The sequence below is a fragment of the Mesorhizobium sanjuanii genome (assembly GCF_002529485.1).
Lineage (GTDB): Bacteria > Pseudomonadota > Alphaproteobacteria > Rhizobiales > Rhizobiaceae > Mesorhizobium > Mesorhizobium sanjuanii.
Genome location: NZ_NWQG01000085.1, coordinates 1 through 53,865 on the forward strand (window position 1 = coordinate 1; position 53,865 = coordinate 53,865).

The following is a 53,865-nucleotide window of genomic DNA, read 5'->3' on the forward strand; positions in this document are numbered from 1 at the left end:
GTTTGAATGAGGGCGATCATGCCGGTCTCCAATTGTTGCCGACATGTAGCCATTGAGCGCCAAACCGGCAAGAGCCGGTTTCCCGCCGCATGTCGCATCGATGGCTGAAACGAGGCCGTAGAGCATTTTGCAGCCAAGTGGAATCACTTGGCGTCGCACAAATGCGGCTAAAACGAAATAGATAGAGCGGGATGCCCAATTCACCTTCACCGCATTCCGCTCTATGCAAAACCCAGCCTTGACAGCAAACCGCCGCGCCCGATAAATGCGCCATCCGCTGGACGGGGCTGTAGCTCAGCTGGGAGAGCGCGTCGTTCGCAATGACGAGGTCAGGAGTTCGATCCTCCTCAGCTCCACCAGCGGATCTTCCCAGAACCGTCAGTCTTCGCAGCTTTGAACTAGACTGGCTTGACTCCGCTTACCTGGAGACGGCTGTCGCCCTGTGATCGCGCTGGCGCGCATAGGCCACGCAGGCATCCACCGTACTGACGCAGAGCGCATCGACGCTGTTCGGCAAATTGTTGTCGCCGGCATAGGCGACCTCGGCGACGCGGCCGTCGACCATGCGAATCTGCGTATTGCAATAGCCGCCGGGAGCGACATTGACGGACCCTCCGACCGCAGGGATCGCACCCACGGCCAAGGTCGGCACCACGATGCTGAGATTGCCACGCTGCACCACGCGCTGATAGGTCCAGATCTGGCTCGAATGGCCGGCGCCGGCGGTAGCGGTCGGAAAGCCCGCGCACATGCGCACGTCGGCCTCGCTGAGGCCGACCATCTCCTTGCGGGCCGCCGCCGTGGTGGCGTCCACCTTCGCGATGCCCGACGTATCGTCGGGGATGACACAGGAAGACAGGATTGACATGCCGGCCGGCAGAAGAAGGGCAAGCTTTCGAAAGCGCAGAGGTGTCATTGCCGATATCGGATTTGCGTTTTGCCCCTTCGCCCACTCGGTTACGTAGGCAACGAAACAGTCGAGTCAACCCGCACAGCTTCACGAGAAATTGTTGTGCCGCGCCTTCACACCACCCGGATATGGATCGTCATTGCCGACTTCCGGTGCCGCCTGAAACTACAGGGGTGTTCGCTTCTCGTATCTCAGGGCGCCGGTGAAATTCCTTGTCCATCTCGCGATTTGCAACCCACACGCCATGCCGACGCAGCCGGCAGCCCAGTCCCAGGCATCCCGGTAGCGTCCAATCGGTTGCAAGCCTTGAACAACCTCGATCGCGGCGGCGGTCAGAACGAGGAGCACAGTCAGCTTTGCCCTGTGGTCCGGCCAGGCAAAAAATCCGATGGTCGCCAACACGGCAAACGCAGCGACGTGGTTGAGTTTGTCATGACCAAGGGTGATGGCGATGCCAAGCATCTGCAAAAGCCACCCTGGTGAAAGGGTTAGCAGGAGGACGACAGCCAAGATGGCCAGAAAAGCAGTTCTTGCTGTGATGATAGGTGATCCTACATGCGACAAGGTTTGTCAGTCTTTCATCCAAAATGATCGGGCCCAAAGAATTTGCTCATGACCCGCACTTACTAATTGTAAATTTCACTTCCCAACAACCCGGCGCATCGGCCAAACAGATGAAAGACAGTGCTTTAAGGCAGTTCCAGGAAAAGTATGGAACGGTTTTCCCGGGAAGGCGCGTGGTGCTTTCCCTGGGGAATTGCGTCAAAGCAAAGAGAGAGACGATGAATCGCTCAAGCACGCCGCTCGATAGTGCCGGCTGAGCTACACACTCAGGAAAACAAGGCAGGCGTCCAGGTTCCGCCGGCGGCTGCCGCGACGAACTTCACGCCGCGCGCGCTGTCGACGACGTCGGGCGCCTGGGCGGCCTGCGCCGGATCGACCACGCCGCCCGAGCGATGGGCGCGGATGATGTCGGCGGCATCGCGGTAGAGATTGGCGAAGGCCTCGATATAGAGAAACGCACCTCCTCCAGCCGCGCGCCAGTGGTCCGGTGCTATAGCGCGATCCAGGGCAAGCTGCCGAGTGAGCGCTTGTCGGCTGTGCCGTCATGAAGCACGAGAAGTTGGGTGGGCTCCGACAAGAACCAGGCGAATGAACCCCAGGCGAGTTGCGCGACGGTCTTCTTGAAGCCAGCGGATTGGCGATCCTGATAGGCTGTGAGGAACGCAATCTGTTTCCGGTCGAAACCAGCCGCATCCGTGACAGCATGAATGGCATCGCGTCGGCGGTCTGTGATTGCGCCATCAGTCGCCACGACTTCAACGAACAGGATCAAGGGCTCCTTGTGGCCAAGATCGGCGAGGATGATGTCGGGCAGGTTCTTGTCAGCCTCGATCTTGAGACCGATCGCATTGGCAATGGCGTCATCGCGAACGACCACCTTGTTGCCACTCTCGCTCAGCCATAGCATGGCGGGAGCGGCCAGGAATCGCTTGGCGAATACCTCGATGACGGCTTGTGCAATGATCGAACTCGGCCCTGGCGCGAGCAATCTCGTTTCGCCGTTCGGAAAGGTGACTCGAATGCCGGCGGCGTTGGCGGCGGCACCGGCGCGCATGATGGTCACGCGGGCCAGCGCGCCCTTGCTGAGGTGCGTTTCCTGGAAATTCGCGATAGCAACGTCCAGCGCTTCACCTTCTAGCGCCGGATCGAACAGTGTAGAAAAGTCCGCTTTCAGCGCATAGCGGGGTTGACCTGAAGTTGTCGGCAAATCCTCACGACGCAGGACGGCGCCGATTGCCACCAGGCCGTCTCGCAGCGTCTCGTCACGAATGGGCTCGCGCGTATTGTCCGCGTACCAGCGTGATCCCGCAACGATGCCGTTTTTCCGCAAGACGGCGGCGGCGTAGGCATCTCGATCGGCATCGTCCGCCAGCGCTGCCTGCTCGCGGGTCATGCGATAGACATGGACCGGGCCAAGAAATCGCCCTGAACCCTCGACAGCGCCGATGTAGAGTGCGGCGAACACGGTGCTGGCGGCCAGTTCCCGTATGCAATAAATGCGGTTCGGCGTGCCTTCCGGAAAAATCAGCGGCAGTCGCCCGGCGATAAGATCACGTGTCGCATAAGGCGGCCGCGCCGTCATATGAACTCGCCGTAGAGGCGGTCGCATTCCGCCTGGATCTGCTCCCGCGTTGCCCCCGCTGTGACAAGCTTCGCCAGCGCCTTGGTGCTTTTGGGTGCCGGCAGCGGGAGCGCTTCGAGCTCGAAGGCCGAGACGGCGACGCTGCCGCTGATGCAGCGAAAAAGATCATCGACGACACGGCTGTTCAGCAGAGCCGAGACGACTGCCGCCGGCACCTTCGTGCTGCTGGTCGCGCGGACCATGTTGAGGTGGTTTTCGACAACGACGCCGCCATATGTATCGATGAACTCTTCCGGAAGTTCCGCGGCGATCAGTCGGCGGGCCTGCTCCTTGGCGGTTGTGCGTTGAACGAGAACGCAGGGCTCCTCGACAAGCAGCCAGTCATCGCCAGCTTCCAGCTTGAAATAAGGGGCGTGGTTCTTCTTGCGCGCGCGATAGGTGAATTGGCCGCCAGAGGTAACAGACTCTGCCCAGATCAATGGATGCACGCCTTTGCCGCCGGCGCGGTCGCGCAATTGATCCTTGAAGCGATTCCAAACGAGCGGGCCGGTCGAGACCTCGTAGCCCCAATCAGCAAGGCGATGCGTCATCGTCTCGGCCTGGGCGATAAGTCGGCTGTGCTCTGGGGTGCGCGGGGCGAGCCAGGGTGCGGTGCGATCGGATGGCAAGGCTATCGTGCCATTGCGGGTAACCTTGGCCTCGGTTTCGGACGCGACGGTCAAATAGTGTATCTGCGCGCGCTGCGGTTCAGCGCCGCGCTTGTAGACAGCGAGCAGCGTCTCCTGCAGTACATCCTCGAAAACGCCGCGCCGCGCATGCACGAAGTCGATCGCGACGGGTGGCGCCTCCCGGGCGAGAAGGCTGCGCAGCGCAGAATAGTAATGACCACCAAGAAAGCTTGTCGGCGTTAGAAAGGCGACCAGGCCGCCGTGCTTTGTCCAGCGCAGCGCAGCATCGGTGAAAACGCCGTAGAGGTTAGCGTGACCGTAAAGGCTGCGCGCATAACGCTCTCGCAGTTCGGATGGCAAGGAGACTCGTCCGTAGGGCGGATTGCCGACAACGAGATCGAAGACGGGCTCCGAATCGGCTTCAAGCGTATTGCAGGCCGTCACAATGGTAGGGGCGGCGCGGCCAGCTTTGATCGCAACATCGGCGAGAGCGATCTCCAGCGCGCCCTGTGCGAGCATGGCCGCGTGAGGGTCGAGCTCGAAACCAGCAAGCCTCGTGCCGACATGGCTGAGCGCGAAAGCAGGCTCGCACTCGCCAAGCGCGGCGATCATGCGATGCGCGGCATGAAACAGAAATGTCCCACCGCCGGCAGCGGGATCAAGAACTCGCGCGGTACGCCAATCGAGGCCTTCCTCTTCAGCTTGATCGAGAAGGCGATTGACCAGAGCCGGCGGCGTGTAGAAGGCACCGCGTTCGCCACGCTCCTTGGTTGGCAACAGGGCCGGATAGAGGCTGGTCACCAGATGGAGAGCTTCAAGAATAGGCAGCCGTGCGGCGGTTTCTCCAATGGTGTTTGCGAGCGCGGATGCGGGCTCGTCCAACTGCTCTGTGAAGGCGAGTGAGGGGCACAATGCCGGGGAAACGCCAATGGACCTGGACAAAGCTTCCAAGGCGTGGCGGGTCAGCGAAACTGCACAGGTCTCGCGATCACATTCGTCGATCGTCGCGCACCACACACGCGCCAGAAGGCGTGCTTTCGACAGGTCCCCACGCGCAACTTTCAATGCATATCCGTCCACCACGGACTGCGACGTCGCACGCAACTCCGACAAGCGAATCTGTGAAACTTCTCCCATCCCCTCGACCGTAGCCTGCTAAACCCGTCTACGCGATAGCCTATCACGTGTTCTTATTATGTTCCATGTGGAAATCGCAGCGAACGCGACCTTAAGGCAACTACTGGCGTTAGCCGCACCGCCTCGATTGCCGCAACGTAGATCTCCTGTCCATCGTCGCATCAAATGCGCACTTGGCATCGTCGCCACCTGCGGCAAGCACCTCAGTCAGCGTGCTTGGCGTGATTTGCCAGGAAATGCCCGAAGTCAGGGCGCATCCCCCTCGAAGGGGGAGATCGCCCGCCTGTCGATTGTAACGAAACCTTCATGGTTTCGAGATGCGGCTGAAACATTGAGGCCGGACCTTGGGGGCAACGTTCAAAGCCACCCAGGAGACAGCCATGAACAAGATTTCACGCCGCGCTTTCGTCACCTCGGCCAGTGCCCTTGGCCTGGTCGGTGCCTCCGGGCTTGCGCTTCCCTATTATTCCCGCGCCAACCAGCGACCGGCTTTCACGCATGGCGTGCAGTCCGGTGATATCGATGAAACCAGCGGCATGGTGTGGACGCGCACGGATCGCCCGTCGCGCGTCATGTTCGAAGTCTCTTCGACAGAGAATTTCGCCAATGCCACCCGTCTTGCGTCGCTCGATACCTCGCCGGCGAGCGATTACACGGTGAAGCGGCTACTCACCGACCTCGCCGCCGACCAGGACATCTTCTATCGCATGATTGCCGCCGATCTCGCCGACATCAACGCCGTCTCCGAGCCGATAGTCGGCCGCTTCCGGACGGCGCCGGCTTCGAAGCGCGATATCAAGTTTGCCTGGTCGGGCGACACCGCCGGCCAGGGCTGGGGCATCGACGAGACCGGCATGAAGACCTACGCCACGATAGGCAAGCACACGCCCGATTTCTTCCTGCATTCGGGCGACACCATCTATGCCGACGGCGCCATGAAGGACGAGGTCGATCTGCCCGGCGGCGGCAAATGGAAGAACGTCGTGCTCATCGACGGCAAGCGCAAGGTCGCCGAGACGCTGGAGGAATATAGAGACCAGTGGAAATACAATATGATGGACAGACACGTGCTGGGCCTCAGCGCCATCTGCCCGACTTTCTACCAGTGGGACGACCATGAGGTGCTGAACAACTGGTCGGATTCGAAGGATTTGAGCGCCGACGATCGTTACTCGGAAAAATCCATCCATGTGCTGGCGGCCCGGGCGGCGCGCGCCTTCCATGAGATGACGACGATCCGCTATGAGCCATCGGAGCCCGGCCGCGTCTATCGCAAGATCGCCTATGGGCCGCTGCTCGACGTGTTCTTCCTCGACATGCGCTCCTATCGCGGTCCCAACGGTCCGGGCATGGAGGAGACCATGACGCCGCAATCGCGCATTCTCGGCGAACAGCAGATCAAATGGCTGAAGCGCGAACTGGCGAACTCCAAGGCGACCTGGAAAATCATCGCCGCCGACATGCCGCTCGGCCTTGTCGTCTGGGACGACGGCGCCAAGAAGGTTGGAGCCGAGGCGGTCAGCAATGGCGACAACGGCCCGGCCAAGGGTCGCGAGCTCGAAATCGCCGATCTTCTGCGCTACATCAAGAACGCCGGCATCGACAACACCGTCTGGCTGACCGCCGACGTGCATTACACGGCAGCGCATTATTACAATCCCGACAAGGCGCAGTTTCAGGATTTCAACCCGTTCTGGGAGTTCGTCTCAGGCCCGATCCATGCCGGCACGTTCGGCCCCAATGATTTGGACATGACCTTCGGGCCGGAGCTGAAGTTCATCAAAGCGCCGACCGCCGAGCAGGGCCAGAACCTGCCGCCGTCGGCCGGCCTGCAGTTCTTCGGCCTTGTCGATATCAATGGCGCCACCGAACAGATGACGGTGCGGCTGATGGATCGCGACGACAACGAGCTCTACAAGGCGACGCTCGATCCAGTGCGGTCGGCGTGAGGTCGGCGCGAGGCACTCCCCTCTGTCCTGCCGGACATCTTCCCCGCAAGGGGGGAGATTAGCAGCTTTGCCGCTGCCGCTCGTCCTTCAGCGCTGGAGGTTGGCGAAAGCCGACGCGACATCTGATGTCCCCCCCTTGCGGGGAGATGCCCGGCAGGACAGAGGGGGGTGCCGGAGTGCTACCTTTGTCAGGATAGCCGACGCAATAATTAATCCGGGTAGCAGACGGTCGGAATCTTCGGCCAGACCGCGCTGTCGCAGCCGGCGGCTTGCTGCTTCTGCTTGAAGGAGGCACTGACCGGACCGGTCACCACCGGGTCGACGCCATAGGGGGCGTCAGCGAAAAGCTCCTCGGCCGTCTGCGTGTCGGATTTCACGACGGCGCCCGCATCCTTGATCGTCGCAGCCGACTGCGCCGCACCTGCCGCGAGAATCACGGCGAGAGCTGCCCATGCCAGGACTGGACGCAATCTGCTGAGTGGATCGATCATGAAAATTGAACTGCTCGGAGCCGGCAAGGTTCCGCCTTGGTTAACAAAAAACATTTGACACGAAGAGGCTTAAGAATTGGTGACCAGATATTTGGGTATCGGCATCCTCTTTCGCAAATGCGAAAAACCCTGTATGAGCCGCGCAACTGAAAGAGGCGGCGCCTTTTGGCCTGCTGCCTGCAACGCTCCCGAGACCACAACATGAAAATTCGTAATATCGCGATCATCGCGCACGTCGACCATGGAAAACCACCCTCGTAGACCAGCTTTTGAAGCAGTCCGGCTCCTTCCGCGACAATCAGCGCGTCGCCGAGCGCGCCATGGATTCCAACGACCTTGAAAAGGAACGCGGCATCACCATCCTGGCCAAGGCGACCTCGGTCGACTGGAAGGACACCCGCATCAACATCGTCGACACCCCCGGCCACGCCGATTTCGGCGGTGAGGTCGAGCGCATCCTGTCGATGGTGGATTCGGCCATCGTGCTGGTTGACGCCGCCGAAGGACCGATGCCGCAGACCAAGTTCGTCGTCGGCAAGGCGCTCAAGGTCGGCCTGAAGCCGATCGTCGTCATCAACAAGATCGACCGGCCGGACGCCCGCCATGTCGAGGTGGTCAACGAGGTGTTCGACCTGTTTGCAGCACTCGACGCCACCGACGAGCAGCTCGACTTTCCGATCCTCTATGGCTCCGGCCGCGATGGCTGGGTCTCGGAAAACCCCGAAGGTCCGAAGGACCAGGGCCTGGCGCCGCTGTTCGATCTCGTCATCAAGCATGTGCCGGCGCCGACCGTTCATCCCGGCCCGTTCCGCATGATCGGCACCATCCTGGAAGCCAATCCGTTCCTCGGGCGCATCATCACCGGCCGCATCGAGAGCGGCACGCTGAAATCCAACCAGGCGGTCAAGGTGCTGCACCATGACGGCACCCAGATCGAAACCGGCCGCGTCTCGAAGATCCTTGCCTTCCGCGGGCTCGAGCGCCAGCCGATCGACGAAGCGCAGGCGGGCGATATCGTCGCCATTGCCGGCCTGTCGAAAGGCACCGTCGCCGACACGTTCTGCGACCCGGCGGTGAGCGAGCCGCTGCATGCGCAGCCGATCGATCCGCCGACCGTGACCATGTCCTTCCTCGTCAACGATTCGCCGCTGGCCGGAACCGAAGGCGACAAGGTGACCAGCCGCGTCATCCGCGACCGCCTGCTGCGCGAGGCCGAGGGCAATGTCGCGCTGAAGATCGAGGAATCGGCGGACAAGGATTCGTTCTTCGTCTCCGGCCGCGGCGAATTGCAGCTGGCCGTGCTGATCGAGACGATGCGCCGCGAGGGCTTCGAGATCGCCGTGTCGCGGCCGCGCGTCGTCATGCAGAAGGGCGAAAACGGCGAATTGCTGGAGCCGGTCGAGGAAGTCGTCATCGACGTCGACGAGGAGCATGCCGGCGTCGTCGTGCAGAAAATGTCGGAGCGCAAGGCCGAAATGGTCGAGCTGCGCCCGTCCGGCGGCAACCGCCAGCGCATCGTCTTCCACGCGCCGACGCGCGGCCTGATCGGCTACCAGTCGGAACTGCTGACCGATACGCGCGGCACTGCTGTCATGAACCGGCTGTTCCATGCCTACGAGCCCTACAAGGGCGAATTGCCCGGCCGCACCAATGGCGTGCTGATCTCCAACGAGCAGGGCGAGTCGGTGGCTTACGCGATGTGGAACCTGGAAGACCGCGGCCCGATGGTCATCGATCCGGGCGTCAAGGTCTATCAGGGCATGATCATCGGCATCCATAGCCGTGACAACGACCTCGAAGTGAATGTGCTGAAGGGCAAGAAGCTCACCAACATCCGCGCCGCCGGCAAGGACGAAGCGGTGAAGCTGACGCCGCCGATCCGCATGACGCTGGAGCGGGCGCTGGCCTGGATCCAGGACGACGAGCTGGTCGAGGTGACGCCGAAGACCATCCGGCTGCGCAAGCTGTACCTCGACCCGAACGAGCGCAAGCGTTTCGAGAAGTCGGCCAAGGTGGTCGGCGCGGCGTAAGCTTTTCTCCGGAATGATCATCAAGGGAGGGAACACTGCTCCCTCCCTTTTTACTCTACCCGCCGGCAGCCGAGACGATGGCGTCGCTGTCGGCTTCGCCGGCCAGATCGACGCGGATCACCGTGCCCGGGCGGGCCGGCCTGCGCAGGGCCTTGGCCCCATCGGGTGCCACGATCAGCAATCGTTTGTCTTCCCAGCTTTGAAGCCTCGACCTGGAGATGCCGAGTTCACCGGCCAGAAGACGGTCGAGGCGCAACGATGTCGGCATTTCCAATTCGAGTTGGAGTTCCAGGGCGGTTGTCTTTTCCGGCCTGTCGTCGAGTGCTTCCTTACGAATGGTGACGTCGGGGAACTCCTCGACGCGCCCGACCCTGCTGCGCAGCGCAACGACATCGAAGGCATGGCGACGCGCCAGGGCCGGGTCGTTGCCTTCGAGCGCGTGCAACAACGCAGGCTCAATGTCGCGGCGATTGCGCCGCTCCAGAACGCCGAAATTCCAGGAATTGTCGCAATCGATGCAGCGGTAGATCAGCCACGCATCGATACGTTTGCCATTGGCGTTGACGCGGAATTTCCCGCTGCAGTGGTAAGCCTTGAAGGCGCCGCAGCGATTGCAGTTGATGTGAGGTCGAGGTGCGGTCTTGGGCGCGATCGCCCAGAGGATACGTAGTATCGAAGACATGCCGAAAAGCCCTTCCCGTCGGGAAGTCCATCAGATCGGCGATGTCGAGATGCCCATGCGGACACGGCGTGGCGAGAGGCTGCGGTGGTCGGAAATCAGGTGTCGCGGGTGGTGAAACGCAACAGCGGTTCAGCAGTGCCAAACCGGTCTCGAACCGCCACCCTGAGGAACACATGAAATGAAACAGACGTCGCGAATGCGGCGCCATGCATTGTGTCGGGGGAGTTGACGAGACCGGCGGTTACGTAGGCAAAGTGAAGCTCGAAATTGTGTCGGGGCGAGACTTCTAGCCGCGAGGCGGCGGGTCGACAAGCCCCTTCAATTGTCGATGCTACCGCTGCGGGGACAGTTGGGCTAATATTGAGCGATCAACATCCCAATCAGAGATACTGGTCATGCACTTCACGTCGCTTCTGATCTTCGCCGCCGCCCTTTTCGTCGCCGCCGGCTCACCCGGCCCTTCGATCGCCGCGCTCGTGGCGCGGGTGATCTTAAAAGGCTTTCGCGACGTGTTTCCGTTCCTGCTCGCCATGTGGATCGGCGAGGCCATCTGGCTGTCGCTGGCGGTGTTCGGGCTGGCGGTGGTGGCGCAGACGTTTCACTTCGCTTTCGTTATCGTGAAGTGGGTCGGCGTCGCCTATCTCGCATACCTCGCCTGGAAGATGTGGACGGCGCCGGTCGAGGCGCGCGAGGGCGAGATGCCGCGCGAAGATTCGCCGGCGAAGCTGTTTTTCGCCGGCATGGCGGTGACGCTCGGCAATCCCAAGATCATGATGTTCTACCTGGCGCTGCTGCCGACCATCATCGACCTCGCCTCGGTCAGCCTCGTCGGCTGGATCGAGCTGACGGCGACGATGGCGGTGGTCCTCATCGCCATCGATCTCGCCTGGGTGCTGGCCGCTTCGCAGGCGCGAAAACTGCTCCGGAGCAAACGGGCGATGAAGATCGCCAACCGCATCAGCGCCGGCACCATGGCAGGTGCTGCGGCGGCGATCGCGGCGCGGTCCTGAGCTTGATCCCGAACCGGTTTTCTCGGACAAACGGTTCGTTTGCCGAGAGATCATGCCCAAACGAACGGCGCGTCACATCATTTCGACGATCGGCGCGATCTCGACGCTGAAACCCGGGTCCGTCAGGATCGGGCAATCCTTGGCCTTGGCGACGGCATCGTCGATGTCTTTGGCTTCGATGATCGTATAGCCGGCGGTCGGATTGCTGCCGCCATTGTTCTCGACCTTGCCGCCGGGAAGCACGGTCTTCGACATGCCGACCGGATTGCCGCCATCGATAACGGCCGAGCCAAGCTTGGCGTACCAGCCGGTCCAGGCATCCATCGCTGCTTTCCGCTCGGCCTCGTCGGTCGGCATCTTGCCCGAGCCGTGATAGACGTAGAGAAATTTCGCCATGTTCTCCTCCCTTGATCAGCGGCATCGAACCGGCACGCGGTCATGCCGCATGCCGATCATCAAGCCAAACCGGCAAACAAGCAATGAGAATGCGAAGCAGCTAATATAAGGCGCGATGGCTCACCGGGCCATTACATGGGGGCATCCTTCGGCCGTGTCCTAATTGGGCAGCACGCCGGCTGTCGGCGCTGTTGGACTCCTCGGCGCCTGCGGTCCGCCTGGATAGAATCTGGTCGCCGGATTTTGCTGCATGAAATCATAGGCGACCATTCCGAGCGGCCGCTTTGGCCGAGCCGACGCAGACTGCTGCCAGGGGATCACCTGGCGGAGCGCCGCGAGAGCCGCCGTCGGTGCCTCGCCGAACTTTCGCTCCGGCTTCTGCGCCTTGCGTAGTTCCATCCAATAGCTCGCCGTCAAAAGATCCTGCGCCACCAGATGAAACGACACGTCGACCGCCTCGCGGGCGCGTTGCGTCTTGATGCGGGTCTGCGCTTCCAGATCCTCGACGGTGGCGACGATTGCCTGTCCGTTCGGGGTAACCGGCGTGCCGAGGTCAGCCAGTTCCTGCCACAGATCAGTCGGCAGATAGCCGTCGAAGGATGGGATGTCCTTGCGCTGGTCGGCGCTAAGCACATCGGCGGGCTTGATCACGGTGAAGAAGGGATTGCGGAAGCGCTCGATGCGCTGGGCCACGGCAACGCCCAGATTGGTCAAGGCATTGGTGAAGGCCTCGACCTGGTTGGCCAGGGGATAGGGATCCCAATTGGCGTTTGAGAAGATGTAGCCGGACTTGCCGTTACTCAGCTTCCCGCCCTTGATATAGTATTGCATGAATTGCGGCGTGTTCAATTCCGGCGAACTTTGCGGCGTCAGGCCGGGAAGGACCGCCGGATTGTGATCCGACGAATTGATCGACAAGAGCACGGAATCGCGCAGATCGGCCCAGGCCTGCCAGGCCGAGCCCTGGCGCTGGCTGGAGGCGCGCATGCTTTCCGGATCCTGGATGATACGGGCCGGGTCCTCGTCGAAGAGGTAGCTGCCCTTGATCATGTCCATGATGCGGGCGGCGTCCCAGGTCAGCCATGGATAAGGCCGCATCGCCTGCACCGGCACGGAGATCGGCGTGACGCTGGAATTCATGCCGTTGAGACCCATGGCATAGCTCAGATCGGTCCATTCCAGGAGCTTTCGCGCATCCTCGACCAGAAGCACCGCCTGAGCCTGCGCATAGGCGTTGGTGCTGATGAGCGCCGCCTGGTCGGCGGCGAAGGGTTCGAGCGGCTTCAATCCTGCTTGTGCAAGGGCCTGCGCGGCGGGCATGCGAACGCCGTTGAGATAGGCATCGCCCTCGCCGACCATGGCGGCGCCGATGTTGCCGAGCGTCGCCAGGTCGCCTTCGCCAAGCGTACCGCGCGATTGCACGACGGGCGTCACACGCTTGTTCAGCATGTCGACAAGCATATGCGTCAGCTGCGGGCTTGCCGCTTCGTAGGATATGGTGTTGGCGCGGATCGCCATAATGGCGCGCACCAGCGCTTCTTCCTGCAGTTCCGGGCCGTAGCCGCGCGTCACGCCGCCCTTGAAGCGGGCCAGCTGCTGGTCCTTGAGGAGCTTGGTGTTTTCAGGCGTCGTCGGATCGCCGGAGAAGATCACGGTTTCGCGCTGATCGCCGGCGCCCCGGTTGAACCAGTAGATGGTGACGCCTTCGGCCGCGCCCTCCAGCAGCAGGCCATAGGCATCCGCCGAACGCTGCAAGGCCTCGGGGCTGAGCTCGACCTTGGCGCCGCTGCGGGCGATGTCGATGACCTGTTCGATGGTCAGGTCGTGGCCGGTCAGCGTTATCGTCTTGTCGGCCGCCGTCTCGAAAATAGGCTGGTAGGTGGTCGTCGCCTCGAAGGCGAGGGCGGGGGCTGCGACGAGCGCCCATGTCATGGTCAGGGCGCAGAGAAGGATTTTGGGCTTGGCAATTCGGCTAGGCATAAGGGGCTCCCATTGTCGAAGCAGGGCTTCGGGTCACGAGTTTCACCCCCTGGAAATTTTGTTTCCTCAAAAACTAACTGTCAGCGTCGGCCTGTCAACAATTCTTGGTTGCAGGACCGATAGAGAGGCTGGTGTGGCCCTATCGCGCCATGGCGTGGTATTCGTCGTTCGGCCGCATGTCGATCGCCGCGGCCACCCGGTTCGACATGTTGAAGAAGGCGGCGGTCGAGGCGACGTCCCAGATGTCGCGGTCGGAAAAGCCGGCCTGGCGAAGTGCTGCCCGATCGGCCTCGACGATCTTGGCCGGCTCCTCGGTCAGCTTGACCGCGAATTCGAGCATCGCCTTTTGCCTCGGGGAAAGATCGGCGGCGCGGAAATTCATCGCCATCATCTCGCCGAAGGCTGGGTCGCCGGAAAGCTGGCGCACCGCCGCGCCATGGGCGGTCAGGCAATAGTAGCAGTGGTTGACGCAGGAGACGGCCACCGCGATCATCTCGCGCTCCAGCTTCGACAACCCCGACTCGCCCAGCATCAAATCGTTGTACATGTCGGTGAAGGCACGCAGCTTCTTCTCGTCGAAGGCGTAGGCCCGGAGCACGTTGGGAACGAGGCCGAGCTTCTCCTCGCATTTGGCGAAATAGCTCTTCGTCGCTTCGCTCAATTCCGCCTGCTCGAGGTCAAGTGCGGTAATTCTGCCTGTCATGGACACGCCTCCTCATCATTCATCCGTGATTTGCGCCGATTTCCGATATTTCGTCGAAAGCCGTCAAACCTTTGTCGCCAAATACCGGTCATCTGCTACCATAGTTGCAAAAGCATGTGACGGGAGGGACTTCGCATCATGGCCAGCCTGAAAGCCGCAAGCCAGCCGAAAAAGACAGCTACGGTGAGGGGAGGCGCGGTAAAGGCGAGCGAACGACAAGGCAGTCTAGGGGACTATCTCTTGGCCCGCGCGCCGGCCGAAGACGTCGCCGCCTATGACGCCGCCGACCTCGAACGCGCCGCCGATCTCGCCAGGCGCGCCGTCGCCAAACATAAGAAAGGCGATTGCGTAGTCGCCATCGACGTCGATTCCGGCGTCGTGCGCCAAGGCCGGCCGATGACGATCATCACCGTCGTCAATGACAACATGCCATTCCTGTTCGATTCCATCCTCGGCGAGATCACCGACAGCGCCGGCGAACCGCTGCTGGTTACTCATCCGGTCATCGTTGTCAGGCACGGCAAGAGCGGCGTCGAGGAAATCCTCGGCGATGGCGGCTTCGCCAAGGGTGATCCCAGCCATGACCGGCTGAGCGTCATCCACGTCCATATCGGCCGCCTTCCGGTCGAGCAGGCCGAGGCTTTGGCCGGGCGATTGAAGAAGCTTCTGGGCCAGGTGCGCGCCGCGGTCACCGACTGGAAGCCGATGCTGGCGCGGCTCGACCAGGCGATCCACGAATTCCGCTATGCGCCGGTGCCGCTCGACAAGGCCAGCGTCACCGAGGCGATCGCCTTCCTCGAATGGCTGCGCGACGACAATTTCACCTTCCTCGGCATGCGCGAGTTCAAATACACCGGTGGCGAAAAGAGCGGCACGCTGGAGCGCGCGGAGAAGCCCGGCCTCGGCATCCTGTCCGATCCGGACGTGCTGGTGCTCAGGCGCGGCACCGAAGCGGTGACGACGACGCCGGAAATCCGCGCCTTCCTGCACGGGCCGGAGCCACTGATCGTCACCAAGGCCAATGCCAAGTCTTCCGTCCACCGCCGCATCTATCTCGATTACATCGGCATCAAGACCTACACCGCCAAGGGCGCGCTCGCCGGCGAATTGCGCATCGTCGGCCTGTTCACCTCGACCGCCTACACGCGTTCGGTGATGAAGATTCCCTATCTCAGGTCGAAGGCCGAGACCATCATCGCCAAGTCCGGTTTCAATCCCGGCGACCATTCCGGCAAGGCGCTTACCAATGTGCTGGAAAGCTATCCGCGCGACGAATTGTTCCAGGTTCCCGTGCCAGTCCTTCGCAAGCATGCCGAAGCCATATTGGGGCTGGTCGAGCGACCACGCGTCAGGGCGCTGGTGCGCGCCGACCAGTTCGACCGCTTCGTCTCCATCCTCGTCTTCGTGCCGCGCGATCGCTACGACAGCGTCGTGCGCGAGAAGATCGGGGCCTACCTGAAGACGGCGTTCGAAGGCCGCTTGTCGGCCTACTATCCAGCCTTCCCCGAAGGCGGCCTGGCGCGCGTCCATTTCATCATCGGCCGTTCCGGCGGCAAGACGCCAAAGGTCGAGCAGGCCACCATCGAGGCGGCAATCCGCGACATCGTGCGCACATGGGACGACGCGCTGCGTGAAGCAGCCGCTGAGACCGGCGCCGAGGCGGCGCTCCCAGCCATCGCCTCGCGTTTCTCGGAAAGCTACCGCGACAGTTTCCCGCCGGCGGTGGCGCTGGCCGACGCCAGGCGGATCGCCGGGATCGATGCCGCCAATCCGATCGCCATCGATTATTACCGCCATGCCGACCAGAAGCCACATCAGGCCGCGCTCAAGATCTATCACCACGGCGAGCCGGTGGCGCTGTCCAGGCGGGTGCCGGTGCTGGAAAACATCGGCTTCCGCGTCATCAGCGAGCGCACCTTCGAGGTCGGCGACGATCGCTCGGGCATGATCAATAGTGATCAGCCGGGCATGGTCTTCATCCACGACATGGAGCTTGAAAACAGCTACGGCAAGCCGATCGACCTCAGCGACAGCGGTGCATTGTTCGAGGAGGCGTTCCTGTCGGTGTGGCGCGGCGACATCGACAATGACGGCTATAACGGGCTTGCCCAGACCGCCGGCCTGTGGTCGGGCGAAGTCACCATCCTGCGCGCCTATGGCCGCTATCTGCAGCAGGCGGGCATCCCGCAGAGCCAGGATTTTATCGCGGCAGCACTCAACCGCTATCCCGACATAGCGCGGGGCTTGCATGCGCTGTTCGTCGCCCGTCTTGGGCCGACGGCCGAGGGCGAAGGCGCGGTGGCGGCCAAGCATCTCAAGGCCAAGATCAGGGATGCGCTGGAAGAGGTGCCCAACATCGATGACGATACCATCATCCGCCGCTATCTCAATCTGATCGAAGCTTCGCTGCGCACTAATCATTTCGTTGCCGATACGAAGGCGAAAGGCCAGTCGCTGGCGATCAAGTTCGACTCGCAGGCGGTCGACGGCCTGCCGGCGCCGCGGCCGTGGCGCGAGATCTTCGTCTACGGTTCCGAGGTCGAGGGCGTGCATCTGCGCTTCGGTCCAGTTGCACGCGGCGGCTTGCGCTGGTCGGACCGCGCCCAGGACTACCGCACCGAGGTGCTCGGCCTGGTCAAGGCGCAGCAGGTCAAGAACGCGGTGATCGTGCCCGTCGGCGCCAAGGGCGGCTTCTATCCGAAGAAACTGCCGATGAGCGCCGGCCGCGACGCCATTTTTGAAGCAGGCACCTCGGCCTACAAGAACTTTGTCTCGAGCCTGTTGTCGATCACCGACAATATCGGCCTGGACGGCGTCATCCCGCCGGCCGGCGTGACCAGGCGCGACCAGGACGATCCCTATTTCGTCGTCGCCGCCGACAAGGGCACGGCGACCTTCTCCGATACCGCCAATGCGATCAGCGAAAAGCATGGCTTCTGGCTCGACGACGCCTTTGCCAGCGGCGGCTCGGCCGGCTACGACCACAAGAAAATGGGCATCACCGCCAAGGGCGCATGGGAAGCGGTGAAGCGGCATTTCCGCGAAATGAACCGCGACATCCAGACCTCGCCCTTCACCGTCGTCGGCGTCGGCGACATGTCGGGCGACGTGTTCGGCAACGGCATGCTCCTGTCACCGCAGACCAGGCTGATCGCCGCCTTCGACCATCGCGACATCTTCATCGACCCCGATCCTGACATGGCGGCCTCGATGGCCGAGCGCAAACGCATGTTCGATCTGCCGCGTTCGAGCTGGCAGGACTACGACAAGACCAAGCTGTCGGAAGGCGGCGTCATCGTCTCGCGCAGCCAGAAATCGATCACGCTGCCGCCGGCCGCGGCCGCCGCGATCGGTCTTGCCAAGACCACCGCCTCGCCGGTCGAGATCATGAGCGCCATCCTCAAGGCGCCGGTCGACCTTCTGTGGTTCGGCGGCATCGGCACGTATCTGCGGGCATCGACCGAAACCAACGCGGATGCCGGCGACCGCGCCAACGATGCCATTCGAGTGACCGCGCTCGACGTGCGCGCCAAGGTCATCGGCGAGGGCGCCAATCTCGGGGTGACGCAGCGGGCCCGCATCGAGTTCGGGCTGGCTGGCGGCCGCTGCAATTCGGACGCCATCGACAATTCGGGCGGCGTCAACTGCTCCGACGTCGAGGTCAACATCAAGATCGCGCTGGCCTCGGCCATGCGCAAGGGCGCGCTGACGCGGCCTGTGCGCAACAAATTGCTGGCCGAGATGACCGGTGAGGTCGGCTCACTCGTGCTGTCCAACAACTACCAGCAGACTTTGGCGCTGTCGGTCGCCCGCAAGCGTGGCCTGGCCGACATTGCGCATCAGAGCCGCTTCATGACGGCGCTGGAAGCGCGCGGCCTGCTCGACCGCGCCGTCGAGACGCTGCCGTCTCCCGCGGCCCTTGCCGAGCGCGAGGCGCGCGGCGAACCGCTGACCAGGGCCGAGCTCGGCGTGCTGCTCGCCTATGCCAAGATCGTTCTGTTCTCCGACATCGTCGCCAGCGACGTGCCCGACGATCCGCATTTCGACCGCGACCTGATGGGCTATTTCCCCGATCGCATGGCCAAGAAATATGCGGCCGAGATCCACGACCATCGCCTGCGCCGCGAGATCATCGCCCGTGTCGTCGCCAACGATCTGGTCAATCGCGGCGGCCCCTCCTTTGTCAACCGGCTGCAGGAAGCAACCGGACGCACGGCAGCCGACGTGGTGCGGACCTTCGCGGTTGTCCGCGACGGTTTTGCGCTGCCGGCGCTCTATCTGGAGATCGACGCGCTCGACAACCAGATCGACGGCCAGGTGCAGCTCGACCTCTACCAGTCCATTAGCCGGCTTATCTATGTGACCTCCGGCTGGTATCTGAAGAACGATGCCGGCATTGCACCGCTCGGCCAGCGGATCGCCGAATTGCAGGAGGCGCGCAAGGCGCTCGAACCGAAGCTCGTTTCGCTGCTGCCCGCTTATTCGCGCGAACGGATCGAGGAGCGGCGGCACAGCCTGTTCAAGGGCGGCGCGCCGGAGCGGCTGGCCGGACAGTTGGCGCTGAGCGAGGTGGGGGAGCTCATCCCCGACATCGCTCTGGCGTCACGGATGGCGAGTGCCGACATCTTTGCCACTGCGAAGGCGTTTTTCGCGGTCAGCGATGCCTTCCGCATCCCACGCGTCGAGGATGCGGCGCGCTCGATCTCACCATCGGACTATTACGATCAGATGGCGCTGTCGCGCGCCACCGACACGATCGGCGCGGCCAGACGCGGCATAGCGGTGGCCGCCCTCACCAGCCACGCCAAGGCGGCGGACCCGGTGGCCGCATGGCTGGAGGCCGGCGGTGAGCGCGTGGCGCGCATCCGCGAGCGGCTGCAGGCGCTGACCGAAGGCGGCGACATCACCGTGTCGCGGCTGTCGGTGGCCTCGGGACTGATGAGCGACCTGACGGGGATGTGACAGTCTTCCATATCGCGCGAGATTGCCGGCAAAAACTGCGCTATAGAGCACAGCGGCGCCCTGCTTCGGGGCGCCGTTTCCAGGAGGGGACATGGCCGAGATAGCGGTGCAGCGGACGTCGAGGCGCGGCATCTGGGGCTGGATGCTGTTCGACTGGGCGGCGCAGCCGTTCTTCACGGTCATCACCACCTTCATCTTCGGGCCCTATTTCGTCTCGCGCATGGCGAGCGACCCGGAGACGGGCCAGGCGGCCTGGGGCTACGGCATCGCCGCTGCGGGATTGGTCATCGCCGTGCTGTCGCCCATCCTCGGCTCGATCGCCGACCAGACCGGGCCGCGCAAGCCATGGATAGCATTCTTCGCCTCGATCAAGATCATCAGTCTTTGCCTGCTATGGTTCGCAGCGCCCGGCTCGAACCTTTTCCTGGTCGTGATGTTCTTCTCGCTCGCCTCCGTGGCGGCGGAATTCTCCACGGTCTTCAACGACTCGATGATGCCGCGGCTGGTGCCGAAGAGTGAGATCGGCCATGTCTCCAACATGGCCTGGGGGCTTGGCTATCTCGGCGGGATGATCGCGTTGATCTTCGTCGTCACCTGTTTGGCGGGCTCGCCGGAAACCGGCAAGACGATCATCGGCATTGACCCGCTCTTCGGCCTCGATCCGAAACTCGGCGAGGATGCGAGGGCCACCGGACCGCTGTCGGCCGGCTGGTATTTCCTGTTCATCCTGCCAATGTTCTTCTTCACGCCCGATGCCATAAAAGGCCTTCCGATCGGGCCAGCGGTGCGCGAAGGGCTGTCGGAATTGAAGTCGACGCTGGCTGAGGTGCGCCAGCGCAGCGGCATCTTCCGCTTTCTCATTGCCCGCATGATCTATCAGGACGGCGTCAATGCCCTGCTGGCGCTGGGCGGCACATTTGCGGCAGCGATGTTCCACTGGTCGATCACCGAGATCGGCATGTTCGGCATCATCCTCAATGTCGTCGCCATCGTCGGTTGTCTGGTTGCCGCGCGCCTCGACACGGCGCTCGGCTCCAAGATCATCGTGATGATCTCGCTCGTCCTGCTCAGCATCGCCACGATCGGTATCGTCTCAACCGGCCCAGGCTATACGCTGTTCGGTGCCTGGATCATGCCCGAAACGGACAGCGGCGGCTTGTTCGGCACAGCGGCGGAAAAGGCCTATATCTTCTACGGCCTGCTGATCGGACTGGCCTTTGGCCCGGTGCAGGCATCGTCGCGCTCCTACATGGCGCGCAGCGTCACCGCCGCGGAGTCGGGCCGCTATTTCGGCATCTACGCGCTGGCCGGGCGGGCGACCAGTTTCGCCGCGCCTTTCATGGTGGCAACGATCACCCTGGCCAGTGGCTCGGCAAGGCTCGGCATGGCGGCGATCGTGCTGTTCCTCGGTGTCGGCATAGCGATCCTGATCAAGACGCCGTACCCGGCGGACCGGCCGGCTGCGTGAGCTGCTCTTTCTTCTCCCACAACAAGGGGAGAAGGGAAGAGGCGCTCAGTGCCGGAAGTGCCTCACGCCGGTAAACACCATGGCGATGCCGTGCTCGTCGGCGGCGGCGATGACGTCGTCGTCGCGCATCGAGCCGCCGGGCTGGATGACGGCGGTGGCGCCGGCTTCGATCGCCGACAAGAGCCCGTCGGCGAAGGGGAAGAAGGCATCGGAGGCGACGACCGAGCCCTTGGTCAGCGGCTCGGAGAGACCAGCGGCCTCGGCCGCATCGAGCGCCTTGCGCGCGGCGATGCGCGAGGAATCGACGCGACTCATCTGGCCGGCGCCGATGCCGACCGTGGCGCTATCCCTGGCATAGACGATAGCGTTCGACTTGACGTGCTTGGCGATGCGGAAGGCGAATTTCAGATCGGCCATCTCGGCCGGCGTCGGTGCGCGCTTCGTCACGACCTTGAGCTCCAGGTCGTCGACCACCGCATTGTCGCGGCCCTGAACGAGCAATCCGCCGGAAACGGATCTGACGGTGGTGCCGACAGTGCGCGGATCGGGCAGGCCGCTGGTGACCAGCAGGCGCAGGTTCTTCTTGGCGGCGACGATCTGAACCGCCTCCTCCGAGGCGCCCGGCGCGATGATGACTTCGGTGAAGGTCTTGACGATCTCCTCGGCGGCCTCGGCATCGAGCAGGCGGTTCATCGCAACGATGCCGCCGAAGGCCGAGACGGGATCGCAGGCCAGCGCCTTGGCATAGGCCGCCTTCAGTGAAGCGCCTTCGGCGACGCCACACGGGTTGGCATGCTTGATGATGGCGACAGCGGCCGAGCGGGCCGGGTCGAACTCGCCGACCAATTCGAAGGCGGCGTCGGTGTCGTTGATATTGTTGTAGGAAAGCTGCTTGCCCTGAAGCTGGCGGGCCGTGGCGACGCCTGGCCGCTTGTCGCCGTCGACGTAGAAGCCGGCGCCCTGATGCGGGTTCTCGCCATAGCGCATGATTTGGTCCAGCCTGCCGCCGAAGGCGCGCCAGGTCGGATGCTCGATCTCGAGCGCTTCGGCGAACCAGCCGGAGATCGCCGCATCATAGCTAGCGGTGCGCGCGAATGCCTTGGCCGCCAGCTTCTTGCGGAAATCCAGCGACAGCGAGCCGAAATTCATCTCCAGCGCATTGAGCACCGAGGCATAGTCGCCGGGGTCGGTAACGATGGCGACATAGGCGTGGTTCTTGGCCGAGGCACGGATCATCGCCGGGCCGCCTATGTCGATGTTCTCGACGATCGAGGCGTAATTGGCGCCGGAGCGGCGGACCTCCTCGAAGGGGTAGAGATTGGAGACGACGAGATCGATCGGCTCGATGTTGTGATCGTGCATGGCTTTGGCGTGGTCCGGGTCGTCGCGCACACCGAGCAGCGCGCCATGCACCGAGGGGTGCAGCGTCTTGACACGGCCGTCCATGATCTCGGGAAAGCCCGTCAGCTCGGACACGTCGCGCACAGCCATGCCGGCCTCGGCGATCGCCTTTGCCGTGCCGCCGGTGGAGATTAACTCGACGCCGGCCGCGGCCAATGCCCTGGCGAAGTCGATGAGGCCGGTCTTGTCGAAGACGGAGAGCAGCGCGCGACGCACGGGGACGAGGTCGGGCGCGGGGATGTTCTTGGCTGCGACGGCCATGGGCTGGTGGCCTTTCGGTTGGGAAAGTGTCCGCGCGCCGTAGCACATGACATCAGGAAATCAAGACGGAAGCTCAATCAAGCTGGGCGCTTCGTCGCGACAGGCACAGTCAGCTCTTCTGGGGATAGCCGGCGATCACGGTTCGCGTCAGTTGCCAGTGGACTTCCGATATCTCCGAGGCCTTGAAGGCCAGCACGATCTGCCGGCTGCGGCGCGGTCCGCCAAGGCCGGCGAAATAGATCGATTCCTCGACGTCTGGCGCCACTTCGGTAGAGGTAAACACCCAGGTGTCGGCCTGGTCGGCGGTGAGCACCAGGCGGTCATGCTCGTCTTGCAGCAGACTTATGTCGGGATGGATGTGAAAACGCACGGTGACGAAATCGCGGCCATTGTTGCGGATGGCAGCATTGCCCGGCCGCTGGAAGCGGTCCCTGCCGGTGAGCACGTTGCCATCGGTCGACAATGTCAGCTCGCGCTCATGCAACAAGCTGAAGCGCGCGACATAGCCGTCATGGCGGGCCAGAAAACCCTGGCTGCCCGGTTGGTCGGTGCGTTTGCACGGCACATTCTGCGGGCCGCCAATCAACGGCGTGCCAAGCAGGTCGTTGACACGCAGCGAATGACTGAACCGCGCCGACGAGGTGTCGTTGATTGTGGCGGTCGAGTGGGCGGCCGTGGCGCGGGCAAGCGGCCGGAATTCGGCGGCGCCATAGGTGTCGACGCCGGCATTGACGATATAGTGCTGGCGGCCGGAGGACAGTTCGAAGGCAAGGCAGCCGGCGTGCGCGGCGTTGGAAACATCGACGGGCGGCGGTGGGCCGGTATCGGCGATGACCGTCACGCCGCCCATGGAGAGGCGCTCATAGCCCGAATGCGGCGCGTGCAGCAGCGGCGCGCCGGCGGTGTCGTCGTGGCGCAGGATGGTGGCGATGCGGTCGTGGATGGTCGCGCCCATGCCGTTGAAGCGGGCGAGACTGCCATCCTGGTGGCGAAAGAAACGCAGCGCCGGCAGCATGCGGTCGATCGCCCCCATCAGGGCCGCCGGCGGCGTCTCCGCCTGGTTGGCATAGGTCTGGCGCAGCGGCAGAAGGTCGGCAAGCAGCTCGAGAACGGTCATCGGATTGCGGGAGATATGACCACCATCGGGCAGGATCTGGCGATCGAGCTCCTCGGCGAGGTTGCGCGTCGCGCTGCGCAGCGCCGATGCGGGCGCCGGCAACGACAATGCGGCAAAGGCGAGCGCTATACGGGCGCGCAGCCTGTCCTTGCCGTCCGGCATCTCGCGCGCCATCGCCCTGAGGTAGCGGATCTGGACGGCAAGCGATTTCAGGAAGGCCCGGTAGAAGGGAAATTCAGCGCCTTGCAGCACCACCGAGGAATGCTGCAGCCAGGCGATGACGCGCTTGGCCGTCGTGCCGGGCTCCCATCCGACGCCGGAAATCTGGCCGCCATGCATGGCTATCCAGTCGGAAACCAGCGCGCGGGCATTGGCCGCGGCGAGTTCGGAGCCGGCAGCACGCATGTGGCGCAGCCAGCGAAAGCCATGCAGCGTCTTTTGCCAGCCGGGATTGGGCACAGCGATCTGGAACGGCGACTTGCCGCCGGTCTCCACCATATGCCCTGACAGCGGATAGCGGCCATAGTAGATCTCAAGCGCGATCTGCGGGTCGGCGAGGCGCAGGTCCGGTGGAGCAATCAGGACGCGCTCCGGCGTGCGGCCGGAATAGCGCCAGCGATAGACGGGCCCGGCACGCAGGCGCCGGCGCGCCTTGCGCCAGAACTCCCTCGCGACAAGCGTCCATAGACGCGTCGTGCTGCCGGCAGCGAGTGCCAAAACCCCTCCTCATCGCCCTCAACCCGAAGACAAGCTTATGTGATTCAAGAACTTATGCGAAGGCGAATTCCACGGAAGTCCTGGAGTTCAACCCGCTTTCCGCATGGTTCTCCCCAAAAAAGTCGACAAATTTTCCGGGCCCAAGTCTTTAAAGTGCCCTGCGCATGCGGGCGGCGAAGAAGCCGTCCAGACCGGAAACCTCTGGGGTTTCGAGCTCCATGTCGGCGGGCGTCGTGCGCAGCGTGCCTTGCGGCGTCAGGAACGGATCGATGCCGGCGACTTCTCCTGGCCGCAGCGGATCGTCGACGATATCAGCCGTCCCGGCGAGGAAGGCGCGGTGAAGCGCCTCGCCTTCGAGCGGGTCGAGCGAACAGTTGGAAAAGACGATGCGTCCGCCCGGCCTGACCAGGGTCACAGTGCGGGCCAGCAGCCTTGCCTGCAGGGCGGCAAGCTTTTCAACGTCGGCCGGCGTCTTGGTCCAGGGCACGTCGGGATGCCGCCGCACCGTGCCGGTCGAGGAGCAGGGCGCGTCGAGCAGGATAGCGTCGAACAATTCGTTCGGCTCATAGCTGAGCAGATCGGCCTGGACGATCTCTGCGGTGAGGCCGAGGCGCTCAAGATTCTGCGCCAGCCGCGCCAATCGGTTCTTCGATGTGTCGACGGCGGTGACCTGGGCGCCGGCAAGAATGAGCTGGGCCGTCTTGCCGCCGGGCGCGGCGCAGAGATCGGCGACGCGAAGCCCCCTGACATCGCCGAACAGCCTCGCCGGTAGGCTGGCCGCGGCATCCTGCACCCACCAGGCGCCCTCGGTGAAGCCGGGCAGTTCGGTGACGGATGCGCTGAGTTTTTGGACGCGCACCGTGCCGGTCGGCAGCACGATGCCGCCGAGTTTTTCAGCCCACAGCGCGGGGTCGGACTTGACCGAGAAATCGACCGGCGCCTCGACGCGGTGGGCAGCGAGGATCTGCCTGGCCTTGTCGACGCCGTAGGTCGCCTTCAGCCGGTCGGAGAACCATTTTGGCGCTTCGTCGGTAGCGGCAAGGGCGGCAGGCAATTCCGTTTCCTTGGCACGCGCCAGCGTGCGTAGCACGCCGTTGACCAGACCGGAGAAACGCAGCGTGCGTGGGTCGGACTTGGCATGGGTCACGGCAAGATCGACGGCGGCGCTGTCAGGAATGTCGAGGAACAGGATCTGCGCCGCCGCCACATGCAATATGTGCGACAGGGCGGTGGCGTTGGGCGGCAGCGGCTTTTCCAGGCGGCGCGAGAGCAGCCCCGTGATGGTCATGCGATAACGAAGTGCCGTGACCAGTATGGCGCGCACCAGCGCCCGATCGCGCAAGTCGAGCGCCTTGTATTGCGGGTGGCCGTTTTCGTGGTCGGTCAGCCCGTCAAGCGGCGTTCTGGCATCAATGACGGCGGCAAGCAGGCGGGCAGCCGCCTTGCGGGCGGCAAGGCCGGCCACCTCTGAAGCCTGGCTTGGAAGTGGCTTCATTGTGTCGATGTTCGTTTGGCTAGTCCGAAAACGGCGCTGATGAAAGCGTCCTTGCTTCCTGCGGGGGAAGACAACATCAAATATTCACTCTCTACCTTGCTGAGGTAATCGGAGATTTGTCTTGGAGAGACGTCTTCGACGATGAGACGCATGACCTGCTGCAGATAGGTATCATACTCGTCTTCGGGAAGCGGTCGGAATCCAAGCTCGCCGGATCTTGCTATATTCTCCATCGGTATTCCGATGGGGTTCCAGTGCTTAGCGCAAAGGAGACGCATCTCCTCCAACTGTATTGGCAGCTTCCCGTCCGTTGCTACGCTCACGACCACCGGCCCTTGGGCCCGGTCGGATTGCGTCCCCACGGATTGGCTTTCGGCTTGGCCGGCTGCTCGGGCCGCGCGACGCGGTCCCACGGGCCTGACGGCTGTGGTTCGTCCGCCTGCCGCGGCGAGGGGGCCTGACGCGAGGGCGGCTGGGTTTTGCTGCCACCCATCTCACGCGCCATCGCCTGCAAGGCGGCGATGCGGTTTTCGGTGCTCGGATGGGTGGAAAACAGACTGTCCATGCGCTCGCCGGAAAGCGGGTTGATGATGAAGAGATGGGCCATGGCCGGGTTGCGCTCGGCATCCGGATTGGGAATGCGTTCAGCGCCGCGGGCGACCTTGTCAAGGGCGGACGCGAGCCACAGCGGATGGCCGGTGATTTCGGCGCCGCGCCGGTCGGCCTCGTATTCGCGCGTGCGGCTCACCGCCATCTGCACGATCATGGCGGCTAAGGGTGCGACCAGCATGGCCACCAGCACGCCGACAAAACCGAACGGGTTGTTGTTGTCGCGGTTGCCGCCGAAGAAGAAGGCAAAATTGCCGAGCATCGAGATCGCGCCGGCAAGCGTGGCGACGATGGTCATGGTCAGCGTGTCGCGGTGCTGCACATGGGCGAGCTCGTGCGCCATCACCGCGGCCACTTCCTCATGCGAAAGCCGCTGGAGCAGGCCGGTCGAGGCGGCCACCGCGGCATTCTCGGGATTGCGGCCGGTGGCGAAGGCGTTTGGCTGCGGATTGTCGATCAGATAGGTCTTGGGCATCGGCAGGCCGGCCTCTTTGGCGAGCGCCTGCACGATGGCGTAATACTCGGGCGCATTCTTCTCGTCGACCTCGACGGCATGGTTCATCGACAGCACCATCTTGTCGGCGTTCCAATAGCTGAACAGGTTCATGCCGGCGGCGATCAGCAGCGCGATCATCATGCCGCCCGAGCCGCCGATGAGAAAGCCGACGCCCATGAAGAGCGCGGTCATGGCGGCCAGAAGCATGGCGGTGCGAAGGGTGTTCATCGTCTGCTCCGTTTCTGCCCGCGCTGCGGAAAGGGGGTCGATCGTTGTATGCTCATGGCTATATGATGGGAAACGCTTGTTCCTGTTTCAATTGGCCGCTGTTTCAATCCGCCGGGATTATCGCATGATCGACGAAACCAGTAAAACGAATGCCAGCTCCGCTGGCGAGGCGCCGCAAAAGACGTTGACGCCGGCGGCCAAGCGCGCGCTGGAGGAGGCGCAAGCGCGGCGCGAAAACTATCGTGCGAAGGAAGCCGCGCTGCCGAAGGAGATCGGTGGTCGCGGCGGCAAGGAACCCGGCCGCTATGGCGATTGGGAAGTCAAAGGCCTGACCAGCGACTTTTAGCCCAAGAATCGCCAGTCAGCGAAGCTCAACAGGCCTCGACGGCACGCTCCGGCCTGAGGGCGATCCAGCCGCTCTCGTCGATCGCGATGCTGACCGTGTCGTAACTGACGATCGCCGTATGTCGCGTTTCCAGCGCATGCTGATGCGTGGCGTTGATCACCATGACCGCAGCTCCGGCGGCCTCGGCTGCCCTAATGCCTGCCGGCGCATCCTCGAAAACAAGACAATCGCGTGCATCGACACCGAGCCGTTCCGCGCCGAGCCGGAAGCAGTCGGGGGCTGGCTTGCCGAAGGTAACATCCTCCGCCGCGACGAGGACAGAGGGGACTGGGATGCCGGCAGCCTTCATGCGCAGCAGCGCCAGTTCGCGCGGCGCCGAGGTGACGATCGCCCAGCGCTCGGGCGGCAATGACGCCAGAAACGCCACGGCGCCGGCGATCGGATGAATACCATCCAGATCGGCCGCCTCGGCTTTCAAAAGTGCATCGGCTTCGCGGACCGGATCGACACCTGGAAGCGCCAGCCGGCCGATGGTCTCGATCGCCCGCACGCCGTGGATCGTCGGCAGGAATTTCGCAACGTCGAGACCTTGCCGGTGCGCCCACTGCGCCCAGACCCTTTCCGCCGCGGCAATCGAATTGATCACCGTGCCATCCATATCGAACAGGAAGGCTGCGAATTTTCTGCCTGCGAACATCTGAGATCCTGGGTGTTTCGGGAGGGGTAAAGGCGTTGTTCGACCGTAGCGTGAACGTCTTGCCATGGGAAGGTTAGGGGTGGCTTTTCGATCAATGGGCTGGGAACCACGGCCTTCCTTCCGCGTTGAGAAGTCGACTTCCAGAATGACCGCAGGGGGCAATCGCCATGCTGATCCGGCTCGGCTATGAAATCGCTATCGACTGTGTTGCCGCCACGCCGGTCATTTCACTGCTCGATATCCACCGGGATCGCCAACCCGACATCAAGCGGCAGACGCGCGTGCTGACGTCGCCTTCCGTGCCCACCACGGTCTATCATGATCTCCATGGCAATGCCTGCCGCCGCTTCACCGCGCCGGCCGGTGGCTTCCGCATCCTCTACGATGCGGTAGTCGAAGACAGCGGCGAGCCGGACGAGGTCAACACACTGGCCAGGGAATTGCCGGTGGCGGAGCTGCCCGACGATGTCCTCGGCTACCTGCTCGGCAGCCGCTATTGCGAGACCGACCATCTCAGCAATCTCGCCTGGCAGCGTTTCGGTCATCTTCCCTCCGGCTGGGCGCGGGTGCAGGCGATCGTCGATTACGTCCACAACCGTCTGTCCTTCGGCTATGGCTATGCGCGTTCGACCCGCACGGCGGCGCAGGCGCATGAGGAGCGGGTCGGCGTCTGCCGCGACTTCGCCCATCTGGCGATCACGCTCTGCCGCTGCATGAACATCCCCGCCCGCTATGTGAACGGCTATCTCGGCGACATTGGTGTGCCGGTCGACCCGGCGCCGATGGATTTTTCGGCCTGGATGGAAGTGTTCCTAGACGGCAAATGGTACACGTTCGACCCTCGCCACAATGTGCCGAGGATCGGCCGCGTCGTCATCGCCCGCGGCCGCGATGCGACAGACGTGCCGCTTCTGCACAGTTTCGGCTCGCATCGGCTCAGCCTGTTCAAGGTCTGGACCTATGAGCAGGAAAGCAACCTGTTCAATCCTCCCCATCATGGTATCGATAGGACCGTCAACGCGCAGATGTTGGCATAAGCATGCGGGCGCTGCCGGCGCCGTTGCGAAGGCCTCCCGGGTCGGGTGCACCTGATCCGCTTCGGCACAGCATCTCTGTGCCGGATAGGGACCGAATTTCCGGACGGCGCGGCAGCGAGCGGATCATGGTAAGCGCTTCGTAAACGAAACGGCCACTGGGCCTTCCCGTTTACGGGTTGTTTACCATGCCGCGTTTTGAAACATAGCAGAAACAATGGCTTGGCCGCGAGCAACCGGCGTTCCGCTCCATGGCAAGGCCATCCGGCCGGGATCCTGCAATTGCGCCTTCACATGGCTACGGGGCCGTGATGATGGAGGCGAAGCATGCGGCATTTTGAGGGTCTTGCTCAGGCGATCGGCAGCTTCGGCAGGGATAGCAGCGGAAACATCGCGGTTCTTTTTGGCGTTGTCGGGTCGGTTCTGGTGCTGGGCGCCGGCTTTGCCGTTAACGTTTCGCAGCTCTACAACGCCAGATCGAGCCTGCAAGGCGTGGTCGATGCGGCTGTGACCTCGACGGCGCGTGACCTGACGACTGGAGCCATCAAGGAGGCCGAAGCCAGCAAATCGGTGCAGGTCTTCCTCGACGCCAACAACTCGGCCGGTATCCTGCAGGCCGACCAGATCGTCCTTGACAAGCTGACGGTCGACAGAACCGCCAATACGGTCCAGGCGGACGCGCATGTCGATGTCGGCCTCTATTTCCCGATCTTCGGCCTGAGCAAGGCGCGGCGCGTCACCGCTTCCACCACTGCGCTTTATTCGGACAAGAGGATCGAGGTGGCGATGATGCTCGACATTACGGGATCGATGGCGAAAAGGGGCAACGTCGACAAGATCGGCGATCTGAAAGCAGCGGCGAAAAACGCCGTCCAGACGATGCTTCAGAACCAGGATCCGAAGAACCCCCGCATCCGCGTCGCGCTTGTGCCTTATGCCTCCGCCGTGAATGTCGGCAAGCTGGCGGAAAACGTCTATGCCGAGAAGCAGGGGGGCGCTGACCTGCCGCCCGTCGCCGGCAGTTCGCTTCTCGTCGCCAAGACGGGCAGCAAGCTGCTGCCGTCCTTCAGCGACTACACCTCCATTGTTGGCGCGGCGATGCCTCGTTCCGATGATTGCGCCACGGAGCGCAAGGACAAAAACGGCGATCCGGATTTCAGCGCCGACGGCCCCGACACGGTTCGCACGAACAGCAAGGGCAAGAAATATTATGCCCTGGTCAATCGGGATGATCATCTGGGTGGCGGAGGAATGAACAGGTGCCCGGATGCGGAGGTGATCCCGCTGACCGCCGATTCCGGCGCCCTGCTCGATTCGATCGACGACTTCCGGGCCGATGGTTACACCGCCGGCGCGATCGCCATTCAGTGGACCTACTATATGCTATCGCCGCAATGGCGCGCGGCGATCAAGAATGCCGGTCTCGGCAGCGGCCCCTCGGATACAAATGCGAAGAAGATTTCCAAGGTCGCGATCCTGATGACCGATGGCCAGTTCAATACCGCCTTCGCTGGCGCTGGGGGCAGCTATAACAGCCAGGGCAACCTTGCGCGTGGCAACGCTGAAACGCTATGCGGCAACATGAAAAGTGACGGCATCGAGATTTTCACCATCGGCTTCGACCTGAACGACAAGGATATGTCGTCAACCGAGCGGGATCAGGCGAAGGCGGTGCTAAAGGACTGTTCGTCGAAAGACGTCTCCGCCGCCAACAGACATTATTTCGAGGTTTCCACCGGAGTAGAACTGGACGCCGCCTTTCAGGAAATCATCCGCAACACGGAAAAGGTTACGCTGACCCAGTAATCCGCCTACGGAAAAGGCCGCCGCTTCCTTCGAAGCCGGCGGCCTTCCGTGTTTCCGTCCATGGCGCGGCCCATGGCGGCGACCTCCAGGTCGCCCGCCGCGCATCTCGCGCCTTAACGGGAAGACTGCTTCCCGAAAGTGCAATCCGCTGAGGCCACGTTCTGGAAAACGAAATCACTCGACATCGGATCACCTCCTTTCGATTTGTTGAACACACAATGATGATGGGGTGCGCCGCAGCAAATGGCAAGGCGTCCTGTTGAAAAAGCCGCATGTGATGTTTTTCGGCACCGGAGCGGGTTGCGGTCTGCCGGCCAACCGGACAACATTGTCGCACTGGACTGTCGGCACCCGGCGCATCGGGGAAGGAAATGGAAGCCAGCAACAAGGCGGCACGGATCGTTCGAACGGTCATCGAAACGCTGAAACCGGGTTTTGCGGTCAGGCTGTGGACCGGCGAGCGGATCGGGCCCGCCACCGGCCCCGTGCTCACCATCAACGACCAGGATATCGTCTGGCAGGTGGTCCGCCGCCCCACCTTGTCGACGCTGATCGAGATGTGGGTGTCGAAGGCCATCGACGTCGAAGACGGATCGCTGTTCGACTTCTATGCCTTGCCTTCGCAAGGCAAGCTCCGCGCGAAACTCAAGACATTACCGAAGCTTGCGGTCCTGCGCGACCTGCCTGCGGTGCTGTTTTCGAGAAAACAGATGACGACACGATCAGACCTTTCCGGCCGCAACCCTTTCGTCAGCGGTTCGAACAGGCAAGCGATCCAGCACCATTATGACATTTCGAACGCCTTCTACCGGCTCTTCCTTGACGAGCGCATGGTCTATAGCTGCGGCTACTTCACCGATTTCGCCAATGGCATCGACCAGGCGCAAAAGGATAAGCTCGATCACATCTGCCGCAAGCTCAGGCTGAAGCCTGGCGACAGGCTGCTCGATATTGGTTGCGGCTGGGGAGCGATGCTGATCCATGCCGCGAAGAATTACGGCGTCACCGGCCACGGCGTCTCATTGTCGGAAGCCCAGACGGCGCTGGCGCGCGAACGCATCCGCGCCGAGGGGCTGGAGGATCGCATCACCATCGAGATAAGATCCTATGCCGAACTCACCGGTTCCTTCGACAAGATTTCCTCGATCGGCATGTTCGAGCATCTGGGGCTCGCCAACCACGCCACCTATTTCTCGACTATCCATCGGCTGCTCAAGCCCGGCGGCATCTATCTGCACCATGCCATCACGCGGCGCGACAAGGGCAGCATCAAGAAAACCCTGCGCAAGGGGCCGGAATACAAGGCGTTGCTCAAATACATCTTTCCCGGCGGCGAGCTCGACACGATCGGCATGACGCTTGGCAATTTCGAAGCGCACGGCTTCCTCGTCTACGATGTCGAAAATCTGCGCGAGCATTACGCCCGCACCTGCCGCCTGTGGGCGGAGCGTCTGGATGCGCGCTTCGACGAGGCGATCGCGGAGGTCGGCGAGGCCAAGGCGCGGCTCTGGCTGCTTTATCTTACGGGCTGTTCGATCACCTTCGAACGCGCCTCCGCGCAGATTTTCCAAACCGTCGTCACCAAGCGGGCGCGAGGCCCGAGCGGCCTGCCGCCGACGCGGGCGGATTTGTATCGGTAGTTCACACGAACCGCATCGGCGCGCCGATTTCGACGCTGGCTGGCCGGTCGACGGTGCAGTAGACGCCCATATTGTGCGCGTTGTGGCGAACCAGATTGCGCAGGATTGCCGGGTCGTGGTCGAAGCCATCCTGGGCGATGATGGTGAAGCCGCATCGCCGGCACGGTTCCGATATGGTCAGCAGCAGATCGCCGATCGCCAGCTTGCGACCGATCCATTCCGTTTCCGGGAACGATCCCTCGATGGCCGCCATGTCGACGACGATGTTGGGGCGGAAGCGGCGCGGGTCGGGCGTTCCCAGGGGATGCAATGCTTTCAGGCGCGCCATCGAGGCGGTGGTCAGCAGGTGGATAGGCGCCTTGCGATAGCGCTCCGCGGTCAGCGGGCCGGAATAATCCGGCGCAACGTTTTCCCTGCGAAACGGCCGGATCGAGGCCTCGAAACCGAGATAGGCGGAAACGACGCGGTCGCTTTCGGCGCCGGGCGCGGCCAGCCAGTCGCCGCCGGGAACGGCGATCTCGAGCGCGCATTCACCGGTCAACCGGGTGCGGATCAGCGGCACCTTGTGCCATTTCGCTTCGCGGTCGGGCCGCGCGATCTCGTTGTTCGAGGCATCGACAAGGCCGAACAAGCGATCGCCATCGATGGTCTCTTTTCCGACCGCGATTACGTCCTGGCGCTCGCCGGCGAGCGAACTCGCCGGATAGCGCCAGAGCTCGCTGACAGTGCCGATCCCGGTCGCGACCGGCATCAGGCCTTCTTGTTCTGGCGGTTGGCGACGAGATCGTCGACCACCGCCGGGTCGGCCAGCGTCGAGGTATCGCCAAGGGCGGCAAAGTCATCCTCGGCGATCTTGCGCAATATGCGCCGCATGATCTTGCCCGAGCGGGTCTTGGGCAGGCCCGGTGCGAACTGGATCTTGTCTGGCGTGGCGATGGCGCCGATCTCCTTGCGGACATGGGCGACGAGTTCCTTGCGCAACTCCTCGCTCGGCGTTTCGCCGGCCATCAACGTGACGTAGCAATAGATGCCCTGGCCCTTGATGTCGTGCGGATAGCCGACGACGGCCGCTTCCGAGACCTTGTCGTGGCTGACAAGCGCCGACTCAACCTCGGCCGTGCCCATGCGATGGCCGGAAACGTTGAGGACATCGTCGACGCGGCCGGTGATCCAGTAGTAGCCGTCGGCATCGCGGCGGCAGCCGTCGCCGGTGAAATATTTGCCCTTGTAGATCGAGAAATAGGTCTGCACGAAACGCTCGTGATCGCCATAGACGGTGCGCATCTGGCCGGGCCATGAGTCGGTGATGCAGAGATTGCCGTCGGCCGCACCCTCCAGCACCTTGCCGTCGCCGTCGACCAGTTGCGGCTGGACGCCAAAGAAAGGCCGCGTCGCCGAGCCTGCCTTGAGGTCGGTGGCCCCGGGCAGCGGCGTGATCAGGATGCCGCCGGTCTCGGTCTGCCACCAGGTGTCGACGATCGGTACCTTGCCGTTGCCGACGACGTTGAAGTACCACTCCCAGGCCTCCGGATTGATCGGCTCGCCGACCGAACCCAGCACGCGCAGCGACTTGCGCGAGGTCTTCTGCACATGCGTGTCGCCGGCACCCATCAGCGCACGCAGCGCCGTCGGCGCGGTGTAGAAGATGTTGACCTTGTGCTTGTCGATGACCTCCCAGAAACGGGATTGCGAGGGATAGTTCGGCACCCCTTCGAACATCAGCGTGGTGGCGCCGTTGGCGAGCGGCCCATAGAGGATGTAGCTGTGGCCGGTGACCCAGCCGACATCGGCGGTGCACCAGTAGATGTCGCCGTCATGGTAGTCGAAGACATATTGGTGGGTCATCGAGACGTAGACGAGATAGCCGGCGGTGGTGTGCAGAACGCCCTTCGGCTTGCCGGTCGAACCCGACGTATAAAGGATGAACAGCGGGTCCTCGGCCTTCATCTTCTCGGGCTTGCATTCCGCCTTAACCGTGGCGATCTCGTCGTGGTACCAGACGTCGCGCCCCGGAGCCCAACCAACCTTGCCGCCGGTGCGGCGCACGACCACGACCTTGTTGACCATCACGAAATTCTTCGCGGCGATGTCGATCGCCTTGTCGGTGTTTTCCTTCAAGGGAATGGACTTGCCGCCGCGCAGGCCTTCATCGGCGGTGATGACGAAAGTCGATTCGCAGTCGACGATGCGGCCGGCCAGCGCGTCCGGCGAAAAGCCACCAAAGACTACCGAATGGATGGCGCCAATCCGCGTGCAGGCGAGCATCGCATAGGCGGCTTCCGGGATCATCGGCATGTAGATGGTGACGCGGTCGCCTTTCTTGACGCCGTGCTTTTTCATCACATTGGCGAGCCGGCAGACGTGCTCGTAAAGCTCGTTATAGGTGATCTTCTTGTCGTCGTAGGGATTGTCGCCCTCCCAGATGATGGCGGTCTGGTCACCGCGCTTCTTCAGATGCCGGTCGATGCAGTTCCAGGAAACGTTGGTCTGGCCGTCCTCGAACCATTTGATCGAGACCTTGCCGTCGAAGGAGGTGTTCTTGACCTTGCTGTAGGGCTTGAACCAGTCAATGCGCTTGCCGTGCTTGCCCCAGAACTTGTCCGGGTTCTTCACGCTGTCGGCGTGCCATTTGAGATAGGTGTCGTTGTCGATCAGCGCGTTCTTCTTCCACGCCGGCTGGACGCGGTGGACATGAACATCGGACATTCTTAGCTTTCCTCCCAAACCATGCCGCCGGCTTGACGCACCAGCGGGCTCGCGGTGTTGCAACCGCGAATTCGCGCGCATTATTAACAGTTCCGCCGTAACGGCAACATTAGACGTTGGATTCGCGCGGCGGGATGCCGCAGCAGCCTTTTTCAATGCTGTCAGCACTCGGGTACGATCGCTGCTAACTACATGTTTTTGCGTAGTAAACTCGGCCTGGACCGTGAAATATCAATAGACGGTTAAGCAAATAGCGCGCACAATTTCACATTGGGAGGAAAGGAGAATCAACCTGGGGGCTGCAATGCGCGACCATTCAGAAATGGACCTGATGCTTAGGGGATATGGCTTGACCACGGCCAAGATTCTTTATCACTTCCCCGACCACCCGCATCTCTTACAGAGCTTCATCTGGCAGGACTACGACATCGCGCCGAAATTCCCGGTGCTGATAAGGTTCATCGAGTTCTGGAAGGCGAGGCTCGACGGGCCGCTGCACTCGGTGAGTTACACGCACCAGAAACTGATCTCGCCGAACGAATGGCGCAAGGTCGATGGCGAGTTCGTGCTGCATTAGGGTGTGGTGGGATTCAGGTGAGGCCGGCCTGACCTGAATCTCAACACACCCTGGCCGGTGCATTGATGCATCGCGACGGTCAAACCGCCGGTGGGTTCAGCCGAGCGAAACCTTCCTGGCGCCGATAGGGGAAATACGGATAGGGCGCGGTGACCTCGCTTGCGGCGTCGAGCTTTTTCATCTGCTCCGGCGTCAGCGCCCAGCCGACCGCGCCGAGGTTCTGGCGAAGCTGTTGCTCGTTACGGGCGCCGATGATGACGGACGATACGGTCGGGCGCTGCAAGAGCCAGTTGATGGCGATCTGCGGCACGGTCCTGCCGGTTTCCCCGGCTATCGCGTCGAGCGCGTCGACGACCCGGTAGAGATGTTCGTCCTCGACCGGCGGTCCGAAGCTTGCGGTGTCGTGCAGCCGGCTCTTTTCCGGCAACTTCTCGCCGCGGCGGATCTTACCGGTCAGGCGTCCCCAGCCGAGCGGGCTCCAGACCAGCGCGCCGACGCCCTGGTCGAGGCCGAGCGGCATCAGTTCCCATTCATAGTCGCGCCCGACCAACGAATAATAGACCTGGTGGGCGACGTAGCGCGGATGGCCGTGCCTGTCCGCCAGGCCGAGCGATTTCATCACTTGCCAGCCGGAGAAATTGGAGACGCCGATATAGCGCAGCTTGCCGGCGCGCACGAGGTCATCCAGCGCCGACAGCACCTCTTCGATCGGTGTGCCGGCGTCGAAAGCGTGCAGTTGCAAGAGATCGATATAGTCGGTTCCGAGACGCCTCAGCGCATCGTCCACTGATCTGATCAGCCGCGAACGCGACGAGCCGTAGTCGGCCGGCCCGTCACCCATCGGCAGCGAGGTCTTGGTCGAGATCAGCACGGCATCGCGGCGGCCTTTGATCGCCGCGCCGAGCACCTCTTCCGAAGCACCGTTCGAATAGACATCGGCGGTGTCGAACAGGTTGACGCCTGCCTCGAGGCAGATGTCGACCAGCCGGCGTGCCTCCTGCGCATCGCTGTTGCCCCAGGCGCCGAACAGCGGCCCGGAACCGCCAAAAGTTCCAGCGCCGAACGAGAGCGCCGGGACCTTCAGGCCCGAGGCGCCAAGGCGTCGATAGTCCATCTTTTTCTCCTATGATGACAAAGAGGATTTGGATTTCATCGAACTCGCTTACGAGCAGGCGGTTGCCGGTTCGCCGAGTGTCGGGCGATCAAGACGCAGTGCCAGCGCAGCCACGCCGAGCGCTGCGAGCGGCAGCAGGGCGGCGACCCAGGTGACGGCGTCGAGGCCGGGACCATGGGCGATGACCACGCCGCCAAGCCACGCGCCGGCGGCGTTGCCAAGATTGAAGGCTGCGATGTTGAACGACGAAGCCAGGCTCTGGCCGGCGCCTTGGGCCTTTTCCAGCACCCACATCTGCAACGGCGCCACAGTGGCGAAGGCGGCAGCACCCAGCAGGCCGACATAAATGACGGTCATCGTCTGGCTGTGCAGGGCAAAGGTCATTGTGCCGAGCACCAGCGCCAGCACGACGAGGCTGCCGAGGACCGACGGCACCAGCCAGCGGTCGGCGAACTTGCCGCCCAGCAGATTGCCGGCGATGAGCCCGCCGCCGAAGACAAGCAGGATCGGCGACACGGCGGCTTCCGCAAAGCCGCTGATCTCGGTCAGCAGAGGTGCGATATAGGTGAAGACGGCGAATACTCCGGCATAGCCAAGCACGGTGGTGGCGAAGCCAAGCAGGACGGGCTTGCGGCCGAGCACGGCGAGATCGGCGCGCAGGTTGCTTTTCTCGGGAGCGACCTGGCTGCGTGGTATCAGCAGCAGGATGATTGCGAAAGCTGCCAGTCCAACCGCGGTCACGGCCCAGAAGGTCGCCCGCCAGCCGAAGGCTTGGCCAAGCCAGGTGCCGAAGGGAACGCCGAGGACGTTGGCGATGGTCAGGCCGGTGAACATCAGCGCGATCGCCGAGGCTTGTCTGTTGGGCGCGACCAGTCCGGTCGCGACGACCGAGCCGACGCCGAAGAAGGTGCCGTGAGCAAAGGCGGTGATCACGCGGGCGCCCATCAGCGTCCAGTAATCCGGGGCGAGCGCGCAGGCGAGATTGCCCAGCGTGAAGATCGCCATCAGCGCCAGAAGCACGGTCTTGCGCGGCCAGCTTCCTGTGGCGATGGTCAAAAGCGGCGCGCCCACGACAACGCCCAGCGCATAGCCCGAAATGAGCTGGCCGGCGGCCGAGATCGACACACCGAGATCTTTGCTGACATCGAGCAGCAGGCCCATAATGACGAATTCGGTGACGCCAATGCCGAAGGCGCCGGCGGCGAGGGCGTAAAGAGCAAGAGGCATGGTCATCGTCCTGTTGGTGGCAAAGGACGCTGTTTCCCCGCGTCCCGACCGGAAGATCGTGTCGCGGTGAACTGTGAACCAGACTTGCTCCAGGCATATTTTCTGTGAAATAGATTCACGAATGTCGAGACCTGACATCAATCGCTCCGGCGAGATCGAAGTGTTCGTTCGTGTCGTCGAGGCCGGTAGTTTTTCGGCGGCGGCGCGGGCGCTGCGGATGACGCCCTCGGCGGTGAGCAAGCTGATCGCACGGCTGGAAGCGCGGCTCGGCGCACGGCTCGTCAGCCGTTCGACGCGCAAGTTGCAGCTCACCCCGGAGGGCATCGCTTTCCACGACAGCGGCATGCGCATCCTCGCCGACATGGATGCGGCCGAACGCGAAGCGGCGGCAGGGGCAGCACCCCGCGGCCTGCTGCGCGTCAACAGCTACGTGCCGTTCGGGCAGCACCGGCTGATCCCGCTGCTGCCGCGCTTCCTCGAACGTTATCCCGAGATCTCCGTCGACGCGGTGCTGACCGATAGCGTCATCGACCTGATGGAGGAGCGCGCCGATGTCGCCATCCGGGCCGGGCCGCTCCGCGAGTCACGGCTGGTGGCGCGCAAGCTCGGCCAGAGCCGGATGGTGGTGGTTGCCGCCCCGTCCTACCTTGAGGCGCGCGGCGCGCCGCGTCTGCCTGCCGACCTCGATCATCACAACCGCCTTGCCTTCGGCTTCGCGCGCTACATTGATGGTTGGCCGTTCGCCGATACGGCCGGAGCATCTTTTACGGTTCCGGTCACCGGCAATGCGATGGTCAGCGACGGCGAGGCGATGCGGTTGACGGCGCTAGCCGGTGCAGGCATTGCCCGGCTGGCGCGCTGGCATGTCGAACCCGACATTGCCGCCGGTCGGCTGGTGCCGCTGCTGGAAGAGTTCAACCCCGGCGATGTCGAGCCGACGCACGCCGTCTATGTCGGCCAAGGCAAGCATCTGCCGGCCAGGGTGCGGGCTTTTCTCGATTTTCTGGTGGAGAGCGTGCGGCTCTGATGGAAGAAAAGCCGCGCGCCCGGAGGACGCGCGACTTCCCATAAACGGAGCCGGACGCTGCCTGCTAGGCCTTCGGCGCGAAAGGCGCGGGCCGCCGACCGGCAGCCTGTCGCTCCAGCATCCAGCCGGGATATTCGGCCGGCAGCGCGCTGACCTCATCGAGCCTGGCCAGATCGTCGGCGTCGAGCTTCAGCTCGGTGGCGGCAAGGTTCTGTTCGAGCTGCTCCATGCGGCTGGCGCCGATGATGACGCTCATCACGAAGGGTTTGGCCAGGACATAGCCGAGCGCCACGGTGGCGACGCTGACGCCGTGCTTTTTGGCGATGTCGCGCATGACGGCAACCGCCGCCCAGGCGCGGTCCTCGTTCACCGGCGGGAAGTTGAAGGAGGCGCGGCGGCCTTCGCCATTGCCAGGCGCGCCGGGGCCGTATTTGCCGGAGAGCAGGCCGCCGGCCATTGGCGACCAGACCATCAGCCCGAGCTTTTCCTCGTTGAGCAGCGGCACGATCTCGCGCTCGAGGTCGCGGCCGGCGATCGAGTAATAGGATTGCACCGTCTCGAAGCGGGCAAAACCCTTGCGCTCGGCGATGCCCAGCGCCTTGGCGATGCGCCAGGCCTGCCAGTTGGAAACGCCGACATAGCGCACCTTGCCGCTGGCAACGAGATCGTCGAGTGCTCGAAGCGTCTCGTCGATCGGTGTCACCGCGTCGGTGCCGTGCAGCTGGTAAAGATCGATATGGTCGAGCTGAAGCCGCTCGAGGCTGGCATCGACCGAATCCATGATGTGGCCGCGTGAGGAACCGCGCTGGTTCGGCCCGCCGCCCATGGCGCCGTGCACCTTGGTGGCGATGACCACGTCCTGCCTCTCAACGCCGAGATCCCTGAGCGATTGGCCAAGAAGCTGTTCCGATGCGCCAAAGGAGTAGACGTCTGCCGTATCGAAGAAGTTGACGCCGGCGGCGATTGACCGGGAGACAATCTCGTTGACTCCCATCTGGTCGAGGCTGGCGATCAGGCCCCATTGGGCATTTTCACCGGCGGCGCCGAAGGTCATGGTGCCGAGGCAGAGTTCGGAGACGAACATCCCCGTGTTTCCGAGTTGATTGTAGCGCATGGTGCGGCTCCAGAGGATTTGGTGATGACGCTCAGCAAATAGGAACGATACGTTTCGTTTCTAGAGGTGGCGCAATGGACCTGTCAGGTTGGCATAACGATTTATCGGCTACCGAAGATCGCGGAGCCGACCCTGACGCTGGTGGCGCCGAAGGCGATGGCCGTCTCGTAGTCGCCGGACATGCCCATCGACAGTTTTGCGACACCAGCCTCCGCGCCGAGTTTCTCCAGCAGCGCGAAATGCGGGCCGGGGTTCTCGCCAGCCGGCGGGATGCACATCAGGCCAGCGATGGCGAGACCATGGGCATCGCGGCAGCGCGCGACGAAAGCGACAGCCTCGCGCGGTTCGATGCCGGCCTTTTGCGGTTCTGAACCGGTGTTGACCTGGACGTAAAGTTTCGGCTCGCGGCCCTGCCGGGCGATTTCCTTGGCTAGCTCGGCGGCGATCTTCTCGCGATCGACCGTCTCGATGACGTCGAACAACGCGACCGCCTCCCTGGCCTTGTTCGATTGCAGCGGGCCGATCAGATGCAACTCGATATCCGGAAATTCCGCCTTCAGCGCCGGCCACTTGGCCTGCGCTTCCTGCACGCGGTTTTCGCCGAAGATACGCTGGCCGGCCTCGATGACCGGGCGGATGTCGACGGAGTCGAAGGTTTTCGACACCGCGACCAGCGTGACGGCGCCGGCGTCACGACCGGCCTCATGCTCGGCGGCGGCGATCTTCGCCTTGACCGTGGAAAGCTGTTCGACGGGGCTCGCCATGCCTATATCCTGCCTGTCTTTTCATGCTCGCCGGATCGCCGCAGTTGACGGGTCCGGCAATCCATGGTGAACACCGCGACGACATTTTCCTGGCCGCCGGCCATTGTCCGGCGGCTCGTGCCTGCTTTTAAGTGAAAAACATCCGATGGCAACCGAACGATACAATCCGCGCGCGTCAGAGCCCAAATGGCAGAAGGCCTGGGCTGAAAAGAAGCTGTTTGAAGCGCATAACGACGACCCCCGCCCGAAATACTACATGCTGGAGATGTTCCCCTATCCGTCGGGGCGCATCCATATCGGCCATGTGCGTAACTATACGATGGGCGACGTGGTGGCGCGCTACAAGCGGGCCAAGGGTTTCAACGTGCTGCACCCTATCGGTTGGGATGCCTTCGGCCTTCCGGCCGAAAACGCGGCGCGCGACAACAATGTCAACCCACGCGACTGGACCTACGCCAATATCAAAACGATGAAGGACCAGTTGAAGTCGATGGGTTTGTCTTGGGACTGGGCCCGCGAGTTCGCCACCTGCGACGCAAGCTACTACAAGCACCAGCAGAAGATGTTCCTGGATTTCTGGAAGGCCGGGCTGGCCGAGCGAAAATCGGCGAAGGTCAACTGGGATCCGGTCGATATGACGGTGCTCGCCAACGAACAGGTCATCGACGGGCGCGGCTGGCGATCTGGCGCACTGGTCGAGCAGCGCGACCTGACGCAATGGTTCTTCAAGATTACCTCGATGGCGCAGGAATTGCTGGACGGCCTGTCGACGCTGGAGCGCTGGCCGGACAAGGTCAAGCTGATGCAGGCCAACTGGATCGGCCGCTCGGAAGGCCTGCTGATACGCTGGCCGCTGACTGCCGCTACGGCGCCCGCCGGCGAGCGCGAGCTCGACGTCTACACGACCCGGCCCGACACTATTTTCGGCGCCTCGTTCATGGCAATTGCGGCGGACCATCCGTTGGCGAAAAGGGCTGCGGAAAACAACGCCGAGCTGGCCGCCTTCATCAAGGATATCAAGCGCGGCGGTACGGCGACCGCCGAGATCGAGACCGCCGAGAAGAGGGGTTTTGATACCGGCATCCGTGTCGTCCATCCGTTCGACGAGAGTTGGACGCTGCCGGTCTATGTCGCCAACTTCGTGCTCATGGACTATGGCACCGGGGCCATCTTCGGTTGTCCATCCGGCGATCAGCGCGATCTCGACTTCGCCAACAAATACGGGCTGCCGGTCATTCCGGTAGTGATGCCGGAAGGTGCCGACGCCAGAACCTTCCAGATCACCGAGGAAGCCTATACCGACGACGGCGTGATGATCAATTCGCGCTTCCTTGACGGTATGACGCCACAGGCCGCATTCGATGAGGTCGCGACCAGGCTGTCAGGCGTCGCTATCGGCAATCGGCCGCAGGCTGAGCGCAAGGTGCAGTTTCGACTGCGCGATTGGCTGGTCTCGCGCCAACGTTGCTGGGGCGCACCAATCCCGGTGATCTATTGCGACGATTGCGGCGCCGTGCCCGTGCGCGCGGAGAATTTGCCGGTCGAGTTGCCGGATCACCTGTCCTTCGACAAGCCAGGCAATCCGCTGGACAATCATCCGACGTGGAAGCATGTCGACTGTCCACAATGTGGCAAGCCGGCGCGACGCGACACCGATACGATGGACACGTTTGTTGATTCATCCTGGTATTTCGCGCGCTTCACAGACCCGTGGAACGAGGCTGCGCCGACAACGATGGCCGTGGTCGATGGCAAGAACGGCTGGCTGCCGGTCAACCAATACATCGGCGGTGTCGAGCATGCGATCCTGCACCTGCTCTATTCGCGCTTCTTCACCCGCGCCATGAAGGCGACCGGCCATCTCAATGTGGTCGAAGAGCCGTTCGATGGCCTGTTTACCCAAGGCATGGTTGTGCACGAGACCTACCGTGTCGGCAGCGGCGCCAACGGCCAGTATGTCACTCCGGCGGAGGTCAGGGTTGACATGATCGATGGGGAGCGAAAGGCGGCCTTGATCAGCGACGGCACGCCGGTAGAGATCGGCGCAATCGAGAAAATGTCGAAGTCGAAGAAGAATGTCGTCGATCCCGATGATATCTTGGCAAACTACGGTGCTGACACCGCACGCTGGTTCGTGCTGTCCGACTCGCCGCCCGACCGCGACGTGATCTGGACGGAAGCTGGCGTCGAGGGCGCACACCGCTTCGTGCAGCGCGTCTGGCGTCAGGTGTCGGAGGCAGCACCCGCGCTGGCAGGGGTATCACCTGCACAAGGCGTTTCCGGCCCCGCGCTTGAACTGTCGCGTATGGCGCATCGTGCCGCCAAGCAGGTGGCCGAGGATATCGAGAGGATCGCTTTCAACAAAGGCATCGCTCGGCTCTATGAATTGGTCAACGCCATCCAGGCGCTTGCGCCCGCAGGCGCTTTCACGGTCAGCCAAAGTGAGACCAGCGGGCCTAATGTCTTGGGTGGCAGAAGTCTGAACCCGGAAAACGCTCCGGCGTTGCGTCAGGCGCTGGAAATGCTGGTCATCATGATCGCGCCGATGATGCCGCATCTGGCCGACGAATGCTGGTCGACCTTGGGCGGGACAGGATTTGTCGCCGAGCGGCCGTGGCCGGTCTATGATCCGGCGCTCGTCGTCGACAGCGAGATCGTGCTGCCGGTCCAGGTCAACGGCAAGAAACGCGGCGATTTGACAATTGCCCGCGACGCGGACCAAGGTGCGGTCGAAAAAGCGGTTCTGGCTCTCGACTTCGTGCAGAAAGCGCTCGAAGGTAAGGCTCCGCGCAAGGTGATCATCGTGCCGCAGAGGATCGTCAATGTCGTTGCCTGACTTAGGGAAGACAGAAGTGACGCATTTGCTGCGCCGTATCGCGCTTTGCGGCCTGGTCGCTTCGGTTGCGCTGGTTTCGGCCTGTACGGTTCGTCCGCTCTATTCGAGCGCGCCGCTGTCTGCCGGCTCGCAAGTCGGCGCCGCCGCCGAACTGGCATCGATCTCGATAAAGCCGGTCAAGACCCGCTACGCCCAGCAGGTCCGCAACAATCTGATCTTCGCGCTCGGCCAGGGCGCGGGCGAGCCGGCTTCGCCGGTCTATTCGCTCGATCTCGGCGTCACCGAACTCGTCGAATCCGCTGCGATCGTGCAGATCCAGACCGACGAGGACGAGCCGACGGCGGGCACTGTGACGCTGACCGCGAACTATGTGCTGACCGACGCCAAGACCGGCACGGCGATCGCGAGGGGCAAGCGCTCGATCGCGTCGTCCTTCGACAAGCCGCGCCAGGAGTTCGCCTCCTACAGGGCGCAGATCGACGCCGAGAATCGCGCCGCGCGCGAGCTGGCCGATCTGCTGCGGCTGTCGATCGCCCAGGATCTGATCAAGCACGGCAAGACCGCGGCGGCGGGTTAGACCGAATTAGATTATCACTGACACGGAGACAAAAAAGGCCGATCGCTCGGCCTTTTTTGCGGAAATATAGTGCCTTGATTCAGCCGATCGTCTGGCCGGTCTTTGCCCAATCGGCCAGGAACTGCTCCAGACCCTTGTCGGTCAGCGGGTGCTTGACCAAAGCCTTCAGCGTGGCCGGCGGCACGGTCGCGACGTCGGCGCCGATCAAGGCAGCCTGCTTGACATGGTTCACGGTGCGCACCGAAGCCACGAGGATCTCCGTCTGGAAATCGTAATTGTCGTAGATCTGACGAATCTCCTGGATCAATTCCATGCCGTCGATGCCGATGTCGTCGATGCGGCCGACGAAGGGCGAGATGAACGAGGCGCCGGCCTTGGCGGCGAGCAGCGCCTGGTTGGCCGAGAAGCACAGCGTGACGTTGACCATACGGTTCATCTCGGTGCGGATCGTCTTGCAGGCCTTCAGCCCGTCCAGCGTCAGCGGCACCTTGATGCAGACATTGTCGGCGATCTTGGCAAGAGCCTTGGCCTGCTGGATCATCTCCTGATATTCGGTGGCAGTGACTTCAGCCGAGACCGGACCCTTGACGATATCGCAGATCTGCTTGGTGACCTCAGCAATCTTGCCGCCGGATTTCAGGATCAGCGAAGGGTTGGTGGTGACGCCGTCGAGAAGTCCCAGATCATTCAGCTCGCGGATATCCTTGACGTCGGCGGTGTCGACAAAAAATTTCATGGCAGTCTCCTGAAGATTTTCGTGTGCATGCCATGCACATTCGGGGTCGGTCTTTGCTCTAGACGAAAGTCGGGGCAAGGTCACGTCTCATGATGGAAGATTCGCCCTTTGTCGCGGCCGCACCGGTGCTGGTGCCGATGCCGGCCGAGCGACCCTACACCTATGCCGTGCCCGCCGGCATGCGCGTGGTGCCGGGTTCGATCGTACGCGTGCCGCTCGGCCCGCGCCAGGTCGCCGGCATCGTCTGGGACGGCACTGTCGAAAAGGTCGATGCGAGGAAATTGCGTCCGATCGAGCAGGTCTTCGACTGTCCGCCGATCGACCGCGCGATGCGCCGCTTCGTCGACTGGCTGGCGCAATACACGCTGTCGGCGCCCGGCATGGTGGCGCGCATGCTGCTCAGGGCGCCGGAAGCCTTCGATCCGGAACCGTGGATCGAGGGACTGCAACGCACCTTGGCCATGCCCGACCGCATGACGGATGCGCGCATGCGTGTGCTGGAGACGGCCGAAGGCGGGCTTGCCTGGACGCGATCCGGTCTGGCGCACGCGGCCGGCGTGTCGTCGACCGTCATCGACGGGCTGAAGGCGCAAGGCGTGTTCGAGACCGTGATGATCCCGCCGCGGCCGGTGGTCGCAGCACCCGACCCTGACTATGCCCGGCCTTCGCTGATGCCGGACCAGAGCGATGCGTCGGCCATGCTGCGCGCCAATGTCGCGGCCGGCGCATTCGGCGTCACCCTGCTTGACGGGGTGACCGGGTCCGGCAAGACGGAGGTCTATTTCGAGGCGGTGGCCGCGGCGCTCGACCGGGGTAGCCAAGTGCTGATCCTTCTGCCGGAGATCGCGCTGACGCATGCCTTCCTCGAACGCTTCCAGGAGCGGTTCGGCGCCAAGCCGGCGGAATGGCATTCGGATCTGCCGCCAAGGATGCGCGAACGTGTCTGGAGGCAAGTGGCTGAAGGCAACGTGCGCGTTGTCGCGGGCGCGCGTTCGGCGTTGTTCCTGCCGTTCAAGGAGCTCGGGCTGATCGTCGTCGACGAGGAGCACGACCCCGCCTACAAGCAGGAGGACCGCGTCTTCTACAATGCCCGCGACATGGCGGTGGTGCGCGGCCATATCGGTGGCTTCCCGGTCGTGCTCGCCTCGGCAACGCCGTCGGTCGAAAGCCGGGTCAATGCGCAACAGGGCCGCTACAGCAGGGCGGTGCTTTCGGCGCGCTTCGCCGAGGCGGCTCTCCCCGACCTGAAGACGATCGACATGCGGCGTGCGCCGCCGGCGCGTGGCGGCTTCCTGTCACCGATGCTGCTTGGTCACATGCGCCAGACGCTGGAGAGGAAGGAGCAGTCGTTGCTGTTCCTCAACCGGCGCGGCTATGCGCCGCTGACGCTGTGCCGGGTCTGCGGCCACCGCTTCGGCTGCCCGGTCTGCTCGGCCTGGCTGGTCGAGCACCGCTTTCGCGGCCAGCTCGTCTGCCACCATTGCGGGCACAATGAGAAGCGCCCGGAAGCCTGCCCCGAATGCGGCACGCTCGACCATCTGGTAGCGTGCGGACCGGGCGTCGAGCGCATCGCCGAGGAGGTGGTGACGCATTTCCCCGACGCCCGCACCATCGTGCTCTCATCGGATCTGATGGGCGGGGTGCGGCGGCTCAGGCTCGAGTTGGAGGCCATTGCCAATGGCGAGGCCGATATCGTCATCGGCACGCAGTTGGTCGCCAAGGGCCATAATTTCCCAAATATGACTCTGGTCGGCGTCGTCGACGCTGATCTTGGCCTTGCCAATGGCGATCCGCGCGCCGCCGAGCGCACCTTCCAGCTGCTTAGCCAGGTGACCGGCCGCGCCGGCCGCACCGGCAAGAAAAGCCTTGGCCTGCTGCAAACCTTCCAGCCCGACCATCCGGTGATGCGGGCGATCGTCTCCGGCGATGCCGAGGCTTTTTATGAGCGCGAGATCGCCGAGCGCGAGCGGGCGGCGCTACCGCCTTTCGGCCGGCTCGCCGGCGTCATCGTCAGCGCGGTGACGCGGGCGGAAGCCGAGGGCCATGCCAGGGGCCTGCGCCGCGCGGCGCCCGAGGCCACCGACCTGTTCGTGCTCGGACCGGCCGAGGCGCCGCTGTCATTGCTCGGCGGACGCCATCGCTTCCGTCTGCTGATCCAGGGCGAAAAGCGCGCCGACATGCAAGGCTTCATCCGCGCCATGCTGGCCAACGGGCCGAAACAACGCGGCTCGGTCAGGGTGCAGGTCGATATCGATCCGCAGAGTTTTTTGTAATGCGTGATATCGGCGATAGGATTGCCTCAAAGCCAGTGAGGAATGGACGATCCCATGAAAACCCTTGGCCTTCTCGGCGGCATGAGCTGGGAATCGACCGCCATCTACTATCGCCTGCTCAACGAGATCGTGCGCGAGCGGCTTGGCGGGCTGCATTCGGCGAAATTGCTGCTCTGGTCGTTCGACTTTGCCGAGATCGCGGAGCGGCAGCACCACGGCGACTGGCACGGCGCCGGCCTGCTTCTGATTCAGGCCGCGCGCAAGCTCGAGTCCGGCGGGGCTGAAGGTCTGCTGCTGTGCACCAACACAATGCACAAGCTCGCCGATGAGGTGCAGGCTGCCGTGTCGATTCCGCTCATTCATATCGCCGATGCCACGGCGGTCGCCGTCAAGAGCGCTGGCGTCGACCGCCCGGCGCTGCTCGCGACCCGCTTCACCATGGAACAAGATTTCTACAAGGGACGGCTTGCCGACCGATACGGTCTGCAACCAGTGGTGCCGGAGCAGGCCGGTCGCGACATGGTGCACAAAGTAATCTATGACGAACTCTGCCAAGGTGTCGTCAGCACTGAATCGAAGGCGGCCTACATTGACGAGATCACCCGCATGCGACGTGACGAAAAGATCGACGGCGTTATCATGGGCTGCACCGAGATCACCATGCTCATCGGCCAGCGGGATTTCGACATTCCGGTGTTCGATACGACGCGCATCCATGCCGAGGCGGCGGCCGACTTCGCGCTCGCTTGATACGCGCTTCCTAAAGTGCCGGCCGCCATCTGGCGCGGGGGTTTTCCTTCGTTAGAATGCCCAAAATTTCGAAACAGTCATCTTCGAGGGGACAAGGATGGAATTTGCGTTTCCATGGCCGATGAGCCAGGGCGAGTGGCTGGCATGGTCGAGCGCCGTCGTGACCTTGGCTCTCGGCCTGCTTCTGTTCCTGGCGCCGGGGCTGGCCTTCCGGATCCTGCGGCTGCAGGTCAAGCCCGAAAAGGCGGCTGCGATCGCGGAAGGGCGCGGCCGCATGTCCGGTTTCTATCTCGGCGTCAGCCTGTGCTGCATCCTTCTGGCGCAGCCGCTACTCTACATGGCGCTTGGCTTTTCCTGGCTGTTCACCGCTTTCGGCCGGCTGCTGTCGATGATGTCGGACGGCGCCAACACGCCTTTCAACTGGGTTTCCATCGCGGTGGAATTGGTACTGGCTGCCTTGCCGCTTGCCTTCGCCTTCGGCTTTTTGCCCTGAATACAAAGGCTAATCCAAGGGCTTCGGTCGGACTCCGCCGCCGGATGCGACAATAGTGCCTGAAAACCATGCGGAAGGACGCATTGCGGTCTTAAAATGCCTGTGCTAGACGGCAATCGACTTTCGGCCGGGGATAGCGGAAGCCGCGCCTCCGTGCTTAAAAAAATGCAGTAAGGTCAAAGATTTAGCCAGAGTTTATTGCTCGCGCCAACAATCTGCGGCCTGTCAGACAAGAGAAAAGACGGTCCGTGGCCCAATCGTCATCGCCAATCTCAGGTGTCGCAGAGCGCTATGCGGGTTCGCTGTTCGAGCTCGCCCAGCAGGCAAATTCGGTCGCCAAGGTCGAAGCCGACCTCAACAGCTTCCAAGCCATGCTCGACGGCAGCGCCGACCTTGCCCGGCTGATCAAGAGCCCGGTGTTTTCCAGCGAGGACCAGGCCAAGGCCATCGCGGCGATCGCCGACAAGGCAGGGATCACCGGCCTCACCGGTAATTTCCTGCGTGTCGTCGCCAGCAATCGCCGGCTGTTCGCGGTGCCGGGCATGATCAAGGCGTTCCGCCAGATCGCCGCCGAACATCGCGGCGAGGCCGCCGCCGAGGTCACCTCCGCGCATGCGCTGACGGCGGCCCAGCAGACGGAACTCAAGGCCGCGCTGAAAAGCGTTGCCGGCAAGGATGTGGCGATCACCGTCACCGTCGATCCGTCGCTGCTCGGCGGGCTGGTGGTCAAGATGGGCTCGCGCCAGATCGATACGTCGCTCAAAACCAAACTCAATTCGCTCAAGCTTGCACTGAAAGAGGTCGGCTGATGGACATCCGCGCCGCGGAAATTTCCGCAATTCTGAAAGACCAGATCAAGAATTTCGGCAAGGAGGCCGAGGTCTCCGAAGTCGGCCAGGTGCTGTCCGTCGGTGACGGCATCGCCCGCGTCTACGGCCTCGACAACGTCCAGGCCGGCGAGATGGTCGAATTCCCCGGCGGCATCCGCGGCATGGCGCTCAACCTCGAAGCCGACAATGTCGGCGTCGTCATCTTCGGCGCCGACCGCGACATCAAGGAAGGCGACACCGTCAAGCGCACCGGCGCCATCGTCGACGTGCCGGTCGGTCCTGGCCTGCTCGGCCGCGTCGTCGACGCGCTCGGCAATCCGATCGACGGCAAGGGCCCGATCAAGGCGACCGAACGCAAGCGCGTCGACGTCAAGGCGCCCGGCATCATCCCGCGCAAGTCGGTGCATGAGCCGATGTCGACCGGCCTCAAGGCCATCGACGCGCTGATCCCGGTCGGTCGCGGCCAGCGCGAACTGGTCATCGGCGATCGCCAGACCGGCAAGACCGCGATCATCCTCGACACGATGCTCAACCAGAAATCGGTGCACGACAACGGCCCGGAGAAGGAAAAGCTCTACTGCGTCTACGTCGCCGTCGGCCAGAAGCGCTCGACCGTCGCACAGTTCGTCAAGGTGCTGGAGGAGCGGGGCGCGCTCGACTACTCCATCATCATCGCCGCCACCGCATCCGATCCGGCGCCGATGCAGTTCCTGGCGCCGTTCGCCGGCTGCACCATGGGCGAATATTTCCGCGACAACGGCATGCATGCGCTGATCAGCTATGACGATCTGTCGAAGCAGGCCGTCGCCTACCGCCAGATGTCGCTCCTGCTGCGCCGCCCGCCGGGCCGTGAAGCTTATCCGGGCGACGTGTTCTACCTGCATTCGCGCCTGCTCGAGCGGGCCGCCAAGCTCAACGACGACAATGGCAATGGTTCGCTGACCGCGCTGCCGATCATCGAGACGCAGGCCAATGACGTGTCGGCGTATATCCCGACCAATGTCATTTCGATCACCGACGGCCAGATCTTCCTGGAAACCAATCTGTTCTTCCAGGGCATCCGTCCGGCGGTCAATGTCGGCCTGTCGGTGTCGCGCGTCGGTTCCTCGGCGCAGATCAAGGCGATGAAGCAGGTTGCCGGCTCGATCAAGGGCGAACTCGCGCAGTACCGCGAAATGGCGGCCTTCGCACAGTTCGGCTCCGACCTCGACGCCGCCACGCAGCGCCTGCTCAACCGCGGCTCGCGCCTGACCGAACTTTTGAAGCAGCCGCAGTTCTCGCCGCTGAAGGTCGAAGAGCAGGTCGCAGTGATCTTCGCCGGCGTCAACGGTTATCTCGACAAGCTGGCGGTCAACCAGGTCGGCAAGTTCGAGCATGGCCTGCTTAGCCACATGCGCTCGGCCGGCAAGGACGTGCTTGACGGCATCCGCAAGGAAAAGGCGCTGTCGGACGATCTGCGCGCCAAGCTGAAGGCGGAAATCGACGCCTTCGCCAAGACCTTCGCTTGAACGAAGCCGGGAATCAGGTTTGAAGCATGGCTTCGTTAAAAGACCTTCGTAACCGTATCGCCTCGGTCAAGGCGACGCAGAAGATCACCAAGGCGATGCAGATGGTCGCCGCGGCGAAGCTGCGTCGCGCGCAGGAAGCCGCGGAAGCCGCGCGCCCCTATTCGGAGCGCATGGGCGCGGTGCTGGCCAACATCACCCAGGCGATCGGCGGCGGCGGCGATGCTCCCGCGCTGATGACCGGCACCGGCAAGGATGACGTGCACCTGCTCGTCGTGTGCACCGCCGAGCGCGGCCTGTGCGGTGGCTTCAATTCGCAGATCGCCCGTCTCGCCCGCGACCATATCCGCAAGCTCCTGGCCGACGGCAAGCAGGTCAAGATCATCTGCGTCGGCAAGAAGGGCTTTGACATATTGCGCCGCGAATACGCTGCGCAGATCATCGACCGCGTCGATCTGCGCGAGGTCAAGACACTTGGCTTCGTCAATGCCGACGCGATCGCCAAGAAGGTGATCAGCCTCTTCAACGAGGGCGGCTTCGACATCTGCACGCTGTTCTATTCGCAGTTCAAGTCGGTGATCAGCCAGATCCCGACGGCGCAGCAGATCATCCCGGCCGGCGTGCCTTCGGTTGCCGCCGAGACGACGAATGGCGGCAACGCCGTCTATGAATATGAGCCGGAGCCGGGCGAAATCCTCTCCGACCTCATTCCGCGCAACATCTCGGTCCAGGTCTTCCGCGCGCTGCTCGAAAACGCAGCCGGCGAGATGGGCGCCAAGATGAGCGCCATGGACAATGCGACGCGCAACGCCGGCGATATGATCAACAAATTGTCGATCACCTACAACCGCCAGCGGCAGGCGCAGATCACCAAGGAATTGATCGAAATCATTTCGGGCGCCGAGGCGCTCTAGGCGCGCGCCCGGAGGCCTCCGGCCTTCAGGCGGACTGCGTGAGAAACAAAGAGACGAAAAGGGCAAAGACGATGGCGAAAGCAGCGACCCCGAAGACGGCGGCTCCAAAGACCGCCGTAAAGGCGGCACCGGCAAAGGCTCCGGCAGCCGCGGCGAAGGCAGCTCCGGCCAAGAAGGCGGCCGCACCTGCCAAGGCCGCCGCAGCCAAGACGCCGAGCGCTTCCATCAAGAAAACCGGCCTTGCCGGCAAGGTTCGCCAGGTCATCGGCGCCGTCGTCGACGTGCAGTTTGGCGAGCATCTGCCGGCGATCCTGAACGCCCTGGAGACGATCAATGTCGGCAACCGCCTGGTGCTCGAGGTTGCCCAGCACCTCGGCGAGAACACCGTGCGCTGCATCGCCATGGACTCGACCGAAGGCCTGGTCCGCGGCCAGGAAGTCTATGACACCGGCGCGCCGATCACCGTGCCGGTCGGCCCGGGCATGCTCGGCCGCATCATCAACGTCATCGGCGAGCCGGTCGACGAGGAAGGCCCGGTCAACGGCATCGAGATGCGCTCGATTCACCAGCCGGCCCCGACCTATGTCGAACAGTCGACGGAAGCGCAGATCCTCGTTACCGGCATCAAGGTTCTCGATCTGCTGGCACCCTACGCTCGCGGCGGCAAGATCGGCCTGTTTGGCGGCGCCGGCGTCGGCAAGACGGTGCTGATCCAGGAGCTGATCAACAACGTTGCCAAGGCGCATGGCGGCTTCTCGGTGTTCGCCGGCGTCGGCGAGCGCACCCGCGAAGGCAACGATCTCTACCACGAGTTCATCGAGTCCGGCGTCAACAAGAAGGGCGGCGGCGAAGGCTCCAAGGCGGCGCTCGTCTATGGCCAGATGAACGAGCCGCCGGGCGCGCGCGCCCGCGTCGGCCTGACCGGTCTGACGGTCGCCGAATATTTCCGCGACCAGGGCCAGGACGTGCTGTTCTTCGTCGACAACATCTTCCGCTTCACGCAGGCGGGTTCTGAAGTGTCGGCGCTGCTCGGCCGTATTCCTTCGGCCGTGGGCTATCAACCGACGCTCGCCACCGACATGGGCGCGCTGCAGGAGCGCATCACCACCACCACCAAGGGTTCGATCACCTCGGTGCAGGCGATCTACGTGCCGGCCGACGATCTGACCGACCCGGCGCCGGCGACCTCGTTCGCCCACCTCGACGCGACGACCGTGCTCAACCGCGCGATCTCGGAAAAGGGCATCTATCCGGCGGTCGATCCGCTGGACTCGACCTCGCGCATGCTCGACCCGATGGTCGTTGGCGAAGAGCACTACCAGGTCGCCCGCCAGGTGCAGTCGATCCTCCAGCGCTACAAGTCGCTGCAGGACATCATCGCCATCCTTGGCATGGACGAGCTGTCGGAAGAGGACAAGCAGACGGTTGCCCGCGCCCGCAAGATCGAGCGCTTCCTGTCGCAGCCCTTCTTCGTCGCCGAAGTGTTCACCGGGGCGCCGGGCAAGCTGGTCGACCTCGCCGACACCATCAAGGGCTTCAAGGGCCTCTGCAACGGCGACTACGACCACCTGCCGGAAGCCGCCTTCTACATGGTCGGCGGTATCGACGAAGCGGTCGAGAAAGCACAGCGCCTGGCGGCTGAAGCGGCGTAATTTAGGGAATAGGGAGTAGTCAGTAGTGGTTAGGGAATAGCAGCTGCGTGATGTGGGCCGGTTAGGGCCACTTGCTACTGCCTAGTTCCTATTCCCTACTCACTAAATTGACATGGCTGAAGCTTTCCAATTCGAACTGGTCTCGCCCGAGCGCCTGCTTGTCTCCGAGCAGGTCGAATCCGTCGTCATTCCGGGCGCCGAAGGCGAGATGACCGTGATGGCGCATCACGCGCCGGTCATGACCACGATCAAGCCGGGCGTCGTCACGGTGAAGACCGCTGCCGGCAAGGAGGAACGCTATGTGGTGTTTGGCGGCTTCGCCGACATCGTTCCTTCAGGCTGCACGCTGCTCGCCGAATCGGCGGTCGCCGTCGGCGACATCGACCGCGCC

Annotated in this window: 43 protein-coding genes, 1 tRNA gene and 1 pseudogene; 22 read left to right on the top strand and 23 right to left on the bottom strand. The window is 63.1% G+C overall.

Features of this window, described 5'->3' with window-relative positions:
• Positions 1-210 (bottom strand): hypothetical protein (locus CN311_RS32965; protein WP_208866499.1); only part of this gene is annotated, 210 nt, incomplete at its 3' end.
• Positions 211-283: 73 nt separating this feature from the next.
• On the opposite strand from CN311_RS32965, the gene CN311_RS14655 reads away from it, so the two are divergent.
• Positions 284-359 (top strand) — tRNA-Ala (locus CN311_RS14655).
• Positions 360-418: 59 nt separating this feature from the next.
• Here CN311_RS14655 and CN311_RS14660 read toward each other — a convergent pair.
• The 4 genes from CN311_RS14660 to CN311_RS14680 form a co-directional block, all read right to left on the bottom strand.
• Complete coding sequence (locus CN311_RS14660) at positions 419-916, bottom strand: hypothetical protein (RefSeq protein ID WP_165779707.1); 498 nt, start codon at positions 914-916, stop codon at positions 419-421.
• Positions 917-1,075: 159 nt separating this feature from the next.
• Positions 1,076-1,372, bottom strand: a complete 297-nt coding sequence (locus tag CN311_RS14665; RefSeq protein ID WP_097574515.1) for a VanZ family protein — start codon at positions 1,370-1,372, stop codon at positions 1,076-1,078.
• A gap of 592 nt (positions 1,373-1,964) precedes the next feature.
• Positions 1,965-3,056, bottom strand: a complete 1,092-nt coding sequence (locus CN311_RS14675) for a BsuBI/PstI family type II restriction endonuclease (protein WP_097574516.1) — start codon at positions 3,054-3,056, stop codon at positions 1,965-1,967.
• A complete protein-coding gene (locus tag CN311_RS14680; RefSeq protein WP_245440831.1) occupies positions 3,053-4,837 on the bottom strand; it encodes an HsdM family class I SAM-dependent methyltransferase in 1,785 nt (594 codons plus the stop codon). The genes CN311_RS14675 and CN311_RS14680 overlap by 4 nt, the downstream gene beginning before the upstream one ends.
• Before the next feature lie 404 nt (positions 4,838-5,241).
• On the opposite strand from CN311_RS14680, the gene CN311_RS14685 reads away from it, so the two are divergent.
• On the top strand, positions 5,242-6,810 hold the full coding sequence (locus CN311_RS14685) for an alkaline phosphatase D family protein (protein ID WP_097574518.1): 1,569 nt from the start codon (positions 5,242-5,244) through the stop codon (positions 6,808-6,810).
• A gap of 209 nt (positions 6,811-7,019) precedes the next feature.
• Here CN311_RS14685 and CN311_RS14695 read toward each other — a convergent pair whose 3' ends face one another.
• Positions 7,020-7,301: a hypothetical protein gene (locus tag CN311_RS14695; protein ID WP_097574519.1), complete on the bottom strand. Its 282-nt coding sequence runs from the start codon at positions 7,299-7,301 to the stop codon at positions 7,020-7,022.
• Positions 7,302-7,502: 201 nt separating this feature from the next.
• Between CN311_RS14695 and typA the strand changes: the two are divergent.
• Positions 7,503-9,331, top strand: a pseudogene (typA, locus tag CN311_RS14700) (translational GTPase TypA).
• Between the two features lie 55 nt (positions 9,332-9,386).
• On the opposite strand, the gene CN311_RS14705 reads toward typA, so the two are convergent.
• On the bottom strand, positions 9,387-10,013 hold the full coding sequence (locus CN311_RS14705) for a DUF1062 domain-containing protein (RefSeq protein ID WP_097574520.1): 627 nt from the start codon (positions 10,011-10,013) through the stop codon (positions 9,387-9,389).
• Positions 10,014-10,408: 395 nt separating this feature from the next.
• On the opposite strand from CN311_RS14705, the gene CN311_RS14710 reads away from it, so the two are divergent.
• Positions 10,409-11,023, top strand: a complete 615-nt coding sequence (locus CN311_RS14710; protein ID WP_097574521.1) for a LysE family translocator — start codon at positions 10,409-10,411, stop codon at positions 11,021-11,023.
• Positions 11,024-11,095: 72 nt separating this feature from the next.
• Here CN311_RS14710 and CN311_RS14715 read toward each other — a convergent pair whose 3' ends face one another.
• From CN311_RS14715 to CN311_RS14725, 3 genes are all read right to left on the bottom strand, one after another.
• Positions 11,096-11,419 (bottom strand): YciI family protein, encoded by a 324-nt coding sequence (locus tag CN311_RS14715; protein ID WP_097574522.1) that lies wholly within the window; start codon positions 11,417-11,419, stop codon positions 11,096-11,098.
• 159 nt (positions 11,420-11,578) lie between these two features.
• Complete coding sequence (locus tag CN311_RS14720) at positions 11,579-13,399, bottom strand: aromatic amino acid ammonia-lyase (protein ID WP_097574523.1); 1,821 nt, start codon at positions 13,397-13,399, stop codon at positions 11,579-11,581.
• A gap of 139 nt (positions 13,400-13,538) precedes the next feature.
• Positions 13,539-14,102 carry a peroxidase-related enzyme gene (locus CN311_RS14725; RefSeq protein WP_097574524.1) on the bottom strand — a complete coding sequence of 188 codons (564 nt, stop codon included), beginning with the start codon at positions 14,100-14,102 and terminating at the stop codon, positions 13,539-13,541.
• A gap of 138 nt (positions 14,103-14,240) precedes the next feature.
• Here CN311_RS14725 and CN311_RS14730 point away from each other — a divergent pair, with 138 nt between their 5' ends.
• Entirely contained in the window at positions 14,241-19,064 is a 4,824-nt protein-coding gene (locus CN311_RS14730; RefSeq protein ID WP_097574525.1) for an NAD-glutamate dehydrogenase, read from the top strand.
• Positions 19,065-19,155: 91 nt separating this feature from the next.
• A complete protein-coding gene (locus CN311_RS14735) occupies positions 19,156-20,532 on the top strand; it encodes an MFS transporter (RefSeq protein WP_097574526.1) in 1,377 nt (458 codons plus the stop codon).
• Positions 20,533-20,577: 45 nt separating this feature from the next.
• Here CN311_RS14735 and purH read toward each other — a convergent pair whose 3' ends face one another.
• The 5 genes from purH to htpX all read right to left on the bottom strand — a co-directional run bounded on the left by purH (position 20,578) and on the right by htpX (position 26,856).
• Positions 20,578-22,194, bottom strand: coding sequence for a bifunctional phosphoribosylaminoimidazolecarboxamide formyltransferase/IMP cyclohydrolase (purH, locus tag CN311_RS14740; protein WP_097574527.1), 1,617 nt, complete (start codon positions 22,192-22,194; stop codon positions 20,578-20,580).
• 109 nt (positions 22,195-22,303) lie between these two features.
• Positions 22,304-24,028, bottom strand: coding sequence for a heparinase II/III family protein (locus CN311_RS14745; protein WP_097574528.1), 1,725 nt, complete (start codon positions 24,026-24,028; stop codon positions 22,304-22,306).
• A 148-nt stretch (positions 24,029-24,176) separates the two neighbouring features.
• The gene (locus CN311_RS14750) at positions 24,177-25,523 is read right to left on the bottom strand and encodes an RsmB/NOP family class I SAM-dependent RNA methyltransferase (protein ID WP_165779708.1); all 1,347 of its coding nucleotides are present in this window, start codon (positions 25,521-25,523) and stop codon (positions 24,177-24,179) included.
• Positions 25,520-25,756 carry a hypothetical protein gene (locus CN311_RS14755; protein WP_133117177.1) on the bottom strand — a complete coding sequence of 79 codons (237 nt, stop codon included), beginning with the start codon at positions 25,754-25,756 and terminating at the stop codon, positions 25,520-25,522. Before CN311_RS14755 ends, CN311_RS14750 begins: the two co-directional genes overlap by 4 nt.
• A gap of 86 nt (positions 25,757-25,842) precedes the next feature.
• Positions 25,843-26,856 carry a zinc metalloprotease HtpX gene (gene htpX, locus CN311_RS14760; RefSeq protein WP_097574530.1) on the bottom strand — a complete coding sequence of 338 codons (1,014 nt, stop codon included), beginning with the start codon at positions 26,854-26,856 and terminating at the stop codon, positions 25,843-25,845.
• A 124-nt stretch (positions 26,857-26,980) separates the two neighbouring features.
• Between htpX and CN311_RS14765 the strand changes: the two genes are divergently transcribed.
• Positions 26,981-27,202, top strand: coding sequence for a DUF1674 domain-containing protein (locus CN311_RS14765; protein ID WP_097574531.1), 222 nt, complete (start codon positions 26,981-26,983; stop codon positions 27,200-27,202).
• 25 nt (positions 27,203-27,227) lie between these two features.
• Here CN311_RS14765 and CN311_RS14770 read toward each other — a convergent pair whose 3' ends face one another.
• Entirely contained in the window at positions 27,228-27,899 is a 672-nt protein-coding gene (locus tag CN311_RS14770) for an HAD-IA family hydrolase (RefSeq protein WP_097574532.1), read from the bottom strand.
• A 167-nt stretch (positions 27,900-28,066) separates the two neighbouring features.
• Here CN311_RS14770 and CN311_RS14775 point away from each other — a divergent pair, with 167 nt between their 5' ends.
• The 3 genes from CN311_RS14775 (at position 28,067) to CN311_RS14785 (ending at position 32,379) form a co-directional block, all read left to right on the top strand.
• Positions 28,067-28,936 carry a transglutaminase-like domain-containing protein gene (locus CN311_RS14775; protein WP_097574533.1) on the top strand — a complete coding sequence of 290 codons (870 nt, stop codon included), beginning with the start codon at positions 28,067-28,069 and terminating at the stop codon, positions 28,934-28,936.
• Between the two features lie 324 nt (positions 28,937-29,260).
• A complete protein-coding gene (locus CN311_RS14780) occupies positions 29,261-30,739 on the top strand; it encodes a TadE/TadG family type IV pilus assembly protein (protein WP_097574534.1) in 1,479 nt (492 codons plus the stop codon).
• A gap of 371 nt (positions 30,740-31,110) precedes the next feature.
• A complete protein-coding gene (locus CN311_RS14785) occupies positions 31,111-32,379 on the top strand; it encodes an SAM-dependent methyltransferase (RefSeq protein WP_097574535.1) in 1,269 nt (422 codons plus the stop codon).
• Position 32,380: 1 nt separating this feature from the next.
• Here CN311_RS14785 and CN311_RS14790 read toward each other — a convergent pair whose 3' ends face one another.
• Both CN311_RS14790 and acs read right to left on the bottom strand, forming a co-directional pair.
• On the bottom strand, positions 32,381-33,130 hold the full coding sequence (locus CN311_RS14790; protein WP_097574536.1) for an MOSC domain-containing protein: 750 nt from the start codon (positions 33,128-33,130) through the stop codon (positions 32,381-32,383).
• Complete coding sequence (gene acs / locus CN311_RS14795) at positions 33,130-35,085, bottom strand: acetate--CoA ligase (protein WP_097574537.1); 1,956 nt, start codon at positions 35,083-35,085, stop codon at positions 33,130-33,132. Before acs ends, CN311_RS14790 begins: the two co-directional genes overlap by 1 nt.
• Positions 35,086-35,389: 304 nt before the next feature.
• Between acs and CN311_RS14800 the strand changes: the two genes are divergently transcribed.
• Entirely contained in the window at positions 35,390-35,662 is a 273-nt protein-coding gene (locus CN311_RS14800) for an usg protein (RefSeq protein WP_097574538.1), read from the top strand.
• 79 nt (positions 35,663-35,741) lie between these two features.
• On the opposite strand, the gene CN311_RS14805 is transcribed toward CN311_RS14800, so the two are convergent.
• Both CN311_RS14805 and CN311_RS14810 read right to left on the bottom strand, forming a co-directional pair.
• Positions 35,742-36,776: an aldo/keto reductase gene (locus CN311_RS14805; RefSeq protein ID WP_097574539.1), complete on the bottom strand. Its 1,035-nt coding sequence runs from the start codon at positions 36,774-36,776 to the stop codon at positions 35,742-35,744.
• A gap of 48 nt (positions 36,777-36,824) precedes the next feature.
• Positions 36,825-38,003, bottom strand: a complete 1,179-nt coding sequence (locus CN311_RS14810; RefSeq protein ID WP_097574552.1) for an MFS transporter — start codon at positions 38,001-38,003, stop codon at positions 36,825-36,827.
• Between the two features lie 121 nt (positions 38,004-38,124).
• Here CN311_RS14810 and CN311_RS14815 point away from each other — a divergent pair, with 121 nt between their 5' ends.
• Positions 38,125-39,030, top strand: coding sequence for a LysR family transcriptional regulator (locus CN311_RS14815; RefSeq protein ID WP_097574540.1), 906 nt, complete (start codon positions 38,125-38,127; stop codon positions 39,028-39,030).
• Between the two features lie 64 nt (positions 39,031-39,094).
• Here the strand turns inward: CN311_RS14815 and CN311_RS14820 are convergent, their stop codons facing one another.
• Entirely contained in the window at positions 39,095-40,144 is a 1,050-nt protein-coding gene (locus CN311_RS14820) for an aldo/keto reductase (RefSeq protein ID WP_097574541.1), read from the bottom strand.
• A gap of 101 nt (positions 40,145-40,245) precedes the next feature.
• The gene (locus CN311_RS14825) at positions 40,246-40,908 is read right to left on the bottom strand and encodes a YggS family pyridoxal phosphate-dependent enzyme (protein WP_097574542.1); all 663 of its coding nucleotides are present in this window, start codon (positions 40,906-40,908) and stop codon (positions 40,246-40,248) included.
• Positions 40,909-41,053: 145 nt separating this feature from the next.
• Here CN311_RS14825 and leuS point away from each other — a divergent pair, with 145 nt between their 5' ends.
• Together leuS and lptE are read left to right on the top strand one after the other, a co-directional pair.
• Complete coding sequence (leuS, locus tag CN311_RS14830) at positions 41,054-43,744, top strand: leucine--tRNA ligase (protein WP_097574543.1); 2,691 nt, start codon at positions 41,054-41,056, stop codon at positions 43,742-43,744.
• A complete protein-coding gene (lptE, locus tag CN311_RS14835) occupies positions 43,731-44,321 on the top strand; it encodes an LPS assembly lipoprotein LptE (RefSeq protein ID WP_097574544.1) in 591 nt (196 codons plus the stop codon). The genes leuS and lptE overlap by 14 nt, the downstream gene beginning before the upstream one ends.
• A 79-nt stretch (positions 44,322-44,400) precedes the next feature.
• Here the strand turns inward: lptE and fsa are convergent, their stop codons facing one another.
• A complete protein-coding gene (fsa, locus tag CN311_RS14840) occupies positions 44,401-45,057 on the bottom strand; it encodes a fructose-6-phosphate aldolase (RefSeq protein ID WP_097574545.1) in 657 nt (218 codons plus the stop codon).
• 89 nt (positions 45,058-45,146) lie between these two features.
• Between fsa and CN311_RS14845 the strand changes: the two genes are divergently transcribed.
• The 8 genes from CN311_RS14845 to CN311_RS14880 all read left to right on the top strand — a co-directional run.
• Entirely contained in the window at positions 45,147-47,330 is a 2,184-nt protein-coding gene (locus CN311_RS14845; RefSeq protein ID WP_097574546.1) for a primosomal protein N', read from the top strand.
• Positions 47,331-47,384: 54 nt separating this feature from the next.
• A complete protein-coding gene (locus CN311_RS14850; RefSeq protein WP_097574553.1) occupies positions 47,385-48,080 on the top strand; it encodes an aspartate/glutamate racemase family protein in 696 nt (231 codons plus the stop codon).
• A gap of 97 nt (positions 48,081-48,177) precedes the next feature.
• Positions 48,178-48,573 (top strand): AGROH133_08824 family phage infection protein, encoded by a 396-nt coding sequence (locus tag CN311_RS14855; RefSeq protein WP_097574547.1) that lies wholly within the window; start codon positions 48,178-48,180, stop codon positions 48,571-48,573.
• Positions 48,574-48,821: 248 nt separating this feature from the next.
• A complete protein-coding gene (locus tag CN311_RS14860; RefSeq protein WP_097574548.1) occupies positions 48,822-49,382 on the top strand; it encodes a F0F1 ATP synthase subunit delta in 561 nt (186 codons plus the stop codon).
• A complete protein-coding gene (gene atpA, locus CN311_RS14865) occupies positions 49,382-50,911 on the top strand; it encodes a F0F1 ATP synthase subunit alpha (RefSeq protein ID WP_008873651.1) in 1,530 nt (509 codons plus the stop codon). Before CN311_RS14860 ends, atpA begins: the two co-directional genes overlap by 1 nt.
• A 26-nt stretch (positions 50,912-50,937) precedes the next feature.
• Positions 50,938-51,822, top strand: a complete 885-nt coding sequence (locus CN311_RS14870; protein WP_097574549.1) for a F0F1 ATP synthase subunit gamma — start codon at positions 50,938-50,940, stop codon at positions 51,820-51,822.
• 71 nt (positions 51,823-51,893) lie between these two features.
• Positions 51,894-53,474 (top strand): F0F1 ATP synthase subunit beta, encoded by a 1,581-nt coding sequence (gene atpD, locus CN311_RS14875; protein ID WP_165779709.1) that lies wholly within the window; start codon positions 51,894-51,896, stop codon positions 53,472-53,474.
• 112 nt (positions 53,475-53,586) lie between these two features.
• Positions 53,587-53,865, top strand: a 279-nt coding sequence (locus CN311_RS14880) for a F0F1 ATP synthase subunit epsilon (RefSeq protein ID WP_097574550.1), incomplete at its 3' end; no start/stop codon positions are given.

What these genes read in the sequence shown, in the direction of transcription:
- CN311_RS14660 (WP_165779707.1), bottom strand. Translation starts at nt 916, where the DNA reads ATGACACCTCTGCGCTTTCGAAAGCTTGCCCTTCTTCTGCCGGCCGGC.
- CN311_RS14665 (WP_097574515.1), bottom strand. Translation starts at nt 1,372, where the DNA reads ATGCTTGGCATCGCCATCACCCTTGGTCATGACAAACTCAACCACGTC.
- CN311_RS14675 (WP_097574516.1), bottom strand. Translation starts at nt 3,056, where the DNA reads ATGACGGCGCGGCCGCCTTATGCGACACGTGATCTTATCGCCGGGCGA.
- CN311_RS14685 (WP_097574518.1), top strand. Translation starts at nt 5,242, where the DNA reads ATGAACAAGATTTCACGCCGCGCTTTCGTCACCTCGGCCAGTGCCCTT.
- CN311_RS14695 (WP_097574519.1), bottom strand. Translation starts at nt 7,301, where the DNA reads ATGATCGATCCACTCAGCAGATTGCGTCCAGTCCTGGCATGGGCAGCT.
- CN311_RS14705 (WP_097574520.1), bottom strand. Translation starts at nt 10,013, where the DNA reads ATGTCTTCGATACTACGTATCCTCTGGGCGATCGCGCCCAAGACCGCA.
- CN311_RS14710 (WP_097574521.1), top strand. Translation starts at nt 10,409, where the DNA reads ATGCACTTCACGTCGCTTCTGATCTTCGCCGCCGCCCTTTTCGTCGCC.
- CN311_RS14715 (WP_097574522.1), bottom strand. Translation starts at nt 11,419, where the DNA reads ATGGCGAAATTTCTCTACGTCTATCACGGCTCGGGCAAGATGCCGACC.
- CN311_RS14720 (WP_097574523.1), bottom strand. Translation starts at nt 13,399, where the DNA reads ATGCCTAGCCGAATTGCCAAGCCCAAAATCCTTCTCTGCGCCCTGACC.
- CN311_RS14725 (WP_097574524.1), bottom strand. Translation starts at nt 14,102, where the DNA reads ATGACAGGCAGAATTACCGCACTTGACCTCGAGCAGGCGGAATTGAGC.
- CN311_RS14730 (WP_097574525.1), top strand. Translation starts at nt 14,241, where the DNA reads ATGGCCAGCCTGAAAGCCGCAAGCCAGCCGAAAAAGACAGCTACGGTG.
- CN311_RS14735 (WP_097574526.1), top strand. Translation starts at nt 19,156, where the DNA reads ATGGCCGAGATAGCGGTGCAGCGGACGTCGAGGCGCGGCATCTGGGGC.
- purH (WP_097574527.1), bottom strand. Translation starts at nt 22,194, where the DNA reads ATGGCCGTCGCAGCCAAGAACATCCCCGCGCCCGACCTCGTCCCCGTG.
- CN311_RS14750 (WP_165779708.1), bottom strand. Translation starts at nt 25,523, where the DNA reads ATGAAGCCACTTCCAAGCCAGGCTTCAGAGGTGGCCGGCCTTGCCGCC.
- CN311_RS14755 (WP_133117177.1), bottom strand. Translation starts at nt 25,756, where the DNA reads ATGGAGAATATAGCAAGATCCGGCGAGCTTGGATTCCGACCGCTTCCC.
- htpX (WP_097574530.1), bottom strand. Translation starts at nt 26,856, where the DNA reads ATGAACACCCTTCGCACCGCCATGCTTCTGGCCGCCATGACCGCGCTC.
- CN311_RS14765 (WP_097574531.1), top strand. Translation starts at nt 26,981, where the DNA reads ATGATCGACGAAACCAGTAAAACGAATGCCAGCTCCGCTGGCGAGGCG.
- CN311_RS14770 (WP_097574532.1), bottom strand. Translation starts at nt 27,899, where the DNA reads ATGTTCGCAGGCAGAAAATTCGCAGCCTTCCTGTTCGATATGGATGGC.
- CN311_RS14775 (WP_097574533.1), top strand. Translation starts at nt 28,067, where the DNA reads ATGCTGATCCGGCTCGGCTATGAAATCGCTATCGACTGTGTTGCCGCC.
- CN311_RS14780 (WP_097574534.1), top strand. Translation starts at nt 29,261, where the DNA reads ATGCGGCATTTTGAGGGTCTTGCTCAGGCGATCGGCAGCTTCGGCAGG.
- CN311_RS14785 (WP_097574535.1), top strand. Translation starts at nt 31,111, where the DNA reads ATGGAAGCCAGCAACAAGGCGGCACGGATCGTTCGAACGGTCATCGAA.
- CN311_RS14790 (WP_097574536.1), bottom strand. Translation starts at nt 33,130, where the DNA reads ATGCCGGTCGCGACCGGGATCGGCACTGTCAGCGAGCTCTGGCGCTAT.
- acs (WP_097574537.1), bottom strand. Translation starts at nt 35,085, where the DNA reads ATGTCCGATGTTCATGTCCACCGCGTCCAGCCGGCGTGGAAGAAGAAC.
- CN311_RS14800 (WP_097574538.1), top strand. Translation starts at nt 35,390, where the DNA reads ATGCGCGACCATTCAGAAATGGACCTGATGCTTAGGGGATATGGCTTG.
- CN311_RS14805 (WP_097574539.1), bottom strand. Translation starts at nt 36,776, where the DNA reads ATGGACTATCGACGCCTTGGCGCCTCGGGCCTGAAGGTCCCGGCGCTC.
- CN311_RS14810 (WP_097574552.1), bottom strand. Translation starts at nt 38,003, where the DNA reads ATGCCTCTTGCTCTTTACGCCCTCGCCGCCGGCGCCTTCGGCATTGGC.
- CN311_RS14815 (WP_097574540.1), top strand. Translation starts at nt 38,125, where the DNA reads ATGTCGAGACCTGACATCAATCGCTCCGGCGAGATCGAAGTGTTCGTT.
- CN311_RS14820 (WP_097574541.1), bottom strand. Translation starts at nt 40,144, where the DNA reads ATGCGCTACAATCAACTCGGAAACACGGGGATGTTCGTCTCCGAACTC.
- CN311_RS14825 (WP_097574542.1), bottom strand. Translation starts at nt 40,908, where the DNA reads ATGGCGAGCCCCGTCGAACAGCTTTCCACGGTCAAGGCGAAGATCGCC.
- leuS (WP_097574543.1), top strand. Translation starts at nt 41,054, where the DNA reads ATGGCAACCGAACGATACAATCCGCGCGCGTCAGAGCCCAAATGGCAG.
- lptE (WP_097574544.1), top strand. Translation starts at nt 43,731, where the DNA reads ATGTCGTTGCCTGACTTAGGGAAGACAGAAGTGACGCATTTGCTGCGC.
- fsa (WP_097574545.1), bottom strand. Translation starts at nt 45,057, where the DNA reads ATGAAATTTTTTGTCGACACCGCCGACGTCAAGGATATCCGCGAGCTG.
- CN311_RS14845 (WP_097574546.1), top strand. Translation starts at nt 45,147, where the DNA reads ATGATGGAAGATTCGCCCTTTGTCGCGGCCGCACCGGTGCTGGTGCCG.
- CN311_RS14850 (WP_097574553.1), top strand. Translation starts at nt 47,385, where the DNA reads ATGAAAACCCTTGGCCTTCTCGGCGGCATGAGCTGGGAATCGACCGCC.
- CN311_RS14855 (WP_097574547.1), top strand. Translation starts at nt 48,178, where the DNA reads ATGGAATTTGCGTTTCCATGGCCGATGAGCCAGGGCGAGTGGCTGGCA.
- atpA (WP_008873651.1), top strand. Translation starts at nt 49,382, where the DNA reads ATGGACATCCGCGCCGCGGAAATTTCCGCAATTCTGAAAGACCAGATC.
- CN311_RS14870 (WP_097574549.1), top strand. Translation starts at nt 50,938, where the DNA reads ATGGCTTCGTTAAAAGACCTTCGTAACCGTATCGCCTCGGTCAAGGCG.
- atpD (WP_165779709.1), top strand. Translation starts at nt 51,894, where the DNA reads ATGGCGAAAGCAGCGACCCCGAAGACGGCGGCTCCAAAGACCGCCGTA.